Raw genomic sequence first — 49,652 nt, 5'->3', positions numbered from 1 at the left:
TCTAGCTTCGTCGGCAGCGTCAGATGTGTATAAGAGACAGGTCATGGCCTTGTTAGACGGTAAGGTGTGCGTGGTCACCGGAGGCGCAGGCAGCATTGGCTTGGCCTCGGCCCAACGCTTTTTAGAAGAAGGCGGCAAGGTGATGTTGGTCGACCTTGACCCCAGCGCCTTGGATGCGGCGGTGCAAAGTTTGAACAGCCCGCATGTGTTTGCCTTTGCTTGCGATGTGACCGATGCGGCACGCGTGGCGGCTTCGTTTGAAGCGATCGTGGCCAAGTGGGGCAAGATCGATGTGATCTTCAGCAACGCGGGCAATGCAGGCCGCAATGCGCGTGTGGAGGAATACCCCGAAGACATTTTCGACACCACCTTGACGATCCATGCCAAGGGCGCTTTCTTGGCCTGCAAGTATGGGCTGCCGCACATGAACGATGGAGGCAGCATCATCATCACCTCCAGCATCTCAGGCGTGCGCGGTGGCGCGGGTGTGAACATGGCCTACGTGACGGCCAAGCATGCGCAAGTGGGTGTCATGCGTGTGGCCTCGCGCTCGGCGGCCTCGCGTGGCATTCGGGTCAACAGCATCCACCCTGGCCCGGTCGACAACGCGTTTCAAACCGGCATCGAAGTGGAGATGGGCAAGATGCTGGGCATCAACGTGACCGAGCAACTCAACCAAGCCGTGCCTTTGAAGCGGCATGCTTCAGCCCGCGAAATTGCGGGTGCGGTGCTGTACTTGGCCAGCGACTTGAGCACCTATGTCACGGGCACGGTGCACATGGTCGATGGCGGCTTGATGAGCTGAAGCCATGAAGCAACTCACTGGACGTGTGCCCGCAGAGGCGGTCAAAAAAATGACGCTCACCCGCTTGAGCCCCGAGCTCTTGCAGCGTTACCAACAACTCGACGATTTGACGGGCGCGGTGTCCGACGCGATGGACAACCTGGGGTTGTTAGGCGCCATTGCGGCCTCGACTTTGAAGCCCTCGTTGCAGGCGCAACGCATGGTGGGGCAAGCCGTGACGGTGCGCAATGTGGAGCGCCATGAGACCCCGCTGCGCAGCGCCGCCAGCAAGGTGGGCAAGATGGGCGAGCACGAGGCCTACAACCTGGCCGAGTCCGGCGATGTGGTGGTGATTCAGGGTTTGCTGGGCATCTCCAACATGGGCGGGCAGTCGGCCACCCTGGCGCACCGCGCAGGGTGTGCGGGGGCGGTGATCGATGGTTCGTACCGCGACCCCACGGTGTCGCGCGAGTTGGGCTTTCCGATTTGGGCGCAAGGCGTCACGCCCATCACGGGCAAGTGGCGTTTGGAGACGGTGGAGATCAATGGCAAGGTGCGGATTGCCAACGTGCAGGTGGACGCGGGTGACTTGGTGGTGGCCGATGAAGCGGGCGTGGTGTTTGTGCCATTCGCCCATGTGGAGGCGGTGCTCAAGGAGGCCGAGCACATTGACCAAGGCGACAGCCGCCAAAAGGCCGACATTGCCACGGGCGTGGACATCGCCACCCTGGCCAAAACCAAATACAAGTGACGGGTTTCGACATGCAAGCTGAAATCAATGCCAGCCTTCAATGCGTGGTGCAAGGTGCCGACATCTTGGGCGAGGTGCCGCTGTGGTGTGACCGCACGCGCCAGTTGTGGTGGGTCGATGTGCGTCGGCCTGCGGTGCAGTCGTACGACCCGGCCACCGGTGCCCACCGCGCGTGGCGTTTGGCCCCGGAGATGGTGACGGGCTCGATTGCGCTGCGCGAATCGGGTGGCTTGGTGTTGGCCACACCGGGTGGTTTTTACGGCTACAACCCGGCGCAGCCCTTGGCCCCGTCGTTGATTTTCGACCCCGGACTGGGTGGCGCGGGCATGCGACTGAACGACGGCAAGTGCGACCGCCGTGGCCGCTTTTGGGCAGGCAGCATGCACGACACGGTGCGCGAACCCCACGGCGTGCTGTACCGCCTGGACCCGGACCACAGCTGCCACGCCATGCTCGATGGCTTTGTCTTGCCCAATGCCTTGTGCTGGAGCCCGGACGACAAGACCATGTACTTTGCCGACACGCACAACCAAATGATGTGGGCCTTTGATTACGACTTGGACGACGGCGCGATCTCCAACCGCCGTGTGTTCAAAGACTGGACGCACCAACTGGGTCGCCCCGATGGGGCCACGGTGGATGCCGAGGGCTGTGTCTGGCACACCATGGTGGCCACGGGGCATTTGGTGCGGCTCGACCCCAAGGGGCGCGTGGACCGCGTGATCCAACTGCCTGTGACCAACCCCACTTGCCCGGCTTTTGGTGGCGAGGGCTTGCGCACCTTGTACATCACCAGCCACTCGCAGCGCATTGCGCCTGAGCGGCTGGCGGCAGAGCCTTGGGCCGGTGCCTTGCTGAGTTTGGATGTGGGGGTGGCAGGTTTGCCCGAGCCGCGTTACCAAGGCTGAGCCGCGCGGCATGGCTGGCTTGTGAACTCTTCGATCACTCTTTCAACTTTGGAACACGTATGCGACGCAACACTCTGAAACTTTGGCTGCTGGGCAGCGCAGCGCTGTGTCTGGGCATGTCAGCGTATGCGGCAGACGCGCTCAAAATCATCGTGCCATTTGCTGCCGGTGGGCCGGCCGATCAAATTGCCCGCATCATCACGCCCGCACTCAGCACCGCCTTGGGCAAACCCGTGGTGGTGGACAACCGGGGCGGGGCAGGGGGCACGGTGGGTGTGTCGGCGGCGGTGAAGTCGGTGCCCGATGGACAAACCATTGTGTTGACCACTTCCAGCTTGGTGCTGAGTGCAGGCACCACGGCCAATTTACCTTACAACCCACGCAAAGACTTGGAGCCGGTGTATTTGCTGGGTGAGGTGCAAACCATGTTGGCGGTGCGGCCCTCGCTGGGGGTGAACAACCTGGCTGAGCTGGTGGCCAAAGCCAAAGCCAACAAACTCAATTACGGCTCCACTGGAGTAGGCGGCACCATGCACGTGGGGGCCGAGTTGTTCAGCAAGGTGGCCGATGCGCCCATGGTGCACATCCCGTACCGGGGTGCGGCACCGGCCTTGGTCGATTTGATGTCGGGTACGCTGGATGTGGTGAACGCCGATGTGCCAGTGCTCAAGGCCTACATCAAGGACGGACGCGTCAAAGGCCTGGTGATTTTTGACACCAAGCGCTCGCCCCATTTGCCCGATGTGCCCACCGCCGCAGAGGCGGGCATGCCACTGTTGCAGATGACCAATTGGTACGGCGTGTTGGTGCCTGCGGGTGTGCCCGCTGACGTGCGCCAAAAGCTGGCCCAAGCGCTGGCCCAAGTGGTGGCGCAACCCGAGGTGGCGGCCAAGCTGGCCGAGGCGGGGTTCAGCCATCCGCGTGACAGCGCAGGCTTCAAAGCGCGCTTGGACGCAGACTTTGACCGCTGGATTCCTTGGCTCAAAGAAGCCAAGATTCAAACCGATTGATGCATGCAAGCACGCCCATGATTTACGAACAACGCACCTACACCTTGCCGCACGGGCAAATGGACGAGTACCTGGCCCGCTTTGAAGCCGAAGGCTTGCCGCTGGAGATGAAGTACCTGGGGCGTTTGCTGGGCTTTTATGTGACCGAGATTGGCACCCTCAACCAAGTGGTGCACATCTGGGTCTACGACAGCATGGCCGACCGAGAGCAACGCCGCGCCGCGATGGACGCTGACCCCGAATGGCAGGCCTTCAAGGTGCGCAATCGGGGCAGCTTTGTGGCGCAAGAGGTCAAGATCATGCGGCCCACCAAGTTCTCACCGCATTGGGTGTGAATCACATGGGCGGCGCAAAGCCGTTGCGCCCAACCGTCACGCGCACGGCCGTGGGTTGACCGTCTTTGACCTGGGCCACCACCATCACCTTGGCGCCTGGGATCAGCAACACGTTTTCCTCTGGCTTGGCTGGGCGGATGGTGACGATGGGCGTGCCCGCTGGCACCAGCAAGCGCTTTTCGCCGTCTTTGTATTTCAGCAGCAGCTCTTGACCGCCGGGCATCTGGCTGGGGGCCACGGCCAGGCTGGCCACGGTGGCGTTGGTCATGGTGCTTTGCGGTTGCAAGTCCCAGGCGTAATGGCCTTCACCGGTGCCACGTGCGGCCTCAGGAAACACCAACACTTCCAAGGCCAGCTGAGATCCATCGGCCTGGGGCATGGCGGCCGAGCCGATGAAGCTGCCCACTTGGATGTCTTTCAGCGCGATGGGCAGCACCTCAGACACCGGCATGTCGGCAGGGCGCACCAAGGTGACCACCTCTCCGCTGCGGTCTTTCACCACCAGTTGGGTGGGGCTGACTTGTTCGATCGTGCCGCGCACGCGCACTGGCGCGGAGGGGCTGGCGGTTTGCGCGTGAACGCACAGGGTGAGGCAAGACAAAAAGCCTGCGATGAGCATGCGTGGGAACATGGCAACTCCTAGAAGGAAACAGTGGGGGGTACCCGGACGATACAAGGTTTCAGGGGGGTGCGTTGGCGTCGATCCCAGACCAGGCCTCGCACGCGTTGAACGCTTTGACTTCGGGGTAATGTTCCATGCGTTGGAATTTACGCATGAGCACCGTGCTTTGGAAATACTGCAGGCCGCAGCGCAAGCCGGTGCTGGCCGAATAGGAAGGCATCACGTAGCGGCACGACTGGCATCGCGGGTTGCTGGGGTGCTGCGATTCCAGTTGGGACATGCTGTACCGCTAGGCTTTGACGGGTTTGCAGTCTCCGCACATGAACATGCTTTGGTTGAGCAAGCGCTTGAAGGTGCCCAAGGCCCTGGGCTTGTGCAGGCCGCATTTGTAGCAGCTCATGCTGGCCGCCGTGTGGCCAGAACCACCGAACGGAGATCCCCCGGCTTTGGATTTGTAGCGAAGTCCGTCGCTGGCGATCTTGGTGGTTTCATCTCTGCTCATGGTGCGAATTTTAGGTGAAATGTGTTCAGGGTAAGTGCCTAGGCTTTTGCAGGCCCCAAACCCCCTTCAAATTTGCCGGTGCAAGACGGCGCGACGCATCATGTCGCAGAAGTATTCGGCCGCCGGTGTGAGGGGCAAACCACTGCGGCGCACCAAGCAAATGGGGGGGGCGGGCAAGACTTCGCGCACCGGGATGGCTTGCACCATGTTGCTCAAGGGCAGGGATTGCGTCCACTGCACGGGCAACATCATCAGCAAATCAGAGTTGACCAAGGCCACCAAAAAAGTGAGGGTCGAATGGCCTTGCATGACCAGTTTGGGCGCGGGCAAGCCATGCTGGGCAAACAAGGGGCCGAGTTCTTCTTCGGCGATGTGGGTCACCGAGGTGGTGATCCACTCCGCATCGGCCAACTCGGCCAAGGACTGCGCATGGGCCAAGGGGTGGCCTTTGCGGCCAAAAATCATGCGCGTGTTGTCAAACAGTTTTTCACGGGTCAGCTCAGGTGCCAATGCGCCTGGGTCGGGACCCATGTAACAGTCGACGCGGCTTTCTTTGAGGTCGGCTTCGATGGCGGGGTACATCGCATCCCGAATTTCAATCGTGACGTGGGGGTAGCGCTCACGAAACGGACGCAAGGCCAGAGGCAGCAAGGCGATGTGCGGCACGCTGGAGAGCGCCACGGTCAGGCGACCATGGGTTTCGCCGCGCAGTTGGTCGAGCTCTTCTTGGGCCAGGCGCAGTTCGTTGCGCACCGCACTGGCGCGGCGCAAAAACACCGAACCCATGGGCGTGAGCTGCACGCCGCTGGGGCTGCGTTCAAACAAGACCACGCCGAGTTCTCGCTCCAGCTCTTGGATGCTGCGGCTGATGGCGGGTTGTGAGCCATTGAGTTGACGGGCCGCGGCACGCAAGCTGCCGCGTTCGGCCACGGCCAAGAAGTCACGCACGGCGCTGAACTTCATGCCGCGAGACGTGCTGAAGTCGGCCGCCCCAAGACATAGGGAAAACGAGAGAGATCGAATTTAGGCATCGTCATTGAAATATTGTCATCTTCTCGCATCACTGGGTCATCCGTACCATCCCTAGCATTTGAAACTTGGAGACCGTACATGGGTGATTCGTTGTTGAAGACGGGGGTGTTGATTGTCGGTGCTGGCCCTGTGGGCTTGGCCTTGGCGATTGAGTTGGGCCACCGCTCGATTCCTTGTGTGCTGATTGAACGCAACGAACGGGTGGGCTACGCACCGCGTGCCAAGACCACCAATGTGCGCACCCGCGAACACTTTCGCCGTTGGGGCATTGCCGACACCCTGCGGGCGGCGTCTCCGTTTGGCATGTATTACCCCTCGAATGTGGTGTTTTGTACCAGTTTGGGGGGGCACGAGTTGACGCGCTTTGAGAACGCCATGTACTGCGCGCCCGGGCGCAACCCCTTGTACTCAGAGCATGGCCAATGGATTCCGCAGTACACGGTGGAAGAAGTCATGCGCGAGCATGCACAGTCTTTGCCGAATGTGGACTTGCGGTTCAACACCGAGTTGACGACTTTTGAACAAGACGGTGATGGCGTGCACGCGGTGGTGCGTGACCTCAAGCGCAACCAGACCCTCACCATCGAGGCCAAGTTCATGGTGGGATCGGACGGCTCGCGCAGCGTGGTGCGCGAGGGCATTGGCGCCAAGATGGAAGGCACCCGGGGTTTGTCGCGCAACTACAACGTGGTGTTCAAGGCCCCTGGCTTGGCGGAGAAACAAAAACACGGCCCCGCCATCATGTACTGGCAGGTCAATGCCGAAGCCCCCAGCTTGATCGGTCCGATGGACCAAGGTGACAAGTGGTTCTTCATGCCCACGGGCATGAAAGAGGGCAGCAAGCTGGATGTGGCGAACACGCCAGATTTGATCCGCAAAGCCACGGGCATCGACTTGCCCTACGAGGTGTTGTCCACCGACGAGTGGGTGGCCAGTCGCTTGTTGGCCAACAACTACCGCGACCGCCGGGTGTTTTTGGCGGGCGACGCCTGCCACTTGCATCCACCGTTTGGTGGCTACGGCATGAACATGGGCGTGGCCGACGGGGTGGACCTGGGTTGGAAGATCGCCGCTGTCTTGCAAGGCTGGGGCGGCCCTGAGTTGCTCGACAGCTACGAGCAAGAGCGCAAGCCCGTGCACAACATGGTGTTGGACGAGGCGGTGGCCAACCACGCCATGTTGGGCAACCAACTGTGGAAAGAGGGCTTGGATGGTGACAACGCCGAGGGCGCTGCGATGCGCCGCGAGGTGGGTGCGGTCATCCAAGCGGGCAAGTTGCGCGAGTTCACCACGCTGGGCGTGATGTTGGGTTACCGCTATGAGCACTCACCCGTGATCGTGGCCGATGGCACACGCGCACCGGGCCACGATTACATCAACTACGTGCCCACGTCTCGCCCGGGTTCGTTGGCGCCTCACGCGTGGTTGCACGATGGCTCGTCCTTGTTCGACCACTTTGGGCTTGGCTTCACCTTGTTGGCGTCCAAAGACGCACCGTCTGAAGCGATGGACCAAGCCCGCATTCAGGCCCGCGCTGCCGGTGTGCCACTGACCGTGATTCAGCCGCAAGAGTCTGGCATTGCCGATTTGTACCCCACCCGCTTCACACTGATTCGCCCCGACCAACACGTGGCCTGGCGGGCCGATGCCTGGCCGCATGCCAGCGCTGGCTTGTTTGAAAAGATCAGTGGCCGCGCCCCGTCATTGACCACCGCAGGAGTCTGAGCATGTCTTCCATCCCCGCCCTCGCATCACGCCGTACCGGTGTGTTGGCCGTTCACTCGGTCGACCGATTTGTCTACACCGTGCCTGACTTGGGCGTGGCCATCAAGTTCTACACCGACTTTGGTTTCGATGTTCGCCCAGTCGACCAGCGCTTGGATTTGTACACCTTTGGCCACGACCACTGTTGGGCGTCGGTGTTTGAAGCGGGCGAGCGCAAGCAGCTGCAATATGTGCGCTACGGCATCTTTGCCGAAGACGTGGCTGCATTTGAACAGCGCGTGAAAGACTTAGGAATTGGCTGCGAGCCGCACCCCCTGGGCAGCACCGATGGCATCTGGCTGCGCAACCCCGATGGCACGCCGGTTCAGTTGTGGGTGGCGCCAAAGGTATCGCCCTCGGCCAAGTCCACGCCTACGCCGAAGAAAGCTGTGCCCCCAGGCCAAGGGGCCGCGCCGAGTCGCAGCCAGGTGGTGCCGACCCGGCCGAAACATTTGTCTCACGTGTTGTTCTTCAGCCCCGATGTGTTGCGCATGACACGCTTTGCCGAAGACGTGCTGGGCTTGCGTTTGTCCGACTCTTCCGGGGACATCATTGCCTTCATCCACACGCCGCACGGCAGCGACCACCACCTGATTGCCTTGGCCAAGTCACATGCACCGGGCTTGCACCACAGCAGCTGGGAGGTGGGCAGCATCGACGAGGTGGGCGTGGGGTCTGAGCAAATGCGCAACGCAGGTTGGACCCAGGGTTGGGGCTTTGGCCGTCACGTGCTGGGCTCGAATTACTTCTACTACGTGCGCGATCCCTGGGGCAGTTTTTGCGAGTACTCCCACGACATCGACTTTGTGCCCGCTAACTTGGATTGGCCTGCGGCCGACCATGCCGCAGAGGACTCGCTGTATGTCTGGGGCCCCACCATGCCCGAGGGCTTCATCACCAACCAAGAGCAGCCTTTGCCGGCCTGAGCAAGCCGGCGTGGCAAAGGCGGCGCGGGCGTCAAGCCTTGCGCACGTGCTGCCCTAAACGCTTGTACAAGCCCAAGGCGTTGTGTTGGTAGATCTTTTCTTTGTCTGCGTCACTCACCACCTGGGTGGCTTTGATGTATTCGTGCGTGTCATCGAAGTTGCGACCCGTCTTGGGGTCGACCGCACGCACGGCACCGATGGTTTCTGACGCAAACAACACATTGCCTGAGGGGATGACCTTCAACAGCAGGTCAATCCCGGGTTGGTGGTAGACGCAGGTGTCGAAATACAGGTTGTTGAACATGCGGGTGGTCAAGTCGCCCAAGCCCATGTCGATGGCCATGCCCTGGTAGCGACCCCAGTGGTAGGGCGCAGCGCCTCCGCCGTGCGGGATGATGAACTTGAGGCTAGGGTAGTCTTTGAAAAGATCCGACATCATGAATTGCACAAAAGCGGTGGTGTCGCCATTGATGTAATGCGTGGCCACGGCATTGAAGTGCGGGTTGCAGGAGCCACTGACGTGGATCATGACGGGCACGTCGAGTGCGACCAATTGGTCGTACAGCGGGTACCACCAGTCTTTGTCCCACAGCGGTGGGTCTGACCAATGGCCGCCCGAGGGATCAGGGTTGAGGTTGGCGCCCACAAAGCCCAGTTCTTGGATGCAGCGCTGGAGTTCGCGAAACACCGCCGCCCCTGGTTTTTGCCCCGTGACCTGTGGCAACTGGCAGACGCCCGCCAAGTGCTGGGGGAACATCTTGCAGGCGCGATCGACCAAGTTGTTGCAGTACTCGGCCCAGCGCACATTGGTGGCTTCGTCGCCAAATTGGTGGTCCATGCCAATGGCGCGGGGAGAGAACAGGGTCAGGTCGATGCCGCGTTCTTGCATGACCTTGAGTTGGTTTTCAGAGATGGCCGCGTGTATTTGCGCATCACTGATCTCTGGGGGATCTTCGGGCAAGCACTGGCCTGTGGCTTGGAAGTGCTCGACTTGCCGCGCCCGATAAGCCATGACTTCGGGCGGGGTGGTGGTGAAATGTCCGTGGCAATCAATGATCACGTGTCAGCTCCTGGTTGCGGTAGGTGACACAACGGCCACGATTTCGATTTGTATCAGCATACCGCCGGGCAGGTCGGTCACCACGGTGTGGCGAGCGGGGCGGTCGTGGGGGTCGGGGAAGCAGGCCAGCCACTCCACGTTCAACAACTCGCGCACGCTGTTGTCTTGGATGTAAGCCTTGACATGCACCACGTCGTCCAAGCTCGCGCCGCCGTTGCGCAACAGGGTGCGCAGGTGTTGGAACACAAACTTGGCTTGGCTGGCTGCGTCGCTGGGCAGGGTGTCGTTGGCCGGGTCGCGGCCCATGATGCCGGACGAATAAATCATGTCACCGACGCGCGCACCCATGGGAATGGGCGCGTTGCCATGCGTGATGCCATCGACTTCGATGGAGCGGGGTCTTCTGGGGGTCATAGATCAATCGCCTTGGTGGGAGTTGTGTTCAGTCAGTGGGGCAGGGGCAAGGCTGTTTTATAACGCACTTGCTTGAGGGCAAAGCTGGAGCGAATTTTTTCAATGCCCGGGATCGGGGTCAGTTGTTCCAGGATGAATTTTTCAAGCGCCGTCATGTCGGCGATCGCCACGCGGATCAAGTAGTCGCTGTCGCCGGTCATGAGGTAGCACTCCATCACCTCATCGTGTTCGGCAATGCGCTGTTCAAACTCGGCCAAGGCCGACTTGGATTGTTCTTTCAAACTGATCGAGATGAAGACCGACAAGTTCAAGCCCAGCGGCTTGGGGTTGACCAGGGCCACATAGCGGTCAATCACGCCCGCAGCTTCCAGGGCTTTGACGCGGGTCAGGCACGGAGAGGGTGACAAATGCACCCGTTTCGCCAGTTCGATGTTGGTGAGCGAGCTGTCGTGTTGCAGCTCCGTCAAAATGCGCAGATCGGTGGTGTCTAAATTCATTTTGTGCTTCAAAAGTAATGAATCGAGGCATTTTATTTTGTATTTGGGCTAAATCTTCACGAAAACGACAGCCTATTTGGGACGTTTTTTTTTACAGTCGTTGCCATGACAGACCACAGCCTTCACCCTTTCTTGGCCGCCGCCAGCAGCGATGCCGACCCCTTTGAAACTGCCGAGTGGCGCGACGCCTTTTTGTCGCTGGTGGCCACCCAGGGCCCTGAGCGGGCGCGTTTCATCTTGGACAACTTGGTGCATCTGGCCAACACCTCCCAGGTGCAGTGGCAGCCTGAGTTGGTCACGCCCTATGTCAACAGCGTGGCGGTGGAGCAGCAACCTGCGTTTCCGGGCGACTTGGCGATGGAAGAACGCTTGGGCTCGCTGATGCGCTGGAACGCGCTGGCCATGGTGGCCAAGGCCAATGCCGCTTACGGTGAGTTGGGTGGCCACATTGCCAGCTATGCCAGCGCCGCCGATTTGTTTGAGGTGGGCTTCAACCACTTCTTCCATGCACGCAACGCGGCGCACGGCGGTGACTTGGTGTTTTTCCAACCCCACAGCGCACCCGGCGTCTATGCACGGGCTTACCTGGAAGGGCGCCTGAGCGAAGCCGACTTGTCGCACTACCGCCAAGAACTCACAGCCCCCGAGGGCGTGCGCGGGTTGAGCAGCTATCCGCACCCCTGGCTGATGCCTGATTTTTGGCAGTTCCCCACCGGCTCGATGGGCATAGGCCCCATCAGCTCGATCTACCACGCGCGCTTCATGCGCTACCTCTCACACCGCCAGTTGCAAGACTGTGGCGCACGCAAGGTCTGGGGCGTGTTTGGTGACGGCGAGATGGACGAGCCCGAGAGCATGAGCGCGTTGACACTGGCCTCGCGTGAAAAGCTCGACAACCTGGTGTGGGTGGTCAACTGCAATTTGCAGCGCTTGGACGGGCCGGTGCGCGGTAACGGCCGCATCATCGACGAATTGGAGCGCCTGTTCCGTGGTGCGGGCTGGAACGTGATCAAGCTGGTGTGGGGCAGCGATTGGGATGGTTTGTTCGCACGCGACGTGACCGGCGCCTTGGTGCGGGCCCTGGCCGACACAGTGGACGGCCAAATGCAAACCTTTGCGGCCAAAGACGGGCGCTTCAACCGCGACACCTTCTTTGGTCAAAACGAAGAGTTGGCACGTTTGGCGCAAGGCATGACCGACGAGCAAATTGACCGCCTCAAACGCGGGGGGCATGACTTGGTCAAGATCCATGCGGCCTATGCCGCAGCGGCCAAGCACCAAGGGCAACCCACGGTGATCTTGGCCCACACCAAAAAAGGCTATGGCATGGGCGAGGCCGGGCAGGGCAAGATGACCACCCACAGCCAAAAGAAACTCGACGAGACGGCGTTGATCGAGTTCAGAAACCGCTTCAACTTGCCCTTGAGCGACGAACAAGCCACTGAGTTGCAGTTCTTCAAGCCTGCCGACGACAGCGCGGAGATGCATTACCTGCATGCGCAACGCCAACGCTTGGGCGGCTACATGCCGCAGCGCCAGACCCAAGCCGATGTCGTGCCCGTGCCGGCACTGGCCCAGTACGCCAACTTTGCGGTGAATGCCGCAGGCAAGGAAATGTCCACCACCATGGCGTTTGTGCGCTTGCTGGGCAACTTGCTCAAAGACCCCGCCTTGGGCCCACGCATCGTGCCCATCGTGGCCGATGAGGCGCGCACCTTTGGCATGGCCAACTTGTTCAAGCAGGTGGGCATTTATTCCAGCGTGGGCCAGCGCTACGAACCAGAAGACATTGGCTCGGTGCTGAGTTACCGCGAGGCCCTGGATGGCCAAATTTTGGAAGAGGGCATCAGCGAGGCTGGCGCCATTGCCAGTTGGACCGCTGCGGCCACCAGCTACAGCGTGCACGGCTTGGCCATGTTGCCGTTCTACATTTACTACTCGATGTTTGGTTTTCAGCGCGTGGGCGACGCCATTTGGGCCGCGGCTGATCAACGTGCACGGGGCTTCTTGCTGGGTGCCACCTCAGGGCGCACCACGCTGGGTGGGGAAGGCTTGCAACACCAAGATGGCAGCAGCCACTTGGTGGCAGCCACCATTCCGAATTGCCGTGCCTATGACCCGGCGTATGCGGGCGAGATGGCGGTGATCGTGGACCACGGCATGCGCGAGATGTTGGTCGAGCAGCGCGATGTTTTCTACTACGTCACCTTGATGAACGAAAACTATGCCCAACCGGATTTGCCCGCAGGTGTTGAATCAGAGGTGATCCGGGGTTGCTACAAGTTCAAAGCCTTCGAGGTGCCTCAAGCCAACGCGCCACGCGTGACCTTGATGGGCTCAGGCGCGATCTTGACCGAGGTGGTCAAAGCGGCTGAGCAACTGGCGGCACAGGGCATTGCCAGCGATGTCTACAGCGTCACCAGCTGGAGCGAGCTGGCGCGTGATGGTGTGGCGTGCGAAGAACGGGCCTTGGCAGGCGACAGCAGCCCGGGCGTGCCGTTTTTGGCGCAACAGTTGGCCACCAGCCAGGGCCCCATCGTGGCCGCCACCGACTATGTGCGTGCGGTCCCAGAGAGTGTGCGCGCCTACCTGCCAGCAGGGCGTCGTTACCTGAGCTTGGGCACCGACGGGTTTGGCCGCAGCGACACGCGGGCGGCTTTGCGGGCCTTCTTCCATGTGGATGCGGCCAGCATTGTCAACGCGGCGCTGCACGCATTGGGTCAATGAACCTGGCGTGCAAGCGCTGAGTGAGGGGCCGCAAGCCCACGCACTCAGACGAACTCAAGGCAGGGTGTGTTGCAGGGCGCGGTTGAAGTAGCTCAAGTCCAAAAACTTGTCGGGTGCCGGTGCTTTGCCGCCCCATTGGCCTTCGATCTCGGCACGCAAGGCCAAGACGTTTTTGAAGCCCTGCATGTCGAGCGCGCAGTCTTTGGACAGGCCGCTGCCTGAGGGGTCGTTCAAGGCTTGGTAGGTCAACTCGGCTTTGTTGGCGTCGAGTTTCAACTCACGCGACAGCACCTTGAGGGTGAGTGCTTTTTGTGCGGGGTCTTGGGCCGCGCGGCAGCCTTCGATGTAGGCCGCGACATAACGCTCCACCGCAGAGGCGTTGGCCGCAGCCCAGGGGCGCATCACAAAGATGCCACCGGCTTGGTAGGGACCGTACAAGGCCGTGGTGGTGCCCAAGCTTTTGGCGCCACGCTCTTTGGCCAAGAAGTTCCAGGGTGGGTTGAGCAGCGTCGAAGCGCCCGCAGGACTGTCCAAGCCTTTGAAGCGGTTTTCTGAACCCCCCAGTGGATCGATCTTGTAGTCTTTGCCTTCCACCAAGCCTGCGTCTTTGAGGATTTTGCGGCCAATCAGGGCGTAGGCCGTGTCGGGTGCGTCCACCACATAGGTGCGCCCACGCATGTCAGAGGGTTTGTGGATGTCTTGGCGCACCAGCATTTCGTTCATGCCACCGTCGCCACCCGACAAAATGACGACATCTTTTTTGGCCACTTCAATCATGGCGATCGCGTTGTCGACGGCCGCATGGGCGATTTCAAATTTGCCTTCGGCCAAACCGGCACGTTGCTGCTCGGAGTTGGGGGTGAACTGCATCACCGGTGTGATGCCACGGCGTGCAAAGTAACCTTTTTCCATCGCCATGTAGATGGGGATGTTGCTGGCGCCACGGAACACATTGACGCGCAAGGTGACGGGGTCATTGGCGGGGGCTTGCACCACCGGGTTGCTGCTGCAGGCAGCGAGGGTCAAAGCCACGGCGGCTGTGATGAGTTTGTACATAAAACCTTTCTTGAATTAACGAATGTATTGTTCGCAGCTTTTCTTTTTTCTGTCGTCGGAGATTCGTTTGCAATATTTCGCGTCGTTGTTCACCTTGGCGAGACATTTGTTTTGCAAGTCGTTGTTGCCAATGCGGTTGCAGAACTCGGCTTTGTTGGTGTCCATGGCTTGGCAGTAGGTTTTTTTATCGGGGTCTTTGATGCCATTGCAGCCTTCGTAGGCCTCTTTTTGCACATAGTCTTTGGTGGCCGCAGAGGCATTGAAGACCAGCAGCACCAGAATGAAAAATAGTCGCATGAAGTGTTCTCCTCGAATCATTCGTGCACCTGTGTCAAACAGGGGTATCCCCGCCAAGCGTGATGCGGTGCATCACACGCTTGAAGCCATGGTAGTCGTTGACCGGGTTGTGTTGGGTGCAACGGTTGTCCCAAAAGGCCAAGGAATGGGGCTTCCACACAAAGCGGCAGGTGAACTCCGCCTTGACTTGGTGTTCAAACAGAAACTTCAGCAGCGGGGCGCTTTCTTCGTCGCGCATGCCCACAATGCCCGAGGTGTGGGCCACGTTCACGTAGAGTGCTTTGCGGCCGGTTTCGGGATGGGTGCGCACCAAAGGGTGCGCATGGGTGTGGTTTTTCGGCGCGTCTGATTTACCGTCGGTCTTGAGGCGGTCTTCACGGGTTTTGGAAACATCGGCTTTGGCTGAGCTGCTGATGCCCATCAAGCCCTCGAGCATCGATTGCAGGGTCTCGGACAAGGTCTCCCAAGCCAGGTACTGGTTGGCAAACAAGGTGTCGCCACCGTAGGGGGGGATTTCACGCGCCAACAACATCGAGCCCATGGGCGGTTGCTCGAGGTAGGTGGTGTCTGAGTGCCAGATGCCACCGAAGTTGTTTTTCTCGTGCGCTAGTTTTTTGACTTCAATGACACACGGGAAGTCGTCCAAGCCTTTGACAAACGGGTATTCGACGGGGGTGCCCATGCTGTGAGCAAAGCGCATGAATTGCGCGGTGCTGAGGTTTTGGTCACGAAAGAAAATGACCAGGTGTTCGAGCAGTGCGGCCCTGATGGCTTGTTGCAGGTCGGTGGAGATGGGTTCAGACAGATCCACATCCAGCAGTTCAGCACCCAAGGCACCCGCAATTCGTTGAATTTTCATCAAATTATTCTGTCACAGACCGTGTTTTTCAGGGGCTTGGTTTGTCCGGCCTGCGACAAGCCAAGCTGGGGGTTCGTGCCATCCTCTTGCGACAAAAAAACTCAGGAGCCCGTGTGTTGAAAACCCTCATGCAAACCCTTGCCCTTGGCTGGATGTGTCTGTCGATGCCCCTGTTGGCGCAAGATTTTTTGTCGCGGCCCGTCAAAATTGTGGTGCCCCAAACCCCGGGTGGGGCGTCGGACGCCTTGGCGCGCATCGTGGGGCAAAAACTGAGTGAGAAATGGCAGCAGTCGGTGGTGATTGAAAACCGTGCCGGTGCGGGCGGCAACGTGGGCATGGACTACGTGGCGCAAGCCACGCCCGATGGCCACACCTTGTTGATGAGTTATGTCGGCTCGCATGCGATCAATGCGTCGTTGTACAAAAAATTGCCGTTTGATCCCGAGAAAGATTTCGCCCCTGTGGCCACCTTGGCCACGCTGCCGTTTGTCTTGGTGGCCCGTCCCGATGCGCCGTTCAAGACGGTCAAAGAGTTGGTGGAGCAAGGCCGAAAAACGCCCTTGACCTTTGGTTCAGCTGGCAATGGATCGGTCAACCATTTGCTGGGGGTGATGTTCAATTCGGCGGCGGGCACCAAGCTGGATCACATTCCTTACCGAGGGGCAGCACCTGCCATGCAAGACCTGATGGGTGGGCAAATCAACCTGGTGTTCACGAGTTTGCCCTCGGTGGCGGGGTCCATCAAAAACGGCAGTTTGCGCCCGATCGCGGTCACCAGCGGCGCGCGTTCGTCTAACTTTCCAGCGATTCCCACGATTGCAGAAGCGGGCTACAAAGAGTTCGATGTGTCACCTTGGTTTGGTTTGTTTGCGCCCGCCAAAACGCCAGTGGCGGTGGTGCGACGGATCAACCAAGACATCCAAGACGTGTTGAAAAACAAAGAGGTGATTGAGAAATTCAACGCGCAGGGCGCGGATGTGTTGATCACCCAGCCCGCCGAGTTTGGCGCGATGCTCAAGAACGACCTCGCCAAGTGGGGCGAGGTGGTCAAAGCATCAGGCGCGCAGATCGATTAACCCCTGCGCGTTCCTCACGCCCGGGCGGGCAACACCTCATTCACCGGTTTGCCGCCTGTGGCTTTGCCGGTGATGGGGGGCTTGGGCAAGCGGTTCTCGCCCGGCTCGATCACAAAGGTGTAGTCGAGCGAGTACCAAGGTCCTGTGACTTCGGGGTTGGGGGCTGGCGTGTCGGCGTGCAGCACATAGTGGCCCACCAAGGCCTGGGTCACGGCAAATTGAACATCGGTGTCCAAAAACGGATCGTCGCTGGAGTACACCTGTGAGAACTGCGTTTTGTACCCCGGCTTGTTGATCATGAAATGGATGTGTGCCGGGCGCATGTTGTGGCGGTTTTGTGCCCGCAGCAGCGCACCCACGGGGCCACTCAAGGGAATTGGATAGCCGGCGGGTTTGATGCTTTGAAAGGCGATGTGACCCTGGGCGTCGGTGGTGAATGTGCCACGCAAATTCATGTCGGCTTGCTCGGGATCTTGGTTTTCGTAAAACCCCTCGGACGAGGTGTGCCACACATCCACCTCGGCACCGGCCACGGGCTGGCCTTGAAGGTCTTTGACCCAGGCGTTGACGAAGATGGGCACGCCCGCGGTGGGCGAGCGCACCAGTGAGTCGCCAGACGCCATGCGTGGTGCGTCTTGGCGCCAAAACGGCCCCATCAAATTGGCAGTGGTTTCGGTCTGGCCTTTGTCGCCGTTGTTGAGCAAACACACCAAGGAAGACAGCCCCATCGAGCCCGCCGCCAGCACCACCTCGTTGTGCGAGGGCGTGGTGAGTTGCCCGAGTTGGGCGATCACGCCACAAACCTGATGAAACTCGGCTTCGGTGAGTTGTGCATCACGCGCAAAGCCGTGCAGGTGAATCACGGCCGCTTTCATGATGGTTTTGAAGCGCTCGTCGGTGGCGTGGTCGAGTTCAGCCAAAACAGCTGTGGTGACGTCGTGTTGGTTTTGGATGATCATGGGTGTTTGTCTTCGATGTCGTGGTGGGTGAGGTAGTCCCACATGCGCTCCACGATGCCACCGTTCCAGGTGGCACGTTCTTGGGCTTGTTGCGCCGTGTCAAAAATCTGGGTGTCGCTGTGTCCTGCGGCTTGGACGGCATTTTCCACGCGGCCTGCATCTTCCAAGAACCAGGCCAGGACCAACGCCTTCTGAATCGAATCGGCCACGGTCACTGCGCCGTTGACGCTGACCACCACGGCGTTGGCTTGTCCCAGGGTGTCGGCCACACCCACGGCGGCGGCTTCGTTGCGAACCAAGGCGGTGTCATGCCATCTGGGCACTTGGGGGTAGAAGTAGCTGGAAAACCCGTGGCGGGCTGAAGGCGTTAATTTCATCGCCGACAAGGCCATGACATGGGGCGGAAAGAAGCGGCAAATGCCGTTGACCTCCGGGCGGCGTTGGTAGACCTGCTGGTGGATGCGCACTTCGCCCAGCACGCCTTCGGGTAAGGGGCCGTTGACCGACACCACCGTGCCTTTGTCTTGGGGGGTGAGCAAGCCCATGGGGCGCGGCGCGCAGACCAAGAAATGCGCCGCGTCAAGTCGCAGGCTGCAGTGTCCATAGGCCGTGGCCAAACCGGCCCGTGCCAAAGCGCGGCCCGTGGTGCGCACCAATTGTTCTTGGGCAGGGGTGGGGGTCGGGTGTGTCATCAGGTTTTGAATTCAGGAATATCGGGCACCGAGCCCCACATGCAAAACGATTTGGCATCGAACGGAAATTGACGTGGCATGTCATCGGGATCGGTGATCATGCGCACGCCACTGGAGAACTCGTAGACCATGCCGTCTGGCCCTTCAAAGTACAAGAACATGGCACCCGAGGTGGGGTGTCGACCGGGACCAAACACCACGCGCACGCCATGCTTTTGAAGCAGGTACCAAGAACGCATGATGTCGTTGATGGAGTCCACCTGGTGGTTGATGTGTTGAACACCTGCAAATGTGGAGGGAAACAAAGCAATCTTGTGGTGCACTTCGTCAATCCGCAACAAGGGCGCTTGTCCGATGCGGTCACTGACCTTGGCGCTGAGGACTTCGGTCCAGAATTTTTCGTCGCGCACCGGGTCGGTGGTGCGCAGCCCCACATGAGAAAACCCGGTGCTGCCGGTGTCGCGGGTGGGGAAAAATGGCACCCCACAATGATGCGGGCGCACCAACAAATCGATCGAGTTGCCGCTGGGATCTTTGAAATTCAAGAAGGCCTGGACGTGGCGCATCTCACAGCCATCGGCGTTGCCTTGCGTGAAGTGGTAGCCCATGCTTTCTAACTGAGCCGCTGCGTCTTGCAGCGCGGCGTCATCGCGCAATTCAAAGCCGACCGTGTGGTCGCTCGGATCGCCGTCAAAGTACACCAAGGTGTGGTCTCGGTCATCGCTGCGCAGGTACACGCTGCTGCCATGTTTGGGGTTGCCCATTTGTTCACCCACCCGCAGACCCAAGATGCGGTCGGCGTAGCGGGTGGCACCTTCTAAATCACGGGTGCCAAGGCGAACGTAGCGGATGTCGTGCAGGTGGATCATGGGCGGGTGGGGGGAGTCAAGAGCAGGCCCAGAGCTTATCGCCTGTTGAGCCGCGGGCCAATACCGGGTGATCAATTCCTACCATTGACCAAACGAATGGTGGGGGGCAGACGGGCAGGTCGTCGCAGGACCGCCGGGCCTCAGGCTTGGAACAGCAACTGAAACTGAGCACGCAGCCATTGGTTGGCCGGGTCTTGGTGAAAGCGTGCATGCCAGTGTTGGCGAATGTCAATCATGCCGATGTCGATGGGCAAGGGCAGCACCCGCAAGCCTTCGCTGGGCGCAAAGGTTTCGGCCAATCGCGAGGGCACCGTGACCATCAGGTCGGTCTGCGACACGATGCTCGACAAACCCATGGAGTGGGCCACCCGCAGGCCGACGTGACGTTTGACCCCGAGGTTGTTGAATTCTTGGTCCAGCAGATGGTCCACGGCCTCGTGGCTGGCCGACGAGGGGAGGTAAGAGATGTGCGAGCCTTGGAGGTAATGGTCCAAGCTCAAGCTGTCTTGGATGGTGCTGTGGTGCTGGCGGATCAACACCACATAGTGTTCTCTGAACAAACGTTGGATGTAAAAGTTGGGCCCAAAGTCGCCAAAAAATCCAACGGCCAAATCAATGTCGCCGCTGGTCAGGCTGGCGTCGATGCGGTCGCTGGGGATGTCCACAATCGACACGCTCACCGAGGGGGCGACTTGACTCAAGTGCGCCAACAGTTTGGGCAAAAACACCCGTTGACCGACCTCGCTGGTGCACACAGAAAACGTGCGTTGGCTGGTGCTGGGACTGAATTGGCGCCTCTCCTCAATCGCTTGTCGCAAATGGCCGAGTGCCGCTTTGACGGGTTCGGACAGGTTTTGGGCCAAGGGGGTGGGCTGCATGGCCCCTTGGATGCGAACAAACAGCGGGTCTTGAAAGTAGTCCCGCAAACGCCCCAAGGCATTGCTGACCGAAGACTGCGTGAGCCCCAACTCTTGTGACGCCAAGGTGACGCCCTGGGTGCGAAAAATGGCGTCGAAGACCAGCAGCAAATTGAGGTCGAGTGCGTTGAGTTTCATGGCTGGGCTGATGATTGATGGGCTCAATAGTAGCCATCATGGGGAGGCTTTTGAAAGCAGCTACAGTCCTGCCTCACACAACACACGCTGCTGTCTGGGACGGTGGTGTAAGACCTCATTCTTTGTTATTCACTCCAGGAGATCGACACATGATGAACGAAGCAGAAAGACAGCAAGCCGTTGAGCGTTTGTTGCAGGCAGAAAAAGACCGCAAGCAAGCCACGTTGTTGTCGGACTCATTCCCGCACATTCAACTGGAAGACTCTTACGCCATCTCCAGTGCGGTGGCCGCTCGGAAAATCCAAGACGGTGCCAAGCTGATTGGCCACAAGGTGGGTCTGACGTCCAAGGCCATGCAAGCCTCTTCCAAAATCGACGAACCGGACTATGGCCATTTGCTCGACACCATGTTGATTGCAGAGGGCGCCAAAGTGCCCCATGCCAATTTCTGTTTGCCACGCGTTGAGGTGGAGTTGGCCTTTGTGCTGGGTGAGTCCCTCAAGGGACCGGGCATTGGCTTGGTCGATGTGTTGCGCGCCACCGAGTATGTGGTGCCTGCCCTTGAAATTGTGGACGCACGCTTGGTGGACCAGCGCAAGATTTACGACACCGTGGCCGACAACGGTGCGGCGGCTGGTTTGGTCTTGGGTGGGCGCCCCGTTCGCCCCATGGATGTGGACCTGCGCTGGGTCAGTGCCTTGATGTACCGCAACTCCGACATCGAAGAAACCGGGGTCGCCGCCGGCGTGTTGGGCCATCCCGCATTGGGCGTGGCTTGGTTGGCCAACAAATTGGGTCAGCATGGGGTGACGCTTGAAAAGGGGCACATCATTTTGTCGGGCTCCTTCACGCGTGTGGTGTTCGCCCGCAAAGGCGACACCTTGTTTGGTGACTTTGGCCCCTTGGGCAGCGTCAGCGTGCAATTCATTTAAAGGCCTGACATGGACCTGCCCGTCAATCTGTTCAAGCGTGCCATTCAATCGGGCGTGCATCAAAAAGGTCTGTGGACCACGCTGGCCAACTCCTATTCCACCGAGGCGGTGGCCGGGGCTGGATTCGATTGGTTGCTGCTGGACATGGAGCACTCGCCCAATGAGATGGACACCATCTTGCAGCAGCTGCAAACCATCGCCGGCTACGCCACCCAAGCGGTGGTGCGCCCGGTGTGGAACGACCCGTTGGCGATCAAGCGGCTGCTCGACATTGGCGCGCAGACTTTGCTGATTCCGTATGTGCAAAACGCGTCGGAGGCCGAGCAAGCGGTCCGTTCCATGCGTTACGCCCCCCGTGGCATGCGTGGCGTGAGTGCCTTGACGCGCGCCACGCGGTTTGGCAGGACGGCCGATTACATGCAACGGTGTGAACAAGAGTTGTGCTTGCTGGTGCAAGTTGAGACCCAGGCGGCGCTCAATGAGATTGAAGCCATTGCTGCGGTGGATGGTGTGGACGGCATCTTCATTGGCCCAGCGGATTTGTCGGCCAGTCTGGGTTTTCCAGGCCAACTCAAGCACCCCACCGTGTTGGCGGCGATTGATGATGCGATCCGTCGCATCACAGCCTGTGGCAAGGCGGCGGGTATTTTGACGGGCGACAAAGAATTGGCCCATCGCTTCATCCAACTCGGCACACTGTTCACGGCGGTGGGTGTGGATGCGGGCTTGTTGGCCCGCGCGGCAGACGCCTTGGCCAAAGACTTTTGAGGCTTGCGTCTGAACCTGCGCTGACTTGACGCTGTGGTGGGCCACAGAAAGCCCCAAGCGGCCTCAAATTTCGAGGCGCCACATGGCTTTCAAGCCGGGTGTTCGCTGGCCGGCAGTTGGCTGATGACAGCCAGCGTCACCAGCGACGAGACCGCCATGACCGCCAACAAGGTGGTGAAGCCCGACTGTTTGACGATGGGGCCAATCAGCAGCACTGCGATGGAGCTGGCACCAAACGAGACGGCCAAGCGCATGCCCGTCACGCGCGAGCGCATGGTGTCGTCCACGAAACGCACAATCATGGCGTCGGTGAAGGGAATCGCGCCGAACACCCCGGCCATGAACAAAAACTGCACGCCATAAAACCACCAGCCATCGACTTGGGTGGCCATGATCAACACCAGCGCTTGGAACGCCAGGATGCGCAGGTAGAGGTGTTTGAGGGGGACTCTGTCAATCATGTGCCCCACCCACAGCTGCGACAGGGAGGCGGCCGCGTACACCAGGCCCAGCAGCAGGCCGATCTGCGCCGGGTCTTGTGTCAGTCCCACGAGCCTGTCGGCCAGCAACTCGTAGTTGCTGTTGGTCGACAGGTTGAACAGCAAGCTGCTGCTGGTGGACGCCAGCGTCATCACCAACAACAAGGTCGGCATCGACAGGCCACTGGGCTGCATGGGCGTTGATTTTTTCTTGGACGGGGCGGTGGCCTCATGGGTGGCCCAGCGCGCAAATGCGAATCCACACGCAATGCTGATGACACCGGGGATGAGAAATGCCATGCGCCAACCGTAGTACTTGACGAAGAAGCCGGTGACCACAGCCGCCAAAGCCACGCCCAAATTGCCACACAGCCCGTTGACGCCAATGGTCCAACCCGGTCGCGCAGAACCTTGAACCAGCATCGGAATCGCCACCGGGTGATAAATCGAGGCAAAGGCCCCGAGCAGTGCCAAGGCCATGGCCATGTGCAGGGGCGTATGGGTTTGGCTGACCCACAGGCTGGCAGTGCCGATGCCTAAGAAAAAGACCACCATCATGGGGCGGCGTCCCCATTGGTCACCCAATTTGCCGGAGGGCAAAGAGCCAATGCCAAACAAGAAAAATGCGGCCACGCTGTAGGGCATCAAATCTTCCCAGTGCTCAAAACCAAACTCTGCTGCGATGCTGGAGACCGCCGTGGCAAAGATCAGCAAAAACATATGGTCGATGGCGTGCCCAAAGTTCAGCAGGAGTTGGGTGCTTCGGTTTTGCATGGCGGGGGTGTCAATCGCTGGCGGTGATGTTGTTGCGCTTGATGAAGCTGGCATAGGCGTCGCGCTCTTGCTTCATCGATGCGGCCAAGCCACTCAAGCTGGGCATTTCGGCCACCAGGCCTTGGGCTTCGAGCTTGCTGGCAAAAGCGCTTGATTTGGCGAGTTGCACCAACTCTTGGTTCAAGCGTTCAACAATGGCGGCTGGTGTGCCGGTGGGGGCCACCAAACTGAAGGAACTGTGGGTGTTGAGGTCAGGCACACCGGCCTCGGTCAGGGTGGGAACACCGGGCAACAACGCTGTGCGTTGCTCCAGCGCCAAAGCCATGACTTTGCCGGAGCGAATCAAAGACAGCGCAGAGGCCACATCGGCAAACATGAATTGAATTTGCCCCGCCAACAGGTCTTGGTACGCCGGCCCTAAGCCTTTGTAGGGCACGTGCAAAAAGCTGGCACCGGTTTTTTCTTCCAGCATGCGCACCCCCAAGTAGGTGGTGCTGCCCGTTCCTGCAGAACCGAACGACAGCTTGCCGGGTTCTTTCTTGGCCAGCGCGATGAACTCTTGGAGGTTGCGGACTTTGAGCGCAGGGTTGACCACCAGCGCCAATGGGCCGGGTGCGCGCATGATCGGCACAAAGTCGCGTTCAGCGTCGTAACTCAGGTTTTTGAACAAGCTGCCGTTGATGGTCAAAGACGTGTTGGCGGAGACCAAAAAGGTGTAGCCGTCCGGGGCCGACTTGGCCACACTGGCGGCGCCAATGTTGCCGCTGGCTCCTGGTCGGTTCTCGACCACAAACTGTTGTTTGAAGACCTCTGAAAGCGCTTGCCCGACCATGCGTGCATACATGTCGGTGCCCCCACCCGGTGAAGACGACACCACCAATTTGACGGGACGATTTGGCCAAGCCTCTTGCGCCCAGGCGGGTTGCATGAGTGCGCACACAAGTGCGCCTGCCAGCGCGTGAAAAATGACCCTAAACCCTGAGCGTGCCATTGCGATGTCTCCTTTGTTCAGCCGAATAATAGCGGTGCAGCATATATTCACCTGTCGCAGAAAGGCATCTATGAAGCAAGGTCTAAGCTATGGGTTGAAAGTCGCTGTGCTGGGTGTGTGTGCTCTGGCGCTCAGCCCATTCGCATCGTGGGCTCAGGGTTATCCCAACAAACCCGTCAAGGTCATCGTGACTTTTCCGCCGGGTGGTACCCCCGACATTTATGGTCGCTTGTTGTCGCAAGAACTCTCCACGCTTTGGAAACAATCGGTGCTGGTGGACAACAAAACGGGCGCCAGCGGCACCATTGGTACTGACTTCGTGGCCAAGTCGGCACCCGATGGCTACACCTTGCTGTTTGCGGCCGACGCAACCATCACGATTGCCCCCAATTTGTTCCCCAGCATTCCCTACAACGTCAGCAAAGACTTGACGCCCATCATCAATGCAGCGACGGGGCCTTTTGTGTTGTTGGCCAATCCCAATTTCCCAGCCAATGACATGAAGTCATTGATTGCGATGGCCAAACAGCAACCCGGAAAAATCACCTACGCATCGTCGGGTGCGGGCGGGCAGCAGCACTTGTCGATGGAGACGGTCAAGCACATGGCCGATGTGAACATCACCCATGTGCCCTACAAGGGGTTTGGGCAAGGTGTCAACGATGTGATGGCAGGACACGTGCCGTTGATTTTTGGAGGCATCACGGCCTCGTTGCAACTCACCAAAAGCGGCAAGCTCAAAGCGTTGGCAGTGACCAGCGCCAAGCGTTCCAAAGCCATGCCGCAGGTGCCCGCCATTGCTGAGACCTTGCCCGGTTTTCGCATCGATGCTTGGTATGGCTTTTTGGGCCCAGCAGGCATGCCCAAAGAACTGGTCAAAAAAATCCATGACGATGTGGCGTCCATCATCAAGCGGCCTGACTTTCAGGCCCGCATCATGGCCGACGCGATGGAGCCGGTGGGCAACACCTCGGAAGAGTTTGCCGCGCAAATCGCTGAGGATCTGAACGATTGGGCCAAGTTGATCAAGTCAGCCCAAATCAAATTGGATTGAAACGAACTTGTGTGACCCATGGAGCCTGAGCTGCCCGTAGCATTCTTTGAAAGGAATCTCAAGTGTTTATCCTTCGTTTATGGCTTCTAGTGTCCTTGCAGTTGCTGAGCACGTGTGTCTTGGCTGACTTGTCCATCATCTCGTCCACCGGTGTGTCGAGCATCATGCAAGAGCTCATTCCTGCCTTCGAGCGCGAGTCGGGGCACCGCGTGACCATCAGCTACAACACGTCCAACATCATCATGGATCGCCTCAAGCGCGGCGAGAGTGCCGACTTGGTGATCTTGACAGCCCCTTTGATCGACAGCCTGACCCAGCAAGGCCGTTTGCAAGCTGGCACGCGCACCGACATGGCCAAGTCGGGCATCGGCGTGGCGGTCAAAGCCGGATCTCCGAGGCCTGACATCAGCACGGTGGCCGCATTCAAACAAACGCTGTTGGACACGCCTTCAGTGGCCTACACAGGCACAGGGGCGAGCGGACTTTACTTTGCTGGTTTGGTCGAAAAAATGGGCATTGCCAACGAGGTCAAACCCAAGTCAAAAATTCCAGCGGGTGGGCTGGTGGCGGAGTTGGTGGTCAAAGGAGAGGCTGCGGTGGCGGTTCAAATGATCAGCGAGCTCAAAGCCGTGCCAGGGGCAGACTATGTGGGGCCTTTGCCAGCCCCGATGCAGCTGTACACCGTGTTCTCTGCCGGCATGTTGGCACAAGCCACAGACACAGCGGCGGCCCAGTCCATGCTGGCGTTCATGAAGAAACCTCAAGCCCTGGCCATTTACCGCGCCAAAGGCATGGACACCGATTGAAGGCCTGAGCTCAGGACATCAAATCAGGGTTCTGAGCGATTGCGCCGTGTGCTGCAGCAGGGGCAGCCAACGGGCGGCCAGATCGACTGAGGTGGAACCCACACCTGAGCGCACCAAGTTCAAGGCGGCAACCGTGTTCCCTCGGGCATTGCGCAGCGGCACCGCCAAAGCGTCAACCCCCAACTCATGTTCTTGATCGGCCACGCAATAGTCTTGCTTGGCCACTTGTTTGAGTTTTTGCTTCAAGGCCTGGGTTTGCGTTGAGGTGTTGGCGGTCAAGCGGCTCAAGCTGTTGGCCTTGAGCCAGTCTTGCAGTTGTGTGGGTGCCAAGTTGGCCAGCAACACCTGACCGGTGGAGGTGGCATGCGCCGGCAGTCGGGTGCCCACATGCAAGCCATAAGCCAGCACGGTGTGGCTGGCTTTGGCAGGAAGTTCTGAGCCCTGCCAAATGCCACGCGCCACGATGATCACGGCGTCGTTTTGCAACACAGCCACCGAACACGACAACTGGGTGGCCAAGCTCAGTTGGTGCAAGGTGGGCTGAACCGCACGGGGCAAGCGCGCGCCCGACAGGTAGCTGCCTGCAAACCCCAGAACTTTGGCCGACAACCAGTAATACTGGCCATCGGTTTCCAAATACCCCAGGTGTGTGAGGGTGAGCAAATGGCGGCGTGCGGCGGCCCGGGTCAGCCCGGTTCGTTGTGCGGTCAAGGTGGCATTGAGCCGTTGACGCTCGGTGTCAAAGCTTTCTAAAACGGCCATGCCACGGGCCATGCCCTCAATCCAGTCGGCTTTTTGAATGGGTGGGCGAGGAGGGGAAGGTTGCGCGATCATCGTGCGTCTATTCTATTCATCGCGCATCTTTGTGCTTGGCGTCGCCGCTGGTGGCGGGTGTGCCCTTAATCTCGCAGCATTCGTTCATCTAGGGGTTTGAATATGCGCACACAAGTTGTGATTGTTGGAGCAGGTCCTTCTGGGTTGCTGCTGGGTCAGTTGTTGCACAAGGCGGGGGTCGATGCTGTCATTGTCGAACGTCAAAGCCCAGAGTATGTGCTGAGCCGAATTCGCGCGGGCGTGTTGGAGCAGGTCACCCTGAACGTGTTGGCGCAAGCGGGCGTGGACGCACGTTTGAAGCGCGAAGGCTTGGCGCATACCGGGTTTGATTTGTTGTTCAAAGGCGAGCGCCACCGCATCGATTTGGCGGGGTTGACCGGCGGACAACAGGTGATGGTCTACGGCCAAACCGAAGTGACCCGTGATTTGATGGACGCCCGCCAAGCCGCAGGCTTGACCACGGTGTACAGCGCCGATGACGTTCAAATTCACGGTTTTGACACCGACCACCCCAGCGTGAGTTACACCGTGGATGGGCAACGCCACACCCTTGACTGTGACTACATTGCTGGCTGCGATGGCTTTCACGGCGTGTGTCGTGCCAGTGTGCCCAGAGCCTCGATTCAAGAGTACGAGAAGGTGTATCCCTTCGGTTGGCTGGGTGTGTTGTCCGACACGCCACCCGTGCACGAAGAACTGATTTACGTCAACAGCCCACGCGGCTTTGCCCTGTGCTCGCAACGCAGCATGATCCGAAGCCGTTACTACTTGCAAGTGCCATTGACGGACAAGGTGGAGAACTGGAGCGACGACGCGTTTTGGACGGAGTTGCGCCACCGCTTGGACCCAGAGGCCAGCGAGCGCTTGGTGACAGGCCCGAGCATCGAGAAAAGCATTGCGCCATTGCGCAGCTTTGTCACAGAACCCATGCGTTTTGGCACCTTGTTCTTGGCCGGTGACGCCGCACACATCGTGCCCCCCACCGGCGCGAAAGGCCTCAATTTGGCGGCGACCGATGTGAAGTACCTGTCGGACGCGTTGATTGAAGCGTGTGTCGAAAAATCACAGGCGGGCATTGACCACTACTCCACCCGTTGCTTGGCGCGCATTTGGCGTGCCGAGCGGTTCTCGTGGTGGTTCACCAGCTTGATGCACCGTTTTCCAGACCAAGGCGAGATAGGCCAAAAGTTTCAAGAAGCCGAATTGGATTACTTGGTGCACAGCGAAGCAGGGGCTCGTTCGGTGGCGGAAAACTATGTGGGATTGCCCTTGGACTTTGGCTGGAAGGGCTGAGCCCAGGCCTCTGGTTGCAACCCAAGGTGTGACAATGAAGGCTTCACTTCATTCCTTTGTCAATGCGCGCAAAAAAGATCCTCGGGTGCCTGTGCCTGTTTTTGATATTGAGTGCCACTGCGAGGGCGCAGACGAGGTCAGAACCCTCTGAGACGTTTGAGGTTGAAAGCAGTCAATACCGCCGCACGGGCTCTTATGCAGAGGTCGAGGCGGCGTGTCAACGGTTTGCCATCGCCTACCCGGATGCGGTGCGTTGTTTGAACATCGGCCGAACGGCCGAAGGCCGTTCCATCTGGGCTTTGGCCGTCAGCCGCAGTGGCGCTTTGGCACCCGACGAAGCCAGGCGCTTGAACGTTCCCGTGGTGCTGGCCATTGGGGGAACCCACGCCGGTGAAATTGACGGCAAGGATGCCGGGTTGATCTTGGTGCGTGACTGGCTCAAGAAGCCACCTTCCAATGACCCCCTCAAACATCAGGTGTTTTTGTTTGTCCCGGTGTTCAATGTGGATGGGCATGAACGCCCAAGCCCCTTCAACCGACCCAACCAAAATGGCCCGAGTCTGCAAGGCGAGCGGGTCACGGCACAACGCATCAACTTGAACCGAGACTGGATGTTGGGGCAGACCTCGGAGATGAATGCCATGCTGCAACTCATTGCCGAATGGGACCCTTTGCTCACGCTGGATTTGCATGTGACCGACGGCGTGCGGTTTCGCCATGACGTGTCTTTGTCGATGTCGTCTATGTTTGGTGTGGACGATGCCTTACGGGAGGTGTCCGACCAATTTTCTTCGGAAATGGTGAAGCATTTGACGGCCAGTGGACACCGCCCCTTGGACTTCACGCCCGTGTTGTTGGATTTTGAAAACCCACGGGCAGGCATCATGCGCGACGCAGATGCGCCTCGGTTTTCGCATGTGTACGCGGTGCTTCGAAATCGCATGGGTATCTTGGTGGAAGACCATGCTTGGGATTCCTATGCGAAACGTGTGAAAACAAGCCTGGATGTTTTGACGGCAGCACTTGAGTTGATGGCCAAGCAAGGCAGACAGTTGCTGAGCGTTGCAAGGCTGGCCGATGAAAACGCCCTGGGCATGTTCAGCCAATCGGTGGCCTTGGATTGGCACAACATGCTTGAAACAGGCACCGAGATTGCGACAGGCCAAGCCGATCTGCTGGGTTACGAATACACCACACACAGCGATGCGCCGGTGGTGGGAGGCCGTCACATCACCTACCACTTGAACCGACCAACGGTATGGCGGGTCTCTGTCTTTGGGGACATTCAACCCGTCAACCCAGCCATCGTGAGCTTTCCACAAGCGGGTTACATCATCCCGGCCGGGTGGGTTTCGGTCGTGCTGCCGTATCTGCAAAAACACAACATCACGTACCACGTGTTGGACCAGGCGATGCACGGTGTGGAGGTGCAGCAGCTCCAGGTCGATCCAGAGAGCATTTCATTTGAGTCGCGGACATTCCAAGGTCGCCTGAGAACCTCTGTCTCGGGTGAATGGGTCAACACGCAAACCCACCTGATGCCAGGCTCGGTGTATGTGCCAATTCGCCAAGCACGTTCATTGTTGGTGGCCCATTTGTTGGAGCCCGTCGCACCCGACTCTTTGTCGCGGTGGGGGTTGTTCAACACAGCCTACGAAATCACCGACCATATGTCGAACCACCGGCAACTGCAAATTGCGCAGTGGATGTTTTCTGAGGACCGACGCATACGCCAGCGCTATGGCGAGGGACTGCAACGCAAGTTGTCTGCGTTGCGCAAGGAGTACCAAGTGCGCATGGACCGCGACGAGCGGTTTCAGGAAGATCCTGAGCAACGGATGGATTTTTGGATCAGCCAAATCCCTTACCACGACCCCACTTACAACAAGTACCCTGTCATGAGGACGGATCGCTTGATTGAGCACCCTTGAGCTTGTATGGCCCTGCTGAGCGCCACGCGTGATGGGCGGTGGCCTTCAAAACTCACTCGTCTTTCATGTGGGTGGCTTTGACCACGGCAGACAAGCGCAGACGCTCTTCATCCACGAACTTGTTGAACGAAGCGCGTGTGCCACCGATGGGTTCAATGCCCACATTTTTCAAACGCTCAGAGATTTCGGGCATCTTCATGGCCGCGTCAACGGCGGCACTCATTTTGTCGAGGATGTCCGCCGGCGTCGCTGCGGGGGCATGGATGCCGGCCCAATGGGCAATGCGCAGCTCGCTGTAACCTTGTTCACTGGCGGTGGACAGTTGCTTGTAGACCGAGATGCGAGATGTCCAGGTATTGGCGAGGGCCTTGAGTTTGCCGCTCTTGATGTACGGCAAAGCGACGATGCTGGCCTCTGAGGTGCCTTCGACTTGGTTGCTCAGCACCGCAGAGATGGACTCTGAGCCGCTTTTGTAGGGCACCAGATCGAGTTTGGCGCCGTATGTGGTTTCCAAAATACCAGACACAAAGTGCGGGGTGCTGCCCGTGCCCGCGGTGGCCCAATGAAAACCGGGGCCGTTCTTGGAGGCTGCAATGAATTCTTTCAAATCGTTGTAAGGCGAGTTGGCCGGAACCAAAATCACCGAAGGGGCCAAGCCAATCATCACCACAGGCGTCAAATCACTGTCTTTGTACGGCATGGATTTTTTGATCATGCTGTTGGAGATCACGCCGGCCGCGCTGATCAAGAAGGTGTAACCATCGGCCGGACTTCTGGCCACCACATCAGCACCCAAGGTGGTGCCCCCACCGGGTTTGTTTTCCACAATCACGGCTTGCCCCAGAATTTTTGAGGCACCTTCTGCCGCAGAGCGCGCCATCAAATCGTTGGCGCCGCCCGCAGAAAACGGCACGATCAATTTGATGGGTTTGTTCGGCCAGGCCGCTTGGGCATGAGCGCTCAAACCTAGGCTGAAGGCGGATAAACCGAAACACAGAGAAGTCAATAGTTTGTGCATGTTGAGCTTTCAATTGAACGAAGTGACCTTGAAACGATCTTCTTGGATCGTTGTTTTGATTCGGTGGTGCGCGCCATGGTTTTTGCATCCGTGAACGTTCAAAACGTGGCCGCGATGTTACCCTTCCTCTCTGTCTTTTGAGTGCTATTCCAAGGCACTCAGGCAAGGTCAAGGAGATGCGATGACATTGGGTACGCTGCTGCGTCAAAAACTGAACGATCGAAGAGGCTTGTTGGTTCCAGGCGCGGCCAATGCATTGACTGCTCGGTTGATTGCAGACCTCGGTTTTGAGGCGGTTTACTTGAGTGGGGCAGGGCTGACCAACACGTTTTATGGCATTCCGGATTTGGGCTTCATGAGCCTGCAAGACATTGCACAGCACACAGCGGCGATTCGAGATGCTGTGAACTTGCCCCTGATCGTGGATGCCGACACTGGATTTGGCAATGCACTCAACGTTTACCACTCGGTCAAGGTTTTGGAGCGTTCAGGCGCCAACGCCATTCAACTTGAAGATCAGGTGATGCCCAAGAAATGTGGGCACTTCAACGACAAGTCGATCATTCCATGTGCCGAGATGGTTTCTAAAATTCACGCGGCTGTGGATGCCCGCCATGACCCAGATTTTTTGATCATTGCACGCACAGACGCCCGTGCCATTGACGGATTTGAGGCTGCTGTGGAGCGTGCCAATCGCTACGCTGAAGCCGGCGCCGATGTCACATTTTTAGAGGCCCCCACGTCATGGGAGGAAATCCAAAGAATCCCTGCCTCGATTGCATGCCCACAAATCATCAACATCGTCATTGGGGGCAAAACCCCGGCGCCTGACTTGAGCCAGTTGCGTGAGTGGGGGTTTGGCATGGTGTTGTATGCCAACGCGGCATTGCAAGGCGCTTTGATGGGGTCTAAATTGGCCTTGCAGGCCTTGCAAAGGGATGGCCAGTTGCTTGAAAGTTCGGGCTTGGTCGCGACGTTTGAAGAACGTCAACGCTACGTGGACAAAGACCGGTTCGACGCCTTGACTCAAAAATACGGAGATGCGGGCTAACCTGGCTCAGCTCGGGAGTCGACAAACCTGAGCACTTTCAGCAGGGCATCACCCGCATGCGTCCCTTGGTTGTCTGCTCGCGCGCTCACTCGTGGGCGTGAGCGGCGCGCCAGCCCAAACGAACGTCCAGGGCTTCTGATTTGCGCACCACGGGGTCGTAGCTCATGTCGCCAAAATCAGCGGCATCCAAGTGCAAATAATCGGCGGACTTGGCCCCGGGACGTGGCCAAGCGTGAGGGGCGGGTTCAGCCGATTCCAGCAGCTCCATGCGCACTTTGAATCCGCTCTTGTCTTGTCGTGTGATCCGTTTGGGGAGTTGCAGTGCGGGCAGCCAATCGACGGCCAAGCGTTCTTGGCCGACCACCCCGCTCAGATGCAAAAGCGTTGCGTCGCCTGCGCCGTGCTTTGAATTCAACTTCAGTTGCCGCAGTTCGTCCGGATGAACAAAGCTTGAGAGTTCTGCCCAATGGACGATGACACGCAAGGTTTGTAATTCGCCGGTGCTGTAGTCCACCACACGTTCATCTTCGTGAAATACACGTTCAAAACTGATGCGCTGTTGCCCATCGCGGTACCAGATCTCATCGACATTGCCTTTGAGCAGGGCGATCCGCTGAGCGTCTCTGTAAAAGTACCAGGTGTGAGTTTTGGGTTTTTCGTGCGTCTTGGCAGAGGGGGGCGGGACGACCGTGACGGCATACCTTGCCGCAACAGGTGTGAGCGCTGAATCAAGATTCAAGACTGCAGATGTTGTGCGCTCAAGGGTTTGAGCCTGTGTGGTGGTGGTTGTGGTGAGCGCCCAAAGAGCCACCCCACATGCCAGCAGTTGGAGGCCAATTTTTTTCAAAGCGACACGCCCCGAGCGATCCAACATGCCCTGTTTATTTCAGGGCTTCCATCATCACGTGATAGATCCAGTTTTGCTCCATCGATCCGCGCACCAAGTGGGCTTTCGGGCCGCGTGCATAAATGGCCACATCTTCCCCGGCGTGGGTTTCTGCTGCCAAAGGCACGGTGGCTTCTTGCAAGAAATCAACATGGGTCGTGTCGACGTTGGTCAAGTCAGGTCGACCATTGGGACGAGCGCCTGGGCCATTGGTGTAGGCCAAGGTGGTGAAAGGCCGGCCGTTGGCGTCCAAGGTGTTTTTGAGGGGCGCGCCGTCTTTGGCCGGCACTTCACGCACCAAGCCCAAGATGGGGTTGCCTCGACTTGGGTAGCCTGCAATGGTGAAGGTGTGGCTGTGGTCAGCCGTGACGATGATCAATGTGTCGTCCAAGGCGCCGGATGACTTCAACACATCCAAGGTGCGTTGAATGGCGTTTGAAAACTCGATGGTGTCTGTCAGAGCGCGGCTGGCATTGCCCGCATGGTGGGCGTGGTCAATGCGCCCACCTTCGACGTGCAGGAAAAATCCTTTGGGGTCTTTCAGCAACACGCGCAGCGCTTTGTCGGTCATCTCGGTGAGGGAGGGTTCGCCAGCAGGGTCGTTGGCGCGGTCTGCTTCGTACTGCACATGCGAGGGTTCAAACAAACCCAACAAATAACTGTTGTGGGCGGGTTCAAAGGCATCAAATTGCGCTTTGTTCCAAGCGTAGCTGGCTCGGCCGTAGGAAGCGCGTGAGGTCACCCATTCTTGGGTCAAATCTCGACCATCCAAGCGACGGCCTTTGTCTTTGGGATATTCGGGATCGACCAAGGCATTGGGCATGAAGTAAGTACGTCCCCCACCCAAAGCCACCTTGAGGCTTTTGCGTACTTGGGGAGAAACCTCGATCATTTGACGCGCAATGTCTTTGACAGCGCCCTCAGCACCCCGGCAGGCTGCGCCGGTGTTGATGTCCGTCACAGGCAAGTTGGAGTCCGCCTCCCAATCGCGCATGGCGGTGTGTGCGTACAAGGCTGCGGGTGTGGCATGCGTGATGCGGGCGGTCGACACGATGCCGGTGGACTTGCCCATCTCTGCGGCGTTTTCAAGGACCGTACGCACTTTCTTGGCATCAATCACCGCAGCACGGCATTCACCCCGGGCCGTGGTGTGGTCGACCGACAACATGCCTTCGCGGGCTTTGTAACCTGTGGCCATGGCCGTCATGGTGGGCGCAGAGTCTGAGGTTTGCTGATCCCAAGAATAGGTTTTTGACAAGGCCGTGTAGGGGAATCGGTCAAACGACAAGCGGTTTTCTTCACCGGGTTTGTTCTTCAACTGACCTTCCAAAATGCGTGCTGCGGTGATGGTGCTGATGCCCATGCCATCCCCCACAAACAAGACCACATTCTTGGCACGGCGGTTGTTGTCGTGCAATGACTTGCCTTGTTCGATGAAAGCTTGACCCGCAGTGAACCAATCCGCCACAGCTTCAGGACCTTGGACAACAGGAGTCGCTTGAGCATGTGCCGCTGCCTGCACAAAAAGTGCAACGCCAAGGGAAATAACTGAGATGAGATGACGATTCATGGGGATGGGTTCCTGTCACTTCGTTGGAGGAAAGCGTTTGTGTGTCTCGATTTACGAGCTAGATTTTTTTGAATTTTGCTTCATGCATGTGTCAACGCCGTGAAATCTTCTTTGCATCTTGTCTGCCGAATCGGTTTTCTCGGGATAACCCTCTGGTTGAGCAGATCAAGAAAAGTTAGTCTTGAGTACGGTACCTTACTAAGTGCGTGGGCTTGTTTGGGCTAACTTGCAAAAACTCGCCCAGAGCTGGAGTGAATGATGACAAACAAACCAATCGATGTGCCAGTTCTCATTGTGGGGGGAGGGCCCGTTGGGCTGGCCTTGGCCATCGATTTGGGTTGGCGAGGCATTGAGTGTCAAGTGCTCGAACAGGGTGATGGTTCTGTCGATCACCCACGGCTTGGCATCATCTTGACCCGCACCATGGAGTTGTGCCGACGCTGGGGCATCGTCGACAAAATCTACAACTGCGGTTTCAACAATGATTACAAACTCAATGTGGTGTATGCCACCTCCATGACCGGCTTCTTGCTGGGCAGGGATGAAAACATGAGTTGCAAAGACATGCCCGTACCCATGCAAAGCACGGATAAACGACAGCGTTGTCCTCAAATTTGGTTCAACCCCATTTTGGAAAAGGCTGCATTGCAATTTCCATCTGTCAATGTGATGCACCACCATACATTAGACAGTTTCCAAGACGGCAAAGACCATGTAGAGGCTTTTGCGACAGATTCGCAAAGCGGAGAGAAGCGACATTTCCGGGCCAAATTTCTGGTGGCTTGCGATGGTGCAGCCAGTTCCGTGCGTGCCAGCTTGGGGATAGACATGCAGGGAAATCCTGCCCTCAGCTACTCCGTGAACATATTCATTCGCAGTCCTGAACTGCTGAGCTTGCATGACAAAGGTGAAGCTGAACGGTACATTTTTGTTGGCACACACGGGACCTGGGCGAACCTGACCGTGGTGGACGGACGCGAGCTTTGGCGCATCACCATCATCGGGTCAGAACAGATGATGGATTTGGATGAGTTGGATGCGACAGCGCTTGTGCGTGAATGCCTAGGCACAGATCAAATCCCATTCGAATTGCTCTCCGTCAAGCCCTGGCGCCGCACCGAGTTGATTGCATCCAAGTTCAGTTCGGGCAGGGTTTTTCTTGCGGGGGATGCTGCGCACACCATGTCTCCGACGGGGGGGCATGGCATGAACACGGGTGTAAGCGATGCGGCAGATTTAGGCTGGAAATTTCAAGCTGTGCTGCAGGGGTGGGGTGGCCAAGGCCTTTTAGATGCGTACGAAAAAGAGCGCAAACCCGTGGCGCAGGCTGTTGCCGCTGCATCAGCCAAAAACTTTCGTGCGTGGGTGTCGGCAACCTCATGTGAGGACATTTTGGACAGCACACCTGCTGGAGAAGCGACACGCCAGCGCATTGGCCAACACATGACCGAAGTAGGTCGAGAGGATTGGGACTCTTTAGGCTTGCAGTTGGGAGTGAGGTACGACGAATCGCCCATCTGTGTTCGCGACGGATCGCCTGCCCCTGCATTGACCGTCATTGACTACCAGCAGACCTCAAGGCCTGGCGCGCGTGCGCCTCATGCCTGGCTTGCTGAAGGGCATTCGACACTTGACCTATTCGGCAAGTCTTATGTCTTGATGCAGTTTGACATGGGGGCATTCGTCGGCAACCTCGAACACTTGGCCATCCAGCGTGGCGTCCCTTTGAAGCGAGAAGTCATTCATGACCTCAACATTGCCAGCTTGTATGAAAGGCGGCTCGTCCTGGTAAGACCGGATGGCGTGGTGGCATGGCGGGGGGATGCACTGCCTTCAGATTGCACTGAATTGCTTGACACTGTCACAGGCCATTGAGCAAAACGAATTGATTTTTAAAAGGGACTGAATCCATGAAAGTTATTGATGCCCACGCGCACATCGTTGACCGTGAGTACCTTGAAGAGTTAACCGCTTTTATGGGGTTGACCAGCTCCAAGACCGAAGCTGGGCAGACCTTGCTTCGCAAAGGTAACTCAACCGTGGCCTGGTTCAGAGAAGATTTTTTCACGCCTGAAGATCGCATGGCAGTCATGGACAAACAAGGCGTTGACATGCGAATCCTCTCGCTCAGCAGTCCCAGTGTTTACGACTGGCCAGCGGACCGGCAGGGGGAGCTGTCTCGCTTTATCAATGATGCGACCGCAAAAGTTTGCAACGACCATCCAACCCGTTTTCAAGGTGTCGCAACGCTGCCTCTGGGCGACACACAGGCTGCGCTGCATGAAATTGGGCGATCAGTCGATGAGCTGGGACTCATCGGTGTTGCGATGGGTTCAAATATTGGAGGCAAGCCGCTCAACCACCCGGACTTGGAGCCTGTTTGGAAGGAGATCAACCGCAGACAGTTGCCGGTGATTGAACACCCAATGCTGCCCTTGGGTTCGGACCACATGGATGAGTTTGAGTTGCCTCTTCGGGTTGGATTTGTGTATGACACCACCACCGCCGTCGCAAGGATGATTTACGCGGGTGTGTTTGAAAGATATCCAGACTTCCCGTTCATCATTGCCCATACGGGAGGCGCCCTTTTGGGATTGTTGGAGCGATTGGACAACGGTTATCGTTTGTTTCCTGACTGTCGAAAATACATCTCCAATCTGCCCAGCTCGTACGCTCGAAATTTGTATTACGACACGTGCTCATTTTTCGGTCCCAGTTTGAAAATGGCCAGAGATATTGTGGGCGTTGAACGCCTGCTTTGGGGGGCAGATGATCCGTTTATCGGCGCCTCTCCTGCCTATCTCGACTCGGCTGAGTTCACGCCAGAGGAGAAAGCTTTGGTGTTGGGGGGCAATGCGGCTCGAATTTTTCGACTTGAGCTGTGAGACTCAGGTTCATCATGGACGGTTGGAACTTTGCAAGTTTTGAATGATCGCCGCGAGCATGCGCTTGATATGAATCACTTCGGCCTCATCAAGTCCGTTCGTGGCTTCTGTGTTGACCACATCTGCGATGGGCAAAATTTCATCTTTCAGTTGTCGGCCTTTGGGGGTCAGTTCAACGATTGTTTTTCGCTTGTCTTGTGTGTTGCGCGTCAATTGAACCAACCCTTTTTTCTCCAAAGAAACAAGGACTTGGCTCAATGATGATTTTTCAACATGCAAGCGTTCTGCCAACTCAACTTGGCTGCATTTGTCTTGTCGCCACAAAGCGCGCAGAGCGGACCAGTTGGACGAGGGGATATCGTGTTGCGCAAGCTGAGCGTTGAGAGATCGGGTGAAAGCGCGGTAGGCGCCACGCACCAAAAATCCAAGACTTTCATTGTCTGGCGTGGGGTCTTCTTGTGGTTTGTGCATGGGTCTTGAGCAGGTGTGTGAATTGAACTCAGGCGCCTTGGGATGATAGGGAACTTTCATGGCTTTTGACATTTGACTTTGACGAAAGAAAAAGGCGACAGAAATGAAAATCAGATGGCAACGCTTGCTTGCTCATTGCGAGCGGTCTACTTTGAGGGTGCTTGGCATCACAACTTTGATGTTGTGCTGTTTGGCTGCTGCGGCGCAAAGTTATCCTGACAAGCCCATTCGCTTCGTTGTTCCCATGGCACCGGGCGGCGCAGTGGACAGCGTTTCCCGCGCAGTGGCGCATGCCTTGTCTAAGAAAATGGGTCAGCCTGTTGTGGTGGACAACAAACCTGGTGCGGGGGGCTCGATCGCTGCAGGATTTGTCTCCAATGCCGCACCCGACGGCTACACCGTGTTTGTGGCTGACACGGGGCAGTTGTCGATCAACCCGTTCCTGTACAAAAAACTACCTTACGACACGTCCAAAGGCTTTGTCGCTGTGACGGACGCGGTTGCCGCGCCTTTGTACTTGGCGGTGAATGCAGACTTACCCATCAAAACCGTGCAAGAACTCATCGCTTATGCCAAGACGGCCAAAGAGCCTTTGGCCTATGGCAGCGTGGGTGTAGGTTCTGTTCACCATCTGGGCATGGAACTCTTGGTGTCTAAAACCGGGATCAAAGCCACCCACATCCCGTTCAAGGGCGCCTCTCAATCTGCAGTGGCTTTGGCCAGTGGCGAAGTCCAAATGGCTTTGTCCGCCATGCCCTCTCTCAAGCCCTTGGTGGCTGCTGGCAAAGTCCGAATTCTTGGCGTGACCACCCCACAACGGGTTGCCCAAACGCCAGAGGTGCCAACTGTCAGCGAATCTGGTATCTCGGGTTTTTCGGTCGCTGTGAATGTGGGTTTTGTGTTGCCGCCCAATACGCCTGAGGCGATCGTGACCGCTTTGTACCGAGACATGTCCGATGTGTTGGCCAACCCAGAAGTTCAGACCCAACTCACCACCATGGGGTTGGTGATGTTGAAATCGAACCCCCGTGATTATGCGAATGCCATCAAAGATGATGCTGACAAGTACCGTGCCCTGATCAAATCTACGGGCGCTGTGGCCGAGTAAGGTATGAACCATTTCAAAATCCCAAATCAACCTATGACCCAATCTCCCTTGATTGATGTGCACCAGCACATCTTGCCCGATCACTATGTGCAAGCTGTCGGCGAGCATGCAGTCGGTTCTCAGGGGTCAACCGGACGAGTTCCTCCTTGGAGTCTCGACGCTGCATTGGAGGGCATGGACAGGGCGGGAATACAACTGGCGATCACATCTGTCTCTGCGCCAGGATTTCGTGGACTGACCCCACAGGGGGAGTGCGATACAGCGCGCTGGTGCAATGATTTTGCAGCGGACCTCACCCGTACCTATCCAAAACGTTTCGGCAGTTTTGCAGCGCTTCCACTGTCAACCATGGAGGCCTGCTTGCATGAGCTGTCCTATGCCATGGACGTGCTCCACAGTGATGGCGTGTGTTTGTTGAGTAACTATGAGGACCGTTATCTGGGTGAAAGGTATTTCTGGCCTTTGTACGAAGAACTCAATCGCAAAAAAACGGTTGTTTTTGTTCATCCAACATCACCTCTGCACGAGGTCAAGATCAATCAACTCTCTGCTTCCACCTTGGAGTTCACCTTTGACACAACGCGCACCATGGCTTCGTTGATCTTTGGTGGGGTTTTGATGCGATTCCCCGATATTCGCTGGATTTTTTCCCATGCCGGCGGGGCCATGCCCTACCTCGGCGGGCGCGTGGATGTGTTGACCACCAACAACCCAGCTTTGCGAGAGTTCATCCCCAACGGGCTACCCGCAGAGCTCGGCAAACTGTATTACGACTGTGCTTTGTCGACATCAGATACCACCATGGATGCCCTCGCCAGCGTGGCCTCTGTCGAACATGTGTTGTTCGGCACAGATTACCCGTTTGGACCCAAAGATCAAATGCGCAAAGGTGCCGATGGTTTGCAAAATCTCAAGTGGGGTGATGCAGACAAACGACGTGTGGCGTATTCGAATGCCGTTCAACTGTTTCCACGCATGTCAGACGTCATCTCTGCCGTGGTGAGCGATTGAGCATCCATCGGTGATTCAACTTTAAATTTCATAAGGAGACAAGAATGAACACATTCATCCGATGTGTGATCGCGCTGGGTGTCATGGCTTTGAGCGCTGCGAGCGCCGTGGCCGACGATAAATTTCCGAGCAAGCCGCTCAAGCTTGTCGTGCCTCTGGCTGCCGGTGGCGGCAATGACGCTGTGGCAAGAATACTGGCCGAAAGTATGGCCAAGCATTTGGGGCAAGCGGTGATTGTGGAGAACCGAACTGGCGCAGGGGGAAATGTTGGAACAGACTTTGTGGCCAAGTCACCTGCAGATGGGTACACCCTCATCCATGTGTCCAACAGTGTGGTGGTCAACCCATATCTCTACAAAAAATTACCTTTTGATATCCAAAAAGATTTGACCTCTGTAGGTTTGATCGCCACGACCCCCATGTTCATCTTGGCGCATCCGTCTTCCTCTGTGACGAATCTGCGTGAATTGATCGATCAAATGAAGTTGGATGCTTCTAAGTTGTCGTATGCAACGCCCGGAAATGGGACGCCGCATCACTTTGCGATGGAATTGCTCAAGACGCGTGCAGGATCCAATCTCGCGCACGTGCCTTACCGGGGTGCTGCTCCAGCAGTGACCGATGTGGTTGGGGGGCAAGTCCCCATCTTGGTCTCAACCTCACAGTCGGTGGCTGACTTTGTGGCCACCGGACGTCTGAAAATGTTGGCAACCATGGATCCGACTCGCGTCGATAAATTCAAAGACACCCCGGCGGTGGCAGAGCTTGTCCCCGGTTTTGGGGTTTCTATCTGGCATGGTTTGATGGTGCCCGCGAAGACGCCACCTGCTGCGCTTTCCGCTTTAACGGATGCGCTGTCGAAAACTCTGATGGACCCAGAGATCCAGCGCAAACTGATGGGCATTGGTTTTTCAGCCAAGTTTGAATCTCCAAGCGCCATGCAAACTCGAATTGCTGCCGAGCTCGAAACTTGGAAGACGGTGGCAAAGAGCGCGGGTATTACCCCTGAGTAAACCTGATTTATTGATTCCAGAATACCTGATTCATTGACATTCAAGGAGACAACGACATGACCATGACCCAACAATTTTTTGCAGCCGGCTTGCTGGCACTATGTTCAACCGCCTTCGCACAATCTCAACCTGCGCCTCCACCTGCGCCTCCCTTTGGCACCCCCATCACCTATGCGCAAGCCAAGCTTGCGGCTGAAGCGGCCATGAAAAAGGCGGCTGACATCAAAGTTCCCAACTCCGTGGCAGTTGTCGAACCTTCCGGAGATCTGGTGTACTTCATTCGCATGGACGGCGCACCCTACTCAGCCACTCAGTTGTCTCAGCAAAAAGCCTGGACAGCTGCACGTTATCGCCGACCCACCAAGGTATTTTTTGATGGCGTTGAGGGCGGCCATCCGTTCTTTCTCAGCTTTCCTGGAATTGCTGCCACGCCAGGCGGCGTGCCCATTGTGGTGGATGGCAAGCTGATCGGTGCCATCGGGGTCAGTGGTGGAAATGGTGAGCAAGACATGGCGGTTGCAGGCGCTGGTGTGGACGCACTCAAGTGATGGCACTCGCATCAGAAAACCGGGCCCTTGTTGACTCAGGGCCCGCACTGCACACGCGAACTGTGTTGAATCGAATCATCGTGTGTGCTTTTGGGTTGATGGTGGCCATGCTTACCAGCATGGCCCAAGCGCAGGATTTTCCTGGCCGAGCCATCAAATTGGTGGTTCCGTTTCCAGCGGGTGGGGGTGTCGATGCGGTGGCACGCACCATCGCTGAAAAATTGGCCACCGAACTCAAGCAACCGGTGATCGTCGACAACAAAGCAGGCGCCGGTGGTGCGTTAGGGGCGTCGTTGGTGGCTCGTTCTGCGGCTGATGGTTACACCCTGCTATTTGCCAACAACGGGCAAGCCGTCTTGCCACACCTGCAAAAAGTCGACTGGGATCCCGTGAAAGACTTCAAGCCGGTGTCCAACGTGGCCACCTACGCCATGGTGGTGTTGGTCAATGCCAACTCGCCCATCAAAACATTGTCTGAATTGATTCAATCCGCCAAAGCGCATCCTGGACAAATCACTTATGGTTCGTCTGGCCTGGGAGGCCCGCTCCATTTGGGCATGGAAATGTTTCGCAGTGCCGCTGGCATTGACATCTTGCATGTGCCCTACAAAGGCAATGCGCCCATGACGCTGGCTTTGTTGGGGCAAGAGATCGCGGTCTCGATGGATACTTTGGCAGTCTCTCTGCCCCATATCAAATCCGGAAAGTTCAGGGCTTTGGCTGTGACCAGCCAGCGTCGCATGACCTTGTTACCTGACGTGCCCACGATCCGAGAGCTTGCGTTGCCAGACTTTGAATACGAAGGCTGGCAGGCCATCTTTGCGCCAGCCAATACCCCAGCACCTGTTGTGGCACGACTGAATGCGGCCTTGATCAAAGTCATTGCCATGCCCAGTGTGACCCAACGTTTGATTGACCTTGGGTATGAGCCCAAGCCTTCTTCCCCCCACGAGCTGACCACTTTGTTGGCCAAAGACCTGGTGATTTACCGCAAAGCCATACAAGAAGCGAACATCAAGCCGGAGTGACGCTCGGGTTGCCAAGACCGATCTCGTTGCCGACGCGCGAGCGCGGCCAGGTTGAACAAAGAAACAATGGAGTGAACATGCCAATTTCAAAAATTTTCACAACGCTGCGTGGGGTGTTCTGTGCGGCCTTGTTGAGCGCGCTTGTTTCCTCTGCGCTGGCGGATCGACTCGACGAGGTGACCTCGCGCGGTCAATTGTGGGTGGGGGTGAGCGACACCACGCCTCCGTTTTCTTTCAAGGCTGCGGATGGCACCCTCACGGGCTATGACCTCGATTTGGTGCGCGCGGTGGCCAAGCGCTTGGGGCTGGGCTTGGCGATGACGGCGCTCTCAAGCGCCGAGCGCATTCCACTTTTGCAGCAGGGCAAGCTCGACTTTGTGGCCACCTCCATGACGCGCACGCCAGAGCGTTTGCGCGACATTGACTTCAGCCACATTTACTTTGTCACACCGCATGCGGTGATTGTGAAAAAGTCGTCGGGCATCACCTCTGTTCAACAGCTCTCCGGGCGCAAGGCCAGTTCCGCCAGCACTTCAACGGCGGGCGGCAACCTCAAAGAGGTCGTGCCTGATGTGAACCTTGTTTATGTCCGCGACTATGGCCTTGCATTTGCGGCTCTCAAAGAGGGAAGCGTCGATGCCTTCACCACCGATGAAACGGTGTTGGCCGCCATCGTGCGGGATGACGGCCATTCAGGCGACTATCTGTTTCTGCCAGACTTCACCAAGTCGCGCAATGTGGGCTTTGCCTTGAAGAAAGACGAGGTGCGCCTCAAGACGGCCATCAACCAAGCGCTGCTCGAGATTGAAGCCTCGGGTGAAGCCGCCAGAATTTGGGATATGTGGTTTGGCCCAACTTCCGCGCAACCTGCGAAGCGCACATTCAAGATCACGGCGGAGTATTGAGTGTGTAGGGCATGCCAAGGCATGATTGAACTTGGCTTGGCTCAGTCCACCTGAAGCGCCTTTTTTCAACCTATCAGGTGCGAAAGCTTGGATCCGCACGGTCTAGCATGCGCAGCAAGGCGGGCCACTCCATCACACCATAGGGTCTGCGTGTGTTGGGTTGGTACAAATGGCAGTTAGAGCTTGCGGCCAGTAAGTCGCGTCGTTGAGTCAGGGACCGTTAACTCAGGTATCAGCGCGACAAAAGCCCGTGCAGCCATTGAGAGCTGCGTTCTGTTGCGCATGGCCAGGTAAAGGCGTCGACGAATCCATTCGCCTTCGATGCGTTGAATGCTCAGGCCCAGGGCCGGGGCCAGTGGCAGTGCCGAGAGGTGCGGCAAAATCGCCACCCCGACCCCTGCTGCGACCATCTTGCACATGTTGTCAAAACCTCTCACCTGCACACGCAAGCGAGCAGTTTGGCCACTCAATGATGCTTGTCCGTTGATTTGGCGCATCAGCGAGGTTGACATGTTCATTCCAACCAAGTCGTAGGACAAAATTTCTTGCAAGCGAACAGGCCGATCGCTGCACAACGGATGTTGTGCGGGCGCAATCAAGACCAGCTCGTCTTCTTCACACAGGACAGTTTCTAATCCTTCAGCGGGGGTGTTCTCGGCAATCACACCCAATTCAGCGCCGCCACTGACCACGGTTCGAACCACTTCATGGCTTAAGACATCTTCTAACTCCATGCGTATTTGAGGATGGTGCTGAGACATCAACGACATCATGTGTGGCAAGAAGTGGGCAAAGGCAGAGGGGTTGGCCCATATTCTCAGGTGACCATGGGTCCCTAGGTGGAAGTCTGACATCGCGTGCGACAACTGCGCCAAACGGCCCACCAACTCAACCGAATGACGGTACATGGCTTCTCCGGCAGGACTGGGTGTGACGCCTTTTTTGCCGCGTATCAACAAGGTTTGCCCCATATGGGTTTCGAGCTCTGAAATACGCTTGCTGGCTGCAGCCAACGAAATGCCAAACTCTTTGGCGCCATGGGTCAAGCTGCCTAAATCCACCACGCTGACAAATAGCCTGAGGCTGATCAAATCCAATCGGTTGAGATTCATTTTGAAGTGTGTATTTTTATGCTTAATTATAAATTGAGGATAGCTAAATTAATGGCGAATTAAAGATGGTTATTTCCGTATTGGTGAAGGGTATAAACAGGAATCACATTTATTGACGGAGTCCTCATGACCGCCATTCGCCTGAAAGTCAATGGAAAAAAGCACCAGATTGACGCTGATTCAGATATCCCATTGTTGTACGCCCTGCGGGATGAGTTGGGTTTACAAGGCCCTAAGTTTGGTTGTGGTTTGGGCCAGTGTGGTGCTTGCACTGTCTGGGTCGATGGAAAGGCCGTGCGCTCTTGTGTGACGCCAGCACAGTCGGTCCAGTCAAGCGCCATCACCACATTAGAGGGCCTAGGCTCTTCTCAGAAGCCAAACCGTTTGCAGCAAGCTTTCATCGACACACAGGCTGTGCAGTGCGGCTATTGCATCAACGGCATGTTGATGACGGCTCAAGCCTTTCTTCACAAGAATCCCAAGCCCACTGAAAAACAAGTCAGTGATGCGCTGGCGGGTCATCTTTGCCGCTGTGGCACCCATCAGCGAATTGTCCAAGCCATCATGAAAAGCGTGAACGCCTGATCGGCCCGCACAGGAGACCTTCCCTATGAAAACCATTCATCGTCGCAATTTCTTGCAAGGTGCAGGCGCTGGCTTGCTGTTGGTGAGCTTCCAGTTCTCAGAGCTTGCCCATGCCGCAACGGCATCACTCTCGCCAGCGAAGAGCATCGCCAAAGATGTCTTGGACACGTGGCTGACCATTGACCCCTCCAATCAAGTGACTGTGTATGTCGGCAAGGTGGATTTAGGGACTGGCACCAAGACGGCACTCAGCCAAATCGCCGCAGAAGAGTTGTCTATTCCCTTCGACAAAGTGACCATGGTGATGGGCGACACCGCCACCACGCCAGACCAGTGGATCACGGGGGCCGCGCTGACGATTCAGCAAGGCGGCTCAGAGTTACGCATCGCGGCGGCCAGTGCACGTCAAGCTCTTTTGGCGCGTGCCGCGCAGCGCTGGGATGTCCCCGTCAGCGCCTTGCAGGTTGCCAATGGTGTGGTGATAGAAACGGCCAATCCTTCTCGCCAAATCAAATACGGTGACTTGATCGGGGAGGGCTTTCAAATCAAGGTGGATCCCAAGGCATCTTTGAAAGCGCATACCGAGTACACGCTGGTCGGCCGTTCTGTGCCCCGAGTGGACATTCCGGCCAAGGTCACCGGCGAGCACCCCTATGTGCACGACTTCAAGTTGCCGGGCATGTTGCATGCCAGAGTTGTTCGTTCAACTCAGATCGGAGCCAAGCTTGCGTCTGTGGATGACCGAGAGGCCCGCAAAGTCAGGGGCTATGTGGCCACGGTTCGTCAAGGCGACTTTTTAGCGGTTGTTTGCGACAACGAGTGGTCAGCGGTAAAAGCCTCGCGCGTCGTTCGCGCGCAATGGACCCCCGGTCCCGACTTGCCTGCCAAAGACCAATTGGACAAGCTGTGGCGACAAATGCCGCTGGCCAAAGAAGAGGCAACGCAAAAGGTGGGGCAAATCGACACAGCGTTTGCATCAGCGCAAAAAACGGTCAAGGCCAGTTATCACTTTGCGGTGCAAACGCATGCGTCGATCGGACCTTCATGCGCAGTGGCCCAGTACGAAAACGGGCAGTTGGTGGTGTGGTCTGCATCGCAGGCCACACACTCCATGCAACATGAGTTGTCGGTCATCACACGCTTGCCCAAAGAGAAAATCAGATTGATCTACCTTGATGGTTCTGGTTGCTACGGGCGTAACGGGCATGAAGATGCCACAGCCGATGCCGCTTTGATTGCCATCGAACTTGGTCGACCCGTGCGTGTGCAATGGATGCGTCACGATGAAACTGCGTTGGCACCTAAAAGCCCTCCTCGTGCCATGGACCTCGAAGCGGCACTGGATGCGAATGGCAACATTCAAGGGTGGAAGGGTGATTTCTACATCGCACTGAACCACATCCAAGCCTTCAAGCCCCTGGACTTCCCTTTGTTATCGGCCACCGAAACAGGTGTTCCTCGTCCAGGGAACTGGGTGGGCTTTTTGTTTCAAAACGCAGGTGCGCCGTATGCGGTGCCCAACATTCAAGTCACCACCAAGCACGTTGCCCAAACCTTCTTGCGCGCCTCGCATTTGCGCAGCCCCGGACGCATTGAAAACTCGTTTGCAAACGAGTCGTTCATGGATGAGCTGGCCTATGCGGCGGGGGCCGATGCGGCTGAATTCCGCCTGCGCCATTTGCAAGATGCACGCGGTAAAGAAGTGTTGGGTGCTGCGCTCAAAGCAGCGCAATGGCAAGCACGACCTTCAGCCCAAGTGAAATCCGAAGCACGTGTGGTGCGCGGCCGGGGCATTGCCTATGTGCGCTACAACAACGCCATCACCTACGTCACCACCGTGGCCGAAGTTGAAGTGGATCGCAAGACCGGACAGGTGAAAGTGTTGCGCCTCGTGGTGGCGCATGATTGCGGACAGATGATCAACCCCGACGGTGTATTGAATCAAATTCAGGGGGGGGCAATTCAAACCGTTAGCCGTACCTTGATGGAAGACGTGCGCTGGAGTGGCAGCCGAATTGAGAGTGTGGATTGGGGCTCTTACCCTATCTTGCGATTTGGAGATGTGCCTAAAGTTGAGGCCGTGCTCATTGATCGGCCGGGCTTGCCAACCTGGGGTGCTGGAGAGCAAACCCCAACGACAATTCCTGCGGCCATTGCGAACGCTATTTTTGATGCCACAGGTGCTCGTCTTCGACAAATACCGTTCGCACCTTCACGTGTACTGGCAGCTTTACAAGCTTCTGGTAACGCAATGGCCTAGTCGCATTTCAAGGACTTCGCGGCAATTCAAAAGCCCTTGCATTTCTGCAAGGGCTTTTGTTTGGCTTCTCGCCCCATTTTTTGAGCAAAGTTGGATGGTCTCCATGCTTGCATGTGTGTCTCATCAACGACGCGCCGGCGCCAATGCTTTCAACCATGTCGTCGCTGGCAAGTTCCAACGTGTTTGAATCTGTTTTGCTTGCAACTGCAAAGCTGTTTTGTCCCAGGCGCGAGACGTACGAAACGCCAGCACGATGGTGTTGCCTGCAGTGGTGGGCTTGAAGACCCACAACGCGTCATCGCCAAATGCTTTGCCGATGCGCTGCAGGCTGGTCTCTACGCTTGAATCACGGCCATACACATTGACGACCATGCAACCTTGGTGTGTCAGCAGTTGTCTGCAATCGGCGTAAAACGCTTCGCTGTCTAGCGCAGGGCAGGCGGCCTCTTGGTCATACAAGTCGACTTGAAGTGCATCGATTTTTCCATGCCATTCAGGGCGTCTTGCAATGTCGGCTGCGTCAGCTTGCAACACGTTGAGCTTGGCATTTTCTTCAGGCAGATTGAACCAGCGTCTGCAAGTGGCAATGACTTGCGGGTTCAGTTCCACCGCGGTGGTGTGCATGCCCAATTGAAGATGGCAAAACTTGGTCAAGGATCCTGCGCCTAGGCCCAACTGCATCGCTTGCAAGTGACGCACTTGGTCTAAGTCAGTGAACAACAGCCAACCCATCATGCGTTGCACGTACTCGAGGTGGATGTCGAACGGCTGGCTGATCTTCATCGAGCCTTGCACCCACGGCGTACCCAGATGCAAAAAGCGCATATCGCCGTAGTCGATGTGGTTGACCGAAGGTAAATCGCCGTTGCCTGGTTCTGGCGCATCGGTACCCCTGTCGCGTTGACCCTTGTAGGTGAGGGCTTGTTTTTTAGCAAGCCTCATTCCGATCCAAATGGCTGCAAGGCAGGCCATGAACCCGAAGATCAGGTCGTTGGTGGTGATCAATGTCTCGAAAACATCCATTTATAGGGGCTCCATTTCCACGGCCTGAAAGTATTGAGTTGCCCCCTGAACGCCAGTCCCATAAAAAAGCCTCTGTCTGTCAGTGCCAACGCTTTGTCGTGAATGATCACTTGGGTCTGTCTGGGTGGGAGGCAGGTCCATCAAGGCAGCTGCATCAAGCGTATGACAGATTCCAATCGTTTCAAAGGATCTGATTCACTCAGAAGTTGTAGCTTTTGCTCCGCGCTCGCGGGGATCGCCTCTGCATAGCGGTTGGCCAGCCATCCACATTGGTCCAAGTGGTAAGGGGCAAAGATGGGCAGCTTGTGCATGACACCTTGTTGCTGTGCCGACGCGATGACTTTGCCTAACCTGTCAGCATGGGCCTGCATGGCGGGGGGGACTTCTACTTCTGGGTCTTGTGCCAGATAAGTCACGCGGCCTTGCCACACGCCATAGGGGCCGGGTTGCACCTCGTGTAATTGAAAACGCAAACCTCCCTGGCACAAGATGCGAAACAACGTGGGTTGCAGTTGCTCAAATTCTCTGATGTTTGCCATGCAACCTACGGCATGGAGTGAAGGCACTTCGCCTGGCACTTGAATCTCGCTGCCTTGTTTGATCCATGCCACGCCAAAAGGCTGTTGCTGTTGGTGGCATCGTTTGATGAGGTCGAGGTAGCGCACTTCGAAAATTTGAAGTGTCAGCATGCCATCAGGGAACAGGCCTTGTGAAAGTGGGAAGAGTGGAATGGTGTGGTGCACGGGTGTGGCGTATGACATTTGAGTCATGAAGTTATCACCAAGATTTTGACTTGATTTGCATGTTCGAGAGTGTCATATTTGTGCGATTGATTGGCGATTGTTGACACGGTGACAGCGAAAAAGACCTCTTCTGCAGGGCCGCTGAAATCAAGTTCAAAAACAACCCTGGCCTCGCTCAGAACCAAACTTTGGACTTCAGTGGTGGCGCAAAGAAAAAGGGGCTACGTTTTCACGTAGCCCCTTAGTTTTTTTGGCTCCTCGACCTGGGCTCGAACCAGGGACCTACGGATTAACAGTCCGGCGCTCTACCGACTGAGCTATCGAGGAAAAATCGGTATGCAGAACATGTTGCTGTTCTGTCTGAGACCGTGAGTATAA

The 49,652-nt window shown here is 57.3% G+C and carries 50 protein-coding genes, 1 tRNA gene and 1 pseudogene; 26 read left to right on the top strand and 26 right to left on the bottom strand.

The features are described 5' to 3' along the window. The 5 genes from ACKWJN_RS17565 to ACKWJN_RS17545 form a co-directional block, all read left to right on the top strand. On the top strand, window positions 1-805 hold an 805-nt coding region (locus ACKWJN_RS17565; RefSeq protein WP_408599066.1), incomplete at its 5' end, for an SDR family NAD(P)-dependent oxidoreductase. A gap of 4 nt (window positions 806-809) precedes the next feature. Continuing rightward, a complete protein-coding gene (locus ACKWJN_RS17560; RefSeq protein ID WP_408599064.1) occupies window positions 810-1,535 on the top strand; it encodes an RraA family protein in 726 nt (241 codons plus the stop codon). An 11-nt stretch (window positions 1,536-1,546) separates the two neighbouring features. Continuing rightward, window positions 1,547-2,443, top strand: coding sequence for an SMP-30/gluconolactonase/LRE family protein (locus ACKWJN_RS17555; RefSeq protein ID WP_408599063.1), 897 nt, complete (start codon window positions 1,547-1,549; stop codon window positions 2,441-2,443). A gap of 59 nt (window positions 2,444-2,502) precedes the next feature. Beyond that, window positions 2,503-3,453: a Bug family tripartite tricarboxylate transporter substrate binding protein gene (locus ACKWJN_RS17550; protein ID WP_408599061.1), complete on the top strand. Its 951-nt coding sequence runs from the start codon at window positions 2,503-2,505 to the stop codon at window positions 3,451-3,453. 17 nt (window positions 3,454-3,470) lie between these two features. Next, window positions 3,471-3,788: an NIPSNAP family protein gene (locus ACKWJN_RS17545; RefSeq protein ID WP_408599059.1), complete on the top strand. Its 318-nt coding sequence runs from the start codon at window positions 3,471-3,473 to the stop codon at window positions 3,786-3,788. Between the two features lies 1 nt (window position 3,789). Here ACKWJN_RS17545 and ACKWJN_RS17540 read toward each other — a convergent pair whose 3' ends face one another. The 4 genes from ACKWJN_RS17540 to ACKWJN_RS17525 all read right to left on the bottom strand — a co-directional run bounded on the left by ACKWJN_RS17540 (window position 3,790) and on the right by ACKWJN_RS17525 (window position 5,875). Further along, window positions 3,790-4,419, bottom strand: coding sequence for a hypothetical protein (locus ACKWJN_RS17540; RefSeq protein WP_408599057.1), 630 nt, complete (start codon window positions 4,417-4,419; stop codon window positions 3,790-3,792). A gap of 49 nt (window positions 4,420-4,468) precedes the next feature. Continuing rightward, on the bottom strand, window positions 4,469-4,690 hold the full coding sequence (locus ACKWJN_RS17535) for a hypothetical protein (RefSeq protein WP_408599056.1): 222 nt from the start codon (window positions 4,688-4,690) through the stop codon (window positions 4,469-4,471). 9 nt (window positions 4,691-4,699) lie between these two features. Further along, entirely contained in the window at window positions 4,700-4,912 is a 213-nt protein-coding gene (locus ACKWJN_RS17530; protein ID WP_100144423.1) for a hypothetical protein, read from the bottom strand. Window positions 4,913-4,978: 66 nt separating this feature from the next. Next, window positions 4,979-5,875, bottom strand: a complete 897-nt coding sequence (locus ACKWJN_RS17525) for a LysR family transcriptional regulator (protein WP_408599054.1) — start codon at window positions 5,873-5,875, stop codon at window positions 4,979-4,981. A 147-nt stretch (window positions 5,876-6,022) separates the two neighbouring features. On the opposite strand from ACKWJN_RS17525, the gene ACKWJN_RS17520 reads away from it, so the two are divergent. Both ACKWJN_RS17520 and ACKWJN_RS17515 read left to right on the top strand, forming a co-directional pair. Continuing rightward, the gene (locus ACKWJN_RS17520) at window positions 6,023-7,669 is read left to right on the top strand and encodes an FAD-dependent monooxygenase (RefSeq protein ID WP_408599053.1); all 1,647 of its coding nucleotides are present in this window, start codon (window positions 6,023-6,025) and stop codon (window positions 7,667-7,669) included. A 2-nt stretch (window positions 7,670-7,671) separates the two neighbouring features. Further along, window positions 7,672-8,634, top strand: a complete 963-nt coding sequence (locus ACKWJN_RS17515; RefSeq protein WP_408599051.1) for a VOC family protein — start codon at window positions 7,672-7,674, stop codon at window positions 8,632-8,634. A 31-nt stretch (window positions 8,635-8,665) separates the two neighbouring features. On the opposite strand, the gene ACKWJN_RS17510 is transcribed toward ACKWJN_RS17515, so the two are convergent. The 3 genes from ACKWJN_RS17510 to ACKWJN_RS17500 are packed head-to-tail and all read right to left on the bottom strand — an operon-like array spanning window position 8,666 to window position 10,605. Further along, the gene (locus ACKWJN_RS17510; protein ID WP_408599050.1) at window positions 8,666-9,694 is read right to left on the bottom strand and encodes an amidohydrolase family protein; all 1,029 of its coding nucleotides are present in this window, start codon (window positions 9,692-9,694) and stop codon (window positions 8,666-8,668) included. Between the two features lie 3 nt (window positions 9,695-9,697). Beyond that, window positions 9,698-10,108: a RidA family protein gene (locus ACKWJN_RS17505; RefSeq protein WP_408599048.1), complete on the bottom strand. Its 411-nt coding sequence runs from the start codon at window positions 10,106-10,108 to the stop codon at window positions 9,698-9,700. 32 nt (window positions 10,109-10,140) lie between these two features. Beyond that, entirely contained in the window at window positions 10,141-10,605 is a 465-nt protein-coding gene (locus ACKWJN_RS17500) for an Lrp/AsnC family transcriptional regulator (protein WP_408599047.1), read from the bottom strand. A gap of 105 nt (window positions 10,606-10,710) precedes the next feature. On the opposite strand from ACKWJN_RS17500, the gene mdeB reads away from it, so the two are divergent. Continuing rightward, the gene (gene mdeB / locus ACKWJN_RS17495) at window positions 10,711-13,332 is read left to right on the top strand and encodes an alpha-ketoglutarate dehydrogenase (protein WP_408599045.1); all 2,622 of its coding nucleotides are present in this window, start codon (window positions 10,711-10,713) and stop codon (window positions 13,330-13,332) included. Window positions 13,333-13,386: 54 nt separating this feature from the next. Here the strand turns inward: mdeB and ACKWJN_RS17490 are convergent, their stop codons facing one another. Genes ACKWJN_RS17490 through ACKWJN_RS17480 form a run of 3 tightly spaced genes read right to left on the bottom strand, consistent with a single transcriptional unit; the run spans window position 13,387 to window position 15,544 of the window. Further along, the gene (locus ACKWJN_RS17490; RefSeq protein WP_408599043.1) at window positions 13,387-14,388 is read right to left on the bottom strand and encodes an ABC transporter substrate-binding protein; all 1,002 of its coding nucleotides are present in this window, start codon (window positions 14,386-14,388) and stop codon (window positions 13,387-13,389) included. 15 nt (window positions 14,389-14,403) lie between these two features. Continuing rightward, entirely contained in the window at window positions 14,404-14,685 is a 282-nt protein-coding gene (locus tag ACKWJN_RS17485; protein WP_408599042.1) for a hypothetical protein, read from the bottom strand. Window positions 14,686-14,719: 34 nt separating this feature from the next. Further along, window positions 14,720-15,544 (bottom strand): TauD/TfdA dioxygenase family protein, encoded by an 825-nt coding sequence (locus ACKWJN_RS17480; protein WP_408599040.1) that lies wholly within the window; start codon window positions 15,542-15,544, stop codon window positions 14,720-14,722. Between the two features lie 128 nt (window positions 15,545-15,672). On the opposite strand from ACKWJN_RS17480, the gene ACKWJN_RS17475 reads away from it, so the two are divergent. After that, a complete protein-coding gene (locus ACKWJN_RS17475; RefSeq protein ID WP_408599038.1) occupies window positions 15,673-16,620 on the top strand; it encodes a Bug family tripartite tricarboxylate transporter substrate binding protein in 948 nt (315 codons plus the stop codon). A 14-nt stretch (window positions 16,621-16,634) separates the two neighbouring features. Here the strand turns inward: ACKWJN_RS17475 and ACKWJN_RS17470 are convergent, their stop codons facing one another. From ACKWJN_RS17470 to ACKWJN_RS17455, 4 genes are all read right to left on the bottom strand, one after another. After that, entirely contained in the window at window positions 16,635-17,579 is a 945-nt protein-coding gene (locus ACKWJN_RS17470; RefSeq protein ID WP_408599036.1) for a dioxygenase, read from the bottom strand. Further along, window positions 17,576-18,271: a class II aldolase/adducin family protein gene (locus ACKWJN_RS17465; RefSeq protein ID WP_408599035.1), complete on the bottom strand. Its 696-nt coding sequence runs from the start codon at window positions 18,269-18,271 to the stop codon at window positions 17,576-17,578. The genes ACKWJN_RS17470 and ACKWJN_RS17465 overlap by 4 nt, the downstream gene beginning before the upstream one ends. After that, the gene (locus tag ACKWJN_RS17460; RefSeq protein ID WP_408599034.1) at window positions 18,271-19,140 is read right to left on the bottom strand and encodes a VOC family protein; all 870 of its coding nucleotides are present in this window, start codon (window positions 19,138-19,140) and stop codon (window positions 18,271-18,273) included. Before ACKWJN_RS17460 ends, ACKWJN_RS17465 begins: the two co-directional genes overlap by 1 nt. 140 nt (window positions 19,141-19,280) lie before the next feature. Further along, complete coding sequence (locus ACKWJN_RS17455) at window positions 19,281-20,195, bottom strand: LysR family transcriptional regulator (RefSeq protein ID WP_408599032.1); 915 nt, start codon at window positions 20,193-20,195, stop codon at window positions 19,281-19,283. A 149-nt stretch (window positions 20,196-20,344) separates the two neighbouring features. Here ACKWJN_RS17455 and hpaH point away from each other — a divergent pair, with 149 nt between their 5' ends. Then, window positions 20,345-21,127 (top strand): 2-oxo-hept-4-ene-1,7-dioate hydratase, encoded by a 783-nt coding sequence (gene hpaH / locus ACKWJN_RS17450; RefSeq protein ID WP_408599030.1) that lies wholly within the window; start codon window positions 20,345-20,347, stop codon window positions 21,125-21,127. 9 nt (window positions 21,128-21,136) lie between these two features. After that, entirely contained in the window at window positions 21,137-21,895 is a 759-nt protein-coding gene (locus tag ACKWJN_RS17445) for an aldolase/citrate lyase family protein (protein WP_408599028.1), read from the top strand. Window positions 21,896-21,984: 89 nt separating this feature from the next. On the opposite strand, the gene ACKWJN_RS17440 is transcribed toward ACKWJN_RS17445, so the two are convergent. Both ACKWJN_RS17440 and ACKWJN_RS17435 read right to left on the bottom strand, forming a co-directional pair. Continuing rightward, window positions 21,985-23,148 carry an MFS transporter gene (locus ACKWJN_RS17440; protein WP_408599026.1) on the bottom strand — a complete coding sequence of 388 codons (1,164 nt, stop codon included), beginning with the start codon at window positions 23,146-23,148 and terminating at the stop codon, window positions 21,985-21,987. 10 nt (window positions 23,149-23,158) lie between these two features. After that, window positions 23,159-24,139: a Bug family tripartite tricarboxylate transporter substrate binding protein gene (locus tag ACKWJN_RS17435; RefSeq protein WP_408599024.1), complete on the bottom strand. Its 981-nt coding sequence runs from the start codon at window positions 24,137-24,139 to the stop codon at window positions 23,159-23,161. 70 nt (window positions 24,140-24,209) lie between these two features. Here ACKWJN_RS17435 and ACKWJN_RS17430 point away from each other — a divergent pair, with 70 nt between their 5' ends. Beyond that, window positions 24,210-25,193: a Bug family tripartite tricarboxylate transporter substrate binding protein gene (locus ACKWJN_RS17430; protein ID WP_408599022.1), complete on the top strand. Its 984-nt coding sequence runs from the start codon at window positions 24,210-24,212 to the stop codon at window positions 25,191-25,193. 119 nt (window positions 25,194-25,312) lie between these two features. Next, complete coding sequence (locus ACKWJN_RS17425; protein ID WP_408599020.1) at window positions 25,313-25,999, top strand: substrate-binding domain-containing protein; 687 nt, start codon at window positions 25,313-25,315, stop codon at window positions 25,997-25,999. An 18-nt stretch (window positions 26,000-26,017) separates the two neighbouring features. On the opposite strand, the gene ACKWJN_RS17420 is transcribed toward ACKWJN_RS17425, so the two are convergent. Beyond that, complete coding sequence (locus ACKWJN_RS17420) at window positions 26,018-26,833, bottom strand: IclR family transcriptional regulator C-terminal domain-containing protein (protein ID WP_408599018.1); 816 nt, start codon at window positions 26,831-26,833, stop codon at window positions 26,018-26,020. Window positions 26,834-26,935: 102 nt separating this feature from the next. Here ACKWJN_RS17420 and pobA point away from each other — a divergent pair, with 102 nt between their 5' ends. Together pobA and ACKWJN_RS17410 are read left to right on the top strand one after the other, a co-directional pair. Beyond that, window positions 26,936-28,126, top strand: a complete 1,191-nt coding sequence (pobA, locus tag ACKWJN_RS17415) for a 4-hydroxybenzoate 3-monooxygenase (RefSeq protein WP_408599016.1) — start codon at window positions 26,936-26,938, stop codon at window positions 28,124-28,126. A gap of 107 nt (window positions 28,127-28,233) precedes the next feature. Next, window positions 28,234-30,057 carry a M14 family zinc carboxypeptidase gene (locus ACKWJN_RS17410; RefSeq protein ID WP_408599014.1) on the top strand — a complete coding sequence of 608 codons (1,824 nt, stop codon included), beginning with the start codon at window positions 28,234-28,236 and terminating at the stop codon, window positions 30,055-30,057. Between the two features lie 52 nt (window positions 30,058-30,109). Here the strand turns inward: ACKWJN_RS17410 and ACKWJN_RS17405 are convergent, their stop codons facing one another. Then, the gene (locus ACKWJN_RS17405; RefSeq protein ID WP_408599012.1) at window positions 30,110-31,075 is read right to left on the bottom strand and encodes a Bug family tripartite tricarboxylate transporter substrate binding protein; all 966 of its coding nucleotides are present in this window, start codon (window positions 31,073-31,075) and stop codon (window positions 30,110-30,112) included. 181 nt (window positions 31,076-31,256) lie between these two features. Between ACKWJN_RS17405 and ACKWJN_RS17400 the strand changes: the two genes are divergently transcribed. Continuing rightward, entirely contained in the window at window positions 31,257-32,126 is an 870-nt protein-coding gene (locus tag ACKWJN_RS17400; protein ID WP_408599010.1) for an oxaloacetate decarboxylase, read from the top strand. Window positions 32,127-32,211: 85 nt separating this feature from the next. On the opposite strand, the gene ACKWJN_RS17395 is transcribed toward ACKWJN_RS17400, so the two are convergent. Then, the gene (locus ACKWJN_RS17395; RefSeq protein ID WP_408599008.1) at window positions 32,212-32,865 is read right to left on the bottom strand and encodes a hypothetical protein; all 654 of its coding nucleotides are present in this window, start codon (window positions 32,863-32,865) and stop codon (window positions 32,212-32,214) included. Window positions 32,866-33,007: 142 nt separating this feature from the next. Next, window positions 33,008-34,582, bottom strand: a complete 1,575-nt coding sequence (locus ACKWJN_RS17390) for an alkaline phosphatase (protein ID WP_408599007.1) — start codon at window positions 34,580-34,582, stop codon at window positions 33,008-33,010. Window positions 34,583-34,840: 258 nt separating this feature from the next. Between ACKWJN_RS17390 and ACKWJN_RS17385 the strand changes: the two genes are divergently transcribed. Together ACKWJN_RS17385 and ACKWJN_RS17380 are read left to right on the top strand one after the other, a co-directional pair. After that, window positions 34,841-36,457, top strand: a complete 1,617-nt coding sequence (locus ACKWJN_RS17385; protein ID WP_408599005.1) for an FAD-dependent monooxygenase — start codon at window positions 34,841-34,843, stop codon at window positions 36,455-36,457. 35 nt (window positions 36,458-36,492) lie between these two features. Then, the gene (locus ACKWJN_RS17380) at window positions 36,493-37,467 is read left to right on the top strand and encodes an amidohydrolase family protein (protein ID WP_408599003.1); all 975 of its coding nucleotides are present in this window, start codon (window positions 36,493-36,495) and stop codon (window positions 37,465-37,467) included. Window positions 37,468-37,479: 12 nt separating this feature from the next. Here ACKWJN_RS17380 and ACKWJN_RS17375 read toward each other — a convergent pair whose 3' ends face one another. Continuing rightward, a complete protein-coding gene (locus ACKWJN_RS17375) occupies window positions 37,480-37,938 on the bottom strand; it encodes a MarR family winged helix-turn-helix transcriptional regulator (RefSeq protein WP_408599001.1) in 459 nt (152 codons plus the stop codon). A gap of 103 nt (window positions 37,939-38,041) precedes the next feature. Between ACKWJN_RS17375 and ACKWJN_RS17370 the strand changes: the two genes are divergently transcribed. From ACKWJN_RS17370 to ACKWJN_RS17345, 6 genes are all read left to right on the top strand, one after another. Then, window positions 38,042-39,046 carry a Bug family tripartite tricarboxylate transporter substrate binding protein gene (locus ACKWJN_RS17370; RefSeq protein WP_408598999.1) on the top strand — a complete coding sequence of 335 codons (1,005 nt, stop codon included), beginning with the start codon at window positions 38,042-38,044 and terminating at the stop codon, window positions 39,044-39,046. Between the two features lie 33 nt (window positions 39,047-39,079). Further along, window positions 39,080-40,057 carry an amidohydrolase family protein gene (locus ACKWJN_RS17365; protein ID WP_408598997.1) on the top strand — a complete coding sequence of 326 codons (978 nt, stop codon included), beginning with the start codon at window positions 39,080-39,082 and terminating at the stop codon, window positions 40,055-40,057. 44 nt (window positions 40,058-40,101) lie between these two features. Continuing rightward, the gene (locus ACKWJN_RS17360) at window positions 40,102-41,070 is read left to right on the top strand and encodes a Bug family tripartite tricarboxylate transporter substrate binding protein (RefSeq protein WP_408598996.1); all 969 of its coding nucleotides are present in this window, start codon (window positions 40,102-40,104) and stop codon (window positions 41,068-41,070) included. Window positions 41,071-41,126: 56 nt separating this feature from the next. Next, window positions 41,127-41,618: a GlcG/HbpS family heme-binding protein gene (locus ACKWJN_RS17355; RefSeq protein ID WP_408598994.1), complete on the top strand. Its 492-nt coding sequence runs from the start codon at window positions 41,127-41,129 to the stop codon at window positions 41,616-41,618. A 65-nt stretch (window positions 41,619-41,683) separates the two neighbouring features. Then, entirely contained in the window at window positions 41,684-42,646 is a 963-nt protein-coding gene (locus ACKWJN_RS17350; protein WP_408598993.1) for a Bug family tripartite tricarboxylate transporter substrate binding protein, read from the top strand. A gap of 77 nt (window positions 42,647-42,723) precedes the next feature. Further along, complete coding sequence (locus ACKWJN_RS17345; protein ID WP_408598991.1) at window positions 42,724-43,551, top strand: transporter substrate-binding domain-containing protein; 828 nt, start codon at window positions 42,724-42,726, stop codon at window positions 43,549-43,551. A gap of 73 nt (window positions 43,552-43,624) precedes the next feature. On the opposite strand, the pseudogene ACKWJN_RS17340 reads toward ACKWJN_RS17345, so the two are convergent. Then, window positions 43,625-43,717: pseudogene (locus ACKWJN_RS17340) on the bottom strand (class II aldolase/adducin family protein); the annotation flags it as partial. Window positions 43,718-43,727: 10 nt separating this feature from the next. After that, on the bottom strand, window positions 43,728-44,663 hold the full coding sequence (locus ACKWJN_RS17335; RefSeq protein WP_408598990.1) for a LysR family transcriptional regulator: 936 nt from the start codon (window positions 44,661-44,663) through the stop codon (window positions 43,728-43,730). A gap of 126 nt (window positions 44,664-44,789) precedes the next feature. Between ACKWJN_RS17335 and ACKWJN_RS17330 the strand changes: the two genes are divergently transcribed. After that, complete coding sequence (locus tag ACKWJN_RS17330; protein WP_408598988.1) at window positions 44,790-45,248, top strand: (2Fe-2S)-binding protein; 459 nt, start codon at window positions 44,790-44,792, stop codon at window positions 45,246-45,248. 25 nt (window positions 45,249-45,273) lie between these two features. Further along, complete coding sequence (locus ACKWJN_RS17325) at window positions 45,274-47,508, top strand: molybdopterin cofactor-binding domain-containing protein (RefSeq protein WP_408598986.1); 2,235 nt, start codon at window positions 45,274-45,276, stop codon at window positions 47,506-47,508. 123 nt (window positions 47,509-47,631) lie between these two features. Here the strand turns inward: ACKWJN_RS17325 and ACKWJN_RS17320 are convergent, their stop codons facing one another. The 3 genes from ACKWJN_RS17320 to ACKWJN_RS17310 form a co-directional block, all read right to left on the bottom strand. Beyond that, window positions 47,632-48,531, bottom strand: a complete 900-nt coding sequence (locus ACKWJN_RS17320; protein ID WP_408598984.1) for a spermidine synthase — start codon at window positions 48,529-48,531, stop codon at window positions 47,632-47,634. Window positions 48,532-48,671: 140 nt separating this feature from the next. Next, window positions 48,672-49,301: an LON peptidase substrate-binding domain-containing protein gene (locus ACKWJN_RS17315; protein WP_408598983.1), complete on the bottom strand. Its 630-nt coding sequence runs from the start codon at window positions 49,299-49,301 to the stop codon at window positions 48,672-48,674. Window positions 49,302-49,525: 224 nt separating this feature from the next. Then, a tRNA-Asn gene (locus ACKWJN_RS17310) sits at window positions 49,526-49,601 on the bottom strand. Window positions 49,602-49,652: the final 51 nt, after the last annotated feature.

The sequence above is a fragment of the Limnohabitans sp. genome, from assembly GCF_046052825.1.
Lineage (GTDB): Bacteria > Pseudomonadota > Gammaproteobacteria > Burkholderiales > Burkholderiaceae_C > Limnohabitans.
Note: the sequence above shows the minus strand (reverse complement) of the source record. Positions and strands in the feature narration are given on the sequence as shown.

Bases quoted from the DNA above. Each gene is read 5' to 3' on its own strand.
- ACKWJN_RS17405 (WP_408599012.1), bottom strand. From the start codon at position 31,075: ATGCACAAACTATTGACTTCTCTGTGTTTCGGTTTATCCGCCTTCAGC.
- ACKWJN_RS17390 (WP_408599007.1), bottom strand. From the start codon at position 34,582: ATGAATCGTCATCTCATCTCAGTTATTTCCCTTGGCGTTGCACTTTTT.
- ACKWJN_RS17475 (WP_408599038.1), top strand. From the start codon at position 15,673: ATGCAAACCCTTGCCCTTGGCTGGATGTGTCTGTCGATGCCCCTGTTG.
- hpaH (WP_408599030.1), top strand. From the start codon at position 20,345: ATGATGAACGAAGCAGAAAGACAGCAAGCCGTTGAGCGTTTGTTGCAG.
- ACKWJN_RS17370 (WP_408598999.1), top strand. From the start codon at position 38,042: ATGAAAATCAGATGGCAACGCTTGCTTGCTCATTGCGAGCGGTCTACT.
- ACKWJN_RS17540 (WP_408599057.1), bottom strand. From the start codon at position 4,419: ATGTTCCCACGCATGCTCATCGCAGGCTTTTTGTCTTGCCTCACCCTG.
- ACKWJN_RS17315 (WP_408598983.1), bottom strand. From the start codon at position 49,301: ATGACTCAAATGTCATACGCCACACCCGTGCACCACACCATTCCACTC.
- ACKWJN_RS17490 (WP_408599043.1), bottom strand. From the start codon at position 14,388: ATGTACAAACTCATCACAGCCGCCGTGGCTTTGACCCTCGCTGCCTGC.
- ACKWJN_RS17325 (WP_408598986.1), top strand. From the start codon at position 45,274: ATGAAAACCATTCATCGTCGCAATTTCTTGCAAGGTGCAGGCGCTGGC.
- pobA (WP_408599016.1), top strand. From the start codon at position 26,936: ATGCGCACACAAGTTGTGATTGTTGGAGCAGGTCCTTCTGGGTTGCTG.
- ACKWJN_RS17465 (WP_408599035.1), bottom strand. From the start codon at position 18,271: ATGACACACCCGACCCCCACCCCTGCCCAAGAACAATTGGTGCGCACC.
- ACKWJN_RS17480 (WP_408599040.1), bottom strand. From the start codon at position 15,544: ATGAAAATTCAACGAATTGCGGGTGCCTTGGGTGCTGAACTGCTGGAT.
- ACKWJN_RS17545 (WP_408599059.1), top strand. From the start codon at position 3,471: ATGATTTACGAACAACGCACCTACACCTTGCCGCACGGGCAAATGGAC.
- ACKWJN_RS17500 (WP_408599047.1), bottom strand. From the start codon at position 10,605: ATGAATTTAGACACCACCGATCTGCGCATTTTGACGGAGCTGCAACAC.
- ACKWJN_RS17430 (WP_408599022.1), top strand. From the start codon at position 24,210: ATGAAGCAAGGTCTAAGCTATGGGTTGAAAGTCGCTGTGCTGGGTGTG.
- ACKWJN_RS17460 (WP_408599034.1), bottom strand. From the start codon at position 19,140: ATGATCCACCTGCACGACATCCGCTACGTTCGCCTTGGCACCCGTGAT.
- ACKWJN_RS17355 (WP_408598994.1), top strand. From the start codon at position 41,127: ATGACCATGACCCAACAATTTTTTGCAGCCGGCTTGCTGGCACTATGT.
- ACKWJN_RS17505 (WP_408599048.1), bottom strand. From the start codon at position 10,108: ATGACCCCCAGAAGACCCCGCTCCATCGAAGTCGATGGCATCACGCAT.
- mdeB (WP_408599045.1), top strand. From the start codon at position 10,711: ATGACAGACCACAGCCTTCACCCTTTCTTGGCCGCCGCCAGCAGCGAT.
- ACKWJN_RS17380 (WP_408599003.1), top strand. From the start codon at position 36,493: ATGAAAGTTATTGATGCCCACGCGCACATCGTTGACCGTGAGTACCTT.
- ACKWJN_RS17525 (WP_408599054.1), bottom strand. From the start codon at position 5,875: ATGAAGTTCAGCGCCGTGCGTGACTTCTTGGCCGTGGCCGAACGCGGC.
- ACKWJN_RS17385 (WP_408599005.1), top strand. From the start codon at position 34,841: ATGACAAACAAACCAATCGATGTGCCAGTTCTCATTGTGGGGGGAGGG.
- ACKWJN_RS17445 (WP_408599028.1), top strand. From the start codon at position 21,137: ATGGACCTGCCCGTCAATCTGTTCAAGCGTGCCATTCAATCGGGCGTG.
- ACKWJN_RS17375 (WP_408599001.1), bottom strand. From the start codon at position 37,938: ATGCACAAACCACAAGAAGACCCCACGCCAGACAATGAAAGTCTTGGA.
- ACKWJN_RS17535 (WP_408599056.1), bottom strand. From the start codon at position 4,690: ATGTCCCAACTGGAATCGCAGCACCCCAGCAACCCGCGATGCCAGTCG.
- ACKWJN_RS17455 (WP_408599032.1), bottom strand. From the start codon at position 20,195: ATGAAACTCAACGCACTCGACCTCAATTTGCTGCTGGTCTTCGACGCC.
- ACKWJN_RS17360 (WP_408598996.1), top strand. From the start codon at position 40,102: ATGAACACATTCATCCGATGTGTGATCGCGCTGGGTGTCATGGCTTTG.
- ACKWJN_RS17515 (WP_408599051.1), top strand. From the start codon at position 7,672: ATGTCTTCCATCCCCGCCCTCGCATCACGCCGTACCGGTGTGTTGGCC.
- ACKWJN_RS17485 (WP_408599042.1), bottom strand. From the start codon at position 14,685: ATGCGACTATTTTTCATTCTGGTGCTGCTGGTCTTCAATGCCTCTGCG.
- ACKWJN_RS17435 (WP_408599024.1), bottom strand. From the start codon at position 24,139: ATGGCACGCTCAGGGTTTAGGGTCATTTTTCACGCGCTGGCAGGCGCA.
- ACKWJN_RS17560 (WP_408599064.1), top strand. From the start codon at position 810: ATGAAGCAACTCACTGGACGTGTGCCCGCAGAGGCGGTCAAAAAAATG.
- ACKWJN_RS17320 (WP_408598984.1), bottom strand. From the start codon at position 48,531: ATGGATGTTTTCGAGACATTGATCACCACCAACGACCTGATCTTCGGG.
- ACKWJN_RS17520 (WP_408599053.1), top strand. From the start codon at position 6,023: ATGGGTGATTCGTTGTTGAAGACGGGGGTGTTGATTGTCGGTGCTGGC.
- ACKWJN_RS17400 (WP_408599010.1), top strand. From the start codon at position 31,257: ATGACATTGGGTACGCTGCTGCGTCAAAAACTGAACGATCGAAGAGGC.
- ACKWJN_RS17420 (WP_408599018.1), bottom strand. From the start codon at position 26,833: ATGATCGCGCAACCTTCCCCTCCTCGCCCACCCATTCAAAAAGCCGAC.
- ACKWJN_RS17365 (WP_408598997.1), top strand. From the start codon at position 39,080: ATGACCCAATCTCCCTTGATTGATGTGCACCAGCACATCTTGCCCGAT.
- ACKWJN_RS17330 (WP_408598988.1), top strand. From the start codon at position 44,790: ATGACCGCCATTCGCCTGAAAGTCAATGGAAAAAAGCACCAGATTGAC.
- ACKWJN_RS17550 (WP_408599061.1), top strand. From the start codon at position 2,503: ATGCGACGCAACACTCTGAAACTTTGGCTGCTGGGCAGCGCAGCGCTG.
- ACKWJN_RS17345 (WP_408598991.1), top strand. From the start codon at position 42,724: ATGCCAATTTCAAAAATTTTCACAACGCTGCGTGGGGTGTTCTGTGCG.
- ACKWJN_RS17555 (WP_408599063.1), top strand. From the start codon at position 1,547: ATGCAAGCTGAAATCAATGCCAGCCTTCAATGCGTGGTGCAAGGTGCC.
- ACKWJN_RS17530 (WP_100144423.1), bottom strand. From the start codon at position 4,912: ATGAGCAGAGATGAAACCACCAAGATCGCCAGCGACGGACTTCGCTAC.
- ACKWJN_RS17440 (WP_408599026.1), bottom strand. From the start codon at position 23,148: ATGCAAAACCGAAGCACCCAACTCCTGCTGAACTTTGGGCACGCCATC.
- ACKWJN_RS17335 (WP_408598990.1), bottom strand. From the start codon at position 44,663: ATGAATCTCAACCGATTGGATTTGATCAGCCTCAGGCTATTTGTCAGC.
- ACKWJN_RS17470 (WP_408599036.1), bottom strand. From the start codon at position 17,579: ATGATCATCCAAAACCAACACGACGTCACCACAGCTGTTTTGGCTGAA.